This window comes from Paenibacillus shirakamiensis (assembly GCF_017874255.1).
GTDB lineage: Bacteria > Bacillota > Bacilli > Paenibacillales > Paenibacillaceae > Fontibacillus > Fontibacillus shirakamiensis.
Genome location: NZ_JAGGLD010000007.1, coordinates 115,343 through 168,271, shown reverse-complemented (window position 1 = coordinate 168,271; position 52,929 = coordinate 115,343). Strand labels below are relative to the sequence as shown.

Sequence of the window (52,929 nt, the reverse complement as noted above, 5' to 3'; positions counted from 1 at the left end):
TTCTCCAAAGGAGAAGGCGTTTTAATCAGGTGTTTGAGTTGCTCATTTTGAAACTGACGAGAATTGCTTCTCTTAAAATGAATGTCGATCCGACCGAAGTCGTCTCTCGTTCATGTGTTTTACTCGCTCGTTGTTCAGTTTTCAAAGATCAATTTCTCTTATACAGCGCCGCTTTGCGTCTCTTTCGATGTCTCAGCAGCAACTCTTATAATATACCATAGCTACCAAGCAAAGGCAAGCTTTTTTTAAAAGTTATTTATTTAGCAATTCTTTTAAAATGCTTTTCCTTTAAAAGGGGCGAGAATTAATATAACCCATAAGCCCCTATTAAGTCAATACTTTTCATAATATTTCTTTAATATATATAGAACGCTCTAGAATTAGATTGATAATCTGTCCTTGAACAGAAATTAATGGCCTTGTTGGATGATCCCGCTCGGAAAATATAATTTCTCCTATGCGTTCATCATTTAATCTTACTCTAGCTCCATTATGGAACTGTGTAACCTTTTGAATGAATGTATCTACTATACCTGGATCTAATTTGCCGAAGGACTCAGCTTTGAGTTGCTCTAGGACAATGTAAGGTGATTGCGCTTTGCGATATCGCTTAGTTAAGGTCATCGCATGAAAAATGTCGGCTACTGCAACAATTCGGGAATAGCTGTGCATTTTATCACCCGTCAGCCTTAATGGATAACCTGTACCATCTACTTTCTCATGATGCTGCAAAGCCGATAATCTAACCCCTTCGTTAATGGCAGCTGAATTTCTTAGCATCTGATAACCATAAGTGGTATGCATGCGTATTTCTTCTATTTCTTTAGCATTTAGAGGGAGTGGACTATGCAGGACTTTAGGATCTACACGAGCATTTCCGATGTCATGAAGTAAACCCGCAAAAGCAACTTGCATCCAATCCTTTTGAGCCATGCCAGTCCATTGGGCAATTAAGTAAGAAGTTAAAGAGGATAAAATTGCATTATGATATATGTAGTCGTATTCATTAAGGTTGCGTGGTGAAAATGTAAGAATATTATAGTGCTTCAATTGACTAATTAAAGCTTCTAGTTGAACTCTTAAATCTAATACGGGAAGTTCTGAAGCTAAAATTGATTGAAAGGAGCCCTTAATTAAAGTAAGCATTCGCTCATATTCAGTATAAAAGGGTTCCATCACTTGTTGTTTTTCTAATTCATGTGTGCCTGCTTGAGGTTGATTAGTATTCTTAGAAGCTTCTTTTAAACCTGAAGAGTTTTTTGTATCAACAGCCTCAACTTCTATGGATTGAATCAGAAAAGCTCTAAGAATGTCGAGATCTCTTGGAAGAACTACTTTACCTTTATGAAAGAGGGTGCTGCCTAACGGTGTATGTACGGGTGCTGCTATCTTCACCCCAGGTTTTAAATCCGTAACTTGGATACTTGGCATGTGATTTTTACCTCGCCTATTGGACTTATTATTAAAATTTGTCGTTCTATCCATTATATTACGTGATCCATACCTTTCCTACAATGAAAAAGAAGACTTCCCCCTAGGAGAAAGTCCTCTTTTCGCTAAACTATTGTTCTATTCCTCGGTAGTATCCGATTCAGCATCTAACGTATGTTCATCATCTGTTAAGTCTAAGAGATCCTCAGGACCTGGAAGGGATACATTTTCTTCATCCAAGTAGTCTTCGGTCTCTTCACTCTTATCCGTCCGGCAAACTGTACCTACAGAGTCCTCATCACGGGTATTGATGAGTTTGACACCTTGTGTATTCCGTCCCATGGTCGAAATTCCAGCCATACTTGTCCGAATTAGTGTACCACTGCTCGTAATAATCATAAGGTCCTCTTCATCCTTAACGACCTTAAGACTAACCACCTGACCATTTTTGTCCGTCACATTAATGGTCTTAATCCCTTTACCACCACGATTTTGAGTTCGGTACTCACCTATTGGAGTACGCTTACCATAGCCCTTTGTAGTGACAATTAGAACATCCTGATCAGGGTCTACGATATCCATGCCTATTAGCGTATCTCCTGAATCTAACGAGATCCCCTTAACACCCGTAGCACTTCTACCCATGGAGCGAACATCACTCTCTGGGAATCGAATAGACATCCCCTGCGCTGTACCCATAATCAATTCTTGATTACCGTGGGTAAGTTTTACTTCGATTAGATCATCATCTTCACGAAGATTAATGGCAATTAGTCCACCTTTACGAATGTTAATATAATCATCTAAAGGTGTCTTTTTCACAATACCTTGACGCGTTGCAAAGAATAAATATTTATCTTCTTCAAATTTTTCAACTGGAATTACCGCATTTACGGTCTCCCCTTGCTCAATTTGAATTAAGTTAATAATTGGTGTACCTCTAGCTGTACGTCCTAATTCAGGAATTTCATACGCTTTAATTCGGTATGCCTTCCCTTTATCCGTAAAGAACATCAGATAGTGGTGTGAGTTGGTTACAAATAGATGCTCCACAAAATCGCTGTCCTTTGTATCCATACCGATGACGCCACGACCACCGCGTTTTTGGCTACGGTAAGTGGTAACTGGAAGGCGCTTAATATATCCTGTATGGGTAATCGTGATAATGACCTCTTCGCGTGGAATTAGATCTTCATCAAGAATACTTTCTTCGCCAACCGTAATTACTGTACGTCGCTCATCTGCAAATTTATCTCTGACTTCTTGAAGTTCTGTACTAATAATCTCAAGTACCAGCGATTCATTAGCTAAAATCTCTTGGAATTCAGCGATGCGCTTAAGAAGCTCATTGTACTCGGCTTCTATCTTCTCTCTTTCAAGTCCTGTAAGACGCTGTAGACGCATCTCCAGAATAGCTTGAGCTTGCTCAAAACTTAATCCGAATCTTTCTATTAGCCCCTCACGAGCAATTTCAGCTGTCTGGGAACCTCTAATTAACTTGATGACCTCATCCAAATGATCTAAAGCAATTCTCAAGCCTTCTAAGATATGAGCTCGAGCTTGTGCCTTTTTCAAATCGAATTCAGTACGTCGTCTAATGACTTCAATCTGGTGATCCAGATAGTGATGTAGTACTTCTCTAAGCGTAAGGACCTTAGGCTCTTTATTCACAATCGCAAGCATATTAATCCCAAAAGTAGACTGCATGGCTGTATGCTTATACAGGTTGTTCAGAACAACGTTAGGATTTACATCCCGGCGTAACTCAATTACAATCCGCATACCATTACGGTCTGATTCATCACGAAGATCTGTAATTCCTTCGATTCTTTTCTCACGAACCAATTCCGCAATTTTCTCAACCAACCGCGCCTTATTCACTTGATAAGGAATTTCATGCACAATGATTCGAGCCTTGTTATTATTCTCTTCAATTACTGCATTAGCACGCATTGTGACAGAGCCACGCCCTGTTGTATATGCTTGACGTATACCGGAGCGACCTAGAATAAAACCAGCTGTTGGGAAATCTGGACCGCTTATATAATCCATCAGTTCAAGTGAAGTTATCTCAGGATTCTTAATAAGGGCCTGAACCCCGTCAATTACTTCTCCCAGGTTATGCGGTGGAATATTAGTCGCCATACCCACAGCAATACCGGTAACTCCGTTAACAAGCAAGTTAGGGTAACGTGCTGGAAGCACGACAGGTTCATGTTCCTCACCGTCATAGTTAGGAATGAAGTCTATCGTCTCTTTGTTGATATCTCGAAGCATTTCCATAGCAAGCTTGGATAGACGAGCTTCTGTGTACCGCATAGCTGCAGCCATATCCCCATCAATGGATCCAAAGTTACCATGACCATCTACAAGCATATTACGCATAGCAAAATCCTGAGCCATACGCACCATAGATTCGTATACAGCACTATCCCCGTGAGGGTGATATTTACCGATGACCTCGCCAACAATTCTGGCTGATTTTTTATAAGGCTTGTCCGGTGACATTCCAAGCTCTGACATCGCGAAAAGAATACGACGGTGTACAGGCTTCAGTCCATCCCGCACATCCGGGAGAGCCCGGCTGACAATGATGCTCATTGCATAATCCATAAAGGACTCACGCATTTCCACACCAATATCACGATCTACGATTTGCGAGTGTTTCTCTTCCGCCATGTTGTACCTCCTTAAGTGTCTTCCCTACGTCAATATATATAGGAAAAAGCTATAAATAGCTTAAAAATACTCATAAACCGATAACATTAATTATATTACTTTCACAAACCAAGTACAATTAAACGTTCTCTATTCAGCTCGCTAATACGTATGCAAATACCTAAAAAATAGGGAAGTGTCCACTCCCATTCTTCCCCTATAACATACACTGTATATACAGATAACTCTTGAATTCCCCAAAAAACTTAGAAAATCCCCATATCTTATAATTATATCATTGTTTTTCTCTTCTGTCCTATGTTTTTCATGCTTTTATGATTTGCATTATTGCCCATAGAAAGGGATGAATTCGTCGTGATTATCCAGCGAATTGCAAGCAAATGGCAAAAGACTTTAGTTCTTCAGCAAAGGTCAAGTCTACTCCCTTATATTCCGGAAACCCGCAAATATTCGGCAGAGGAATTGAATCAATTATTGCTGGAGTATTCAATGATCTACATCAAACCAGATCGTGGGACTTACGGAAATGGAGTGATGTGCATTGAAAAATTGTCGAAGCAAACAGATCAAGAAGAAGAATTCTTCTATAAATTAAAATCTGGTATTCAAACCGAGGAATTCAACTCTGTTGAGGGGCTCCATCAAACAATTATGGATAAAATCAAAGGCCAAGAATACTTAATTCAACAAGGCATTTATCTTTTAAAACACCAAAGACGGAAGTTTGATATTCGTGTGCTTGCCCAAAAAAATTTGCAACGCAAATGGGAGACCACGGGATACATTGGCCGCGTCGCTGCTTTACAAAAAATTATTACCAATCATCACAGTGGGGGGACAACATATCCTGTTGAATTTCTTTTAGGGAAGCATATGAATTCTAGTCAACTCCAATTAGCGATGTCAGAATTACGCCAATTAGGAACTCAGGTGGGCTATCAATTAGAGAAGGTCTATCCAAATATTAAAGAAATTGGTCTGGATATCGCTATAGATCACGATTTTAAAGCCTGGATTCTAGAGGTGAATACCCTCCCGGCACTCTTTCCCTTTAAATTTCTAAAGGATAAACATATCTACAGTAAAATTAGACGTTACGCGATAGCCTATGGCCGTTACTCTGGAAGTAAAAAATAAAAAGGCCACAATAGATGTGGCCTTCGTATAAAAGAATTTAGAAATCTAAATTTGTTACGTATTTGGCATGTTCTTGAATAAAATCACGGCGTGGTTCTACATTGTCCCCCATTAAGGTGTCGAAGATAGAGTCAGCTTGAATGGCATCTGCAATGGATACTTGTTGCATAGTTCTACTCTCTGGATCCATAGTTGTCTCCCATAGCTGTGTAGCATTCATTTCGCCTAATCCTTTATACCGCTGTACGTTATATTTAGCATTCTCACCGAATTCAGCGATAATCTCATCGCGTTCCTTCTCTGATCCAGCGTAACGCACTACCTTGTTGCGCTCCACTTTAAAAAGAGGAGGCTGGGCAATATACACATAACCTGCTTCAATAATTTTGCGCATATAGCGATAGAAGAAGGTTAGCATCAACGTACGAATGTGAGCTCCGTCAACATCCGCATCCGTCATAATAATTACTTTATGATATCTTGCTTTGTTAATGTCGAAATCTTCACTGATCCCTGTACCCAAAGCTGTAATAATTGCACGAATCTCGACATTGCCCAAAATACGATCAAGACGAGCCTTTTCTACGTTCAGAATTTTACCTCTAAGAGGCAGAATGGCTTGGAAATGACGATCACGCCCTTGCTTAGCAGATCCACCAGCAGAGTCGCCTTCGACGATATAAAGTTCACTAATGGCAGCATCTTTAGAAGAGCAATCGGCCAGTTTGCCGGGTAGTGAGCTAACTTCCAAAGCACTCTTACGACGAGTTAGTTCGCGAGCTTTACGGGCAGCTTCACGAGCACGGGAAGCCTGAAGTCCTTTTTCCAGAATTCGACGGGAAGTTGCAGGATTCTCTTCCATGAATTCTTGCAGCTTCTCTGCAAACAAAGATTCAACAATGCCGCGTACTTCACTATTGCCAAGCTTTGTTTTGGTCTGTCCTTCGAATTGCGGTTCAGGAATCTTGACGGAGATGATTGCAGTTAGACCTTCACGTACATCATCCCCTGTTAAATTGGAATCATTGTCACGAATTAAGTTGTTTTTACGAGCGTAATCATTAATAATCCGCGTCAAAGCACTTTTAAATCCAGATTCATGCGTTCCGCCTTCATGCGTATTAATGTTATTTGCGAAAGAATAGATGCTCTCGGTATAGCTATCATTGTACTGAAGAGCGACTTCAACTTGAATCATATCGCGAGCCCCTTCAACGTAGATAGGCTTCTCGTGTAGGGCAACTTTGTTTTGATTCAAAAATTGAACGTATTCTCCAATACCTCCATCATATTTGAATGCGTTGGATTGACCTGTACGCTCATCATGTAGAGATAGAGAAATACCCTTATTCAGAAAAGCAAGTTCGCGAATACGCGTCAACAGGGTCTCGTAATCAAACGTAGTTGTTTCGGTAAAGATTTCTTTATCTGGTGTAAAAGTAACTGTCGTCCCAGTCTCCTCGGTATCCCCAATAATACGCAGGTCATATTGTGGAGCTCCGCGTCGATATTCTTGTTGGTGAATATGTCCCTCACGCTTAACTTCTACAACTACTTTTTCGGAAAGCGCATTGACTACAGATACACCTACACCGTGTAGTCCACCGGATACTTTGTAGCCGCCACCGCCAAATTTACCCCCCGCATGAAGTACAGTCATTACGACTTCTAAAGCCGGACGTTTCATTTTAGAGTGTTCACCAACAGGGATGCCACGTCCATTATCAATGACCGTTACGCTATTATCCTGATGAATAATAACATCAATACGATCGGCAAAACCGCCGAGTGCTTCATCGATACTATTATCTACTACTTCCCATACCAAATGATGCAGGCCTCTTGCGCTGGTTGAACCGATATACATACCCGGACGTTTCCGGACAGCCTCTAATCCTTCCAACACCTGTATCTGACTCTCATCATAGGATTCATTCATAGACATATCTTCACCTGTTTCTATTTTAGATTCAGCTTAGTTATCAAGCATTTGCCACAAAATGATTCGCCCGCTTCTTCAATGTCGCCGAAGATATAGGCGAATAATAGACGACTTTTTTTGTAACAACGATTGATTTGGATTCTTCTTCACTAATATAAATAACTTGTTTTTCTTTAATCGCGTGTGTAACAAATTGCTTAGAAATTTTTGAGGACTTCTCAATGGAGATATCAAATATAGCCACAAGCTCCGTGGAAGAAATAATTTTTTCTCCACCCAAATGAATGTACATGGCTATCCTCCGTTCTTGAAAACTCTATTGTATCTGTCCTTCTTGGACATGAAAAATACTGGCATCCTTCAGCTTATTGGTCTGGAGGGTCTCCACGCCGGTAGCCGTGATGAACGTCTGCACTTTACTTTGAAAGGTCTCAATCAACTGCGTCTGCCGATAAGGGTCTAGTTCAGACAACACATCATCTAGCAGAAGAACAGGATATTCTCCAATCTCCTCGTGTATAAGCTCAATCTCAGCTAATTTGAGGGATAAAGCGGTCGTTCGTTGTTGACCTTGTGAACCATAAGTCTGAGCTTCTTTTCCGTTGATATAAAAGGTTATATCATCTCGGTGAGGCCCTGAAAGGGTCATCCCACGGCGGATTTCCTGATCCTTCATTTGTGATAACTTTATCATAAACTGCTGCAATAAGACAGCTTCATCTTCTTCTTCAGCATCGCCAAAGGAAGGCAGATAGGATAGTTCAAGCCTTTCGAGGCCATTCGTAATCCCATGATGAATATCCGAAGCCCACTTTTGCAGCTTACGTATAAATTGTTTCCGTTTTTTAATAATTTTAACACCATGTTCAGCGAGTTGCTCATTCCATATATCCAGCATCAAACCCAGTTCGCTAACTTTGCCATACGATTGTTTGAGCATATTATTTCTCTGAATTAATACTTTTTGATACTGCTGTAAATGGTAAAGGTAACTAGGCGTAACTTGCCCAATCTCCATATCTAGAAATCGGCGGCGTATTCCAGGGGTGCCTTTTACGATCTCTAGATCCTCGGGTGCAAACATCACTACATTAAGCGCTCCAATAAAATCACTTAACTTGCGCTGTTCAAGCCCATTAATCTTCGCTTTTTTCCCTTGCGAAGATAACCTTAGCTCAAGCTGAATAGTTCCATACTTCTTATCTACCTCTGCACCAAGATAGGCAGTTTGTTCTTGAAAAGATATTAATTCTTTGTCTTTTGAGGTTCGATGGGATTTGGTCAGAGCAAGCACAAACATAGCCTCTAGCAAGTTCGTCTTGCCCTGGGCATTGCGTCCAATCATCAAATTCACATGTCCAAAAGACTCTAATCGCAATTCCTTGTAGTTACGATAATGTTGCAGCTGCAAATTCTTAACAAACATGACGAGGTAACCCCCTTATGTGCACGGCCATTAGGGCGCGTTACTCCGCTTTCACTTGAAACACTCCATGACCTTCTACTTCCACCGTATCTCCAGCATATAATTTACGTCCTCTACGTTGTTCAATTTCCTGATTTACTTTCACAGCTTCTTCTTCCAGTAATGCTTTGGCCATTCCACCTGTGGATACACAATCCGCAAGTTTCAAAAATTGATCTAACTTAATATATTCACTGTGGATAAGTACAAATTTCATAATTGGGCTCCTTCAGTTGCAGTTATCAACATGTTGATATTAGTTGGTTGTTCGGTAAGGAAGTATTAAATACAGACTGCGACTTTCATCCACAGGCTTAACGATGATAGGACTCATCGGTCCGTTAAAGCTGATGTGTAATTGTTCACTTTCGACAACTTTTAAAACGTCCAGCATATATTTGGAGTTAAATGAGATGCGTAATGGATCACCTTTAAAATCAACAACATCAATTTGTTCGGTCACTTTACCAAGCTCAGATGAACTAGATGAGATTTCAATGGTTCCATCTTCAAGCGTCTGCAATCGTACAATGTTTGTTTTCTCTTCTCTAGAGAGCAAATAAGCACGATCGATAGATTCGCTTAATTTTTTAGTATCCAATACGAGCTCTGTCTTATATGTGGTTGGGATGATCTTCGAGGTATCTGGGTACGTTCCGTCCAAAATACGTGAATAGAATAACACACGATCAATTTTGAATAGTACTTGGTTGTCTGCTACTACAATATCCACGCGAGTGTTCTGATCAGGAATAATTTTGCTCAGTTCATTTAGCGTTTTGCCAGAAATAACAATATTGCTAAAACGTATATTATCCGCATCTTCCAAAGGAGCTATCCGACTAGCAAGGCGATGACGATCTGTGGCTACAAATTTAAAAAGATTGTCATTCAGATTCCAAAGAACCCCGGTTAGTATAGGTGTCGTCTCATGTGTAGAGATGGAGAATACGGTCTGTTTGATCATGTTTCGTAATAAATCACCAGGAATCGATACAACTTGATCTTCTTCTACACTTGGGAGTACAGGGAATTCTTCAGGATCTAAGCCGACCATTTGGATATCTGTTGCACCAGAGCGAATAAAGGTTTGGAATCCTTCTTTCACTTCCATTTCAATTTCTTGAGAAGGAAGTTTCTTTATGATTTCGACGAAAAATTTAGCGGGTAAGACTACACTTCCGGGTCTTTCGACGGTAACTATCGTTTTTTTGTCATCTTCTGTAGGAATAAAAGCTTGGATAGAAATATCCGTATCACTAGCTGTAAGAATCATTCCCTGAAAATTTACTTCGAGTTTGATTCCCGTAAGAATAGGAATCGTTGTGCGGCTCGAGATAGCTTTTGCTACATGCTGAATGGATTCATTCAGTTCATTTTTTAATATACGGATTTTCATGAAAATTCAACTCCTAGACGTTTTATAAACTAGAGTACCTGAGGACATAAATTATAAGTTCAACATGATGTACATTTAATCTCTTTTTTGCGAAGAAACATAATTTAAAGATGTAGGACATATTCTAAAATGTAGAGCTCATTTTTTAGAGGGTTGGATAGGTTGTTGAGAGGGGGAAATGTACCCCTTTTTATGATGATATATTTATTAATTATTAATAGAAGTAGTAGTAGGGGCACTGAATATGTGGATAACCCTCTAAACAACATAAAACTAAGCCTATTCACATGTGTATAGATTGTGCATAGGCTTCGGTACAATTGTGGCTAAAATTTTATAGATTTAGGAGGAGGCTTTAATCTTCTCCGTAAGATTATTTACAATTTTGAAGAGCTCTGGATCTGCCTTCAAATTTTGAGTGATTTTCTCGTGAGCATGAATGACAGTGGTATGATCTCTTCCTCCAAAAGCTTCACCGATCTTAGGTAAGGAATAGTCGGTTAGCTCTCTAGAAAGGTACATAGCAATTTGACGCGGAAAAGCAATCGCTTTTGTCCTTTTGCGAGCCTTAAAATCCTCCATACGAAGATTATAGTAGTCGCCAACCTTCGCCTGAATGTCTTGAATGGTAATCATTTTGGGACGGCTGGACGGAATAATATCTTTTAAGGCTTCCGCTGCCAAATGGGTTGTGACATCTTGATTAATGAGGGAAGAATAGGCCACTACACGAATTAAAGCACCTTCCAGCTCACGAATATTGGTATCAATTTGATTGGCAATATACATCATGGCTTCATTTGGTATATCTAAGTTCTCCGCTTTAGCCTTCTTGCGTAAAATAGCTATTCTTGTCTCCAGATCTGGAGGCTGAATATCCGTAATTAATCCCCATTCAAAGCGTGAGCGGAGTCGTTCTTCCAACGTAGGAATTTCTTTTGGCGGTCGGTCGCTAGAAATAATAATTTGCTTCCGTTCCTCATGAAGTGCATTAAACGTATGGAAAAACTCTTCTTGTGTTGATTCTTTCCCTGCTAAAAATTGAATATCATCAATGAGCAAGATATCAATGTTGCGATATTTGTTGCGGAAACTTTCAGCCCGATTATCTCTAATGGAATTAATAAATTCATTCGTAAATTTCTCGGAAGAAATATAAACTACTTTGCTGCTGGGGCTATGCTCAAGAATATAATGCCCGATTGCGTGCATTAAATGCGTCTTGCCAAGTCCCACTCCTCCATATAAAAATAGCGGATTATACGCTCTAGCAGGCGCTTCAGCTACGGCTAGAGAAGCAGCATGAGCAAATCGATTACCAGATCCAATGACAAAGGTATCAAATGTGTATTTTGGATTTAGCATGTGAGAGATGGTCTCTTCGATTTGAACAGGAGGAGGCGATTGCGTCTGAGGGAACGAAAAATCATTCGGTCGGGCTTCTTCGATCACAAAGGATACATCTACGTGCTTGTCTAACACTTCCAAAACGGTAGTAGCCACTAATTTGGTATAACGGCTTTCAAGCCATTCTACGGCAAAAGTGGTGGGTGCAGAGATTACAATAGTCTGTTCCGTAATGGATACAGCTTTCGTGGCCTTGAACCAGGTATCATAACTCGGTTTACTCAGTTTGGTTTGGATAATGGATAATATTTGTTGCCATATTTCAGAGGTATGGCTGTCCACAGACTGTCACTCCTTTTACATCTTCCATATGTGGTCGTAGCCATGCGCGGATTGTCGAAATTAGCTGAAAGCTAGGAGCAATTATCCCCAATGAGCAGGAAACGAGAAATTTATACTAAGGTATAAGTTTAAATTGTTCACAATTTTATCCACAGCCTGTTGATAAGAGAAGATAAGTTAGTTAGATATACACACAGAAAACAATATAATCATAGCAAAAGAAGCTTTATATTTCAACGTAAGTGCGCTTTTTATCCACAAATTCAATAACTTGTGTATAAATTTAATTCACACCACTACATATTGTTTATAAATTGTTTAAAATTCGACAGTACCCTTTTTTAAGTTCTGAATTTTATACACAGCTTATTAAAAATATGCACAAGAAATTCGCAATTAAAACGTGAGAGGATAAACGGAGTTCTAGGTAGCAGGCTGTTGATAACTTTTTTTTGAAATGAGGAAGGGAATAATTCAGTACATGATAAGAAAGGTCAAAGATCGGCAATAGGGGAATTTGTAAAAATAAAAGTATGCATCGGCTGAAGGCAGGATAAATGATAAGTTCTTCGAAGATAATCTTTAAAGTTACATTTCTTTATCACAGACTTAAAGAGCATCAAGAGCTATAGTAAAAAAATGTGTTTTATAACATTAGGATGAAAAGAGGGAGAGAGCGGTATAATTAATCTACCCTGACTAAAAAGAAGTCCATTGATAAATGTAAAGATTTCGTCTAGCTGAAGAAACTATGAGTGGCATAAATGGAAGTATTAAAAACGGAATATGTCATAAGAAAATGTGCGCTTAATGGACGATGGCTGAAAATATCGAAAATTTCCACAAAATTTTTCCCGGCTTCGTTGAAAAATAATACACACCCATTTAGATGTGTATAAAATAAAAGATTAGATAAAAAAAGATTCAGTTTATGTGGATAATCATGTCTTTAATTTCTATAGAAGGATTGACTCGTTTGGTTGACTTTCTACTCATTTCATGATTAAATGTAAAAAGGCTTTTTCTGCGGAGAAATACGATGTAAGAAGAAGACAGTAATTCCTGTTAGGGGGTGCACTATATGAAACCGACTTTCAAACCGAACGTGAGCAAACGTAGCAAGGTTCATGGTTTTCGTAAGAGAATGAGCACGAAAAATGGACGTAAAGTTCTTGCTGCTCGTCGTCTTAAAGGAAGAAAAGTATTGAGTGCGTAAAAAATGCGCGTGAAGGCCACTGCGGTGGTCTTTTTTTCGTAATATAGATCAAATGGGTAAGGCAAGGAGAACGTCGTGCACAAAAAGCTGCGCTTAAGAAATAGAGCGGACTTCGGCCGAGTCTATCGGTATGGAAAATCGTTCGCAAATCGCCAGTTAGTCGTCTATTGGTCTGTGAAGCATGATATTGAACATTTCAGATTGGGCATTTCTGTGAGCAAAAAGATAGGTAATGCCGTGGTACGAAATCGGATGCGCCGATTAATCAAAGAAATTGTTCGACTACATAAAGCGGAAATCCGTGAACATGTAGATATTATCTTCATTGTAAGAAAAGGTGCCATTACTATGGAATATAAAGAACTCGAAAAAAGCGTGCTTCATGCCCTTCGCAAAGCAGGTCTTGTAAGGGCTTTACGCCCTTGATAGGCTTGTTTCTTTGTGCATATAATTATGGTATGATTTAGGCTGACGGAAAGTGTAAAGAGAGGGGTTTTGAAGTGTCGCGAATTAAATTTAATAAACGCAAGTTGCTTCTTATCGCACTTGCGGTGGGCATGCTTGTTATACTTGCGGGATGTGGATCCAATGTTAGCCATACAACCTCAACCGCGGATCTGAAAAATGGATCGTTCTGGCAAGCAAATGTAGTGTACTACTTCTCACTTGCCTTGGATACCTTTGCTGAATGGTTCGGTGGAGAATACGGTTTTGCGATTCTCGTGATGGTGCTTATTGTACGTACAATAATTTTACCGCTTACCTTGAAGCAAGTGAAGAGTTCCAGAGCTATGCAAGCTATTCAGCCTGAAATTGCTAAAATTAAAGAAAAGCATAAGGATAATCCTCAACTTCAACAGCAGGAGACCATGAAGCTTTTCCAAGAAAATAAAGTAAATCCTATGGCTGGTTGTTTCCCATTGATCATTCAGATGCCAATCTTCATCGCTCTATATAACTCAATTGTGTACAATCCGCTAATTCGTGAACACTCTTTCTTATGGTTAGAACTTGGCAAACCGGACCATTTGTTCATCCTTCCGGCACTTGCGGCTTTGAGTACTTTTGTTCAGACGAAGATGATGTCGAATATGAATCCAGCAGGAATGCAAGGACCTATGCAGTTCATGATGTTCATCTATCCTGTATTAATCTTTATTATGGCTTACAATTTCCCGGCAGCCCTTCCGCTGTACTGGTTCTATAGTAATATTTATACCATCGTGCAAAATTACTTCCTTTATAAGAAGCCTGCGGGAACAGCAGCAGCTAGTGTAGTTGCCGTAGCCGACGGAGGTAAGTCAAAGCGTGGAGGTTCAAACTTGAAAGCCGGCACACCGGCTAGAGGCACCAACAAGGAGGCCAACAAGAAAAAATGAGCAAAGTTGTGACGTCAGGAAAAACCATTGAAGATGCTGTAAGACAAGGATTGGCCAAGCTCGGGACTACCGAGAACAAAGTCGCCGTGAAAGTATTAGAGCAGCCGTCAAAAGGATTCCTGGGTCTGTTTGGAGGCAAAGCGGCGAAGGTAGAAATTATGTTGCTGGTAGATTCCATGACAGAGACGCCTAAGGTTCATAGCTCTAGCGAAGTTGTGCAGGTGCCCACGCTTACCCAGCAGGATGCACCCGTTGCTTCAGAACAAGAGATAGATCCTTATCAAGAGGCGGCGTCATTTATTAAGGAAGTAGGCTTAAGTATGGGACTACAGGTGACAGTTGAGATAGCACGCCGCAAGGACAGTGCAGTTCTTAACATCTCTGGCTCTGATCTTGGGCTGCTCATTGGCAGAAGAGGACAAACCCTCGATGCGCTTCAATATTTAGCTAACATTGTAGCTAATCGTTACTCGGATAGTTTTATCCGTTTAGTACTAGATGCTGAGAATTTTCGGGAGCGCCGAAAGAAGACATTAGAAGAATTAGCCGTACGCCTTGCGGGACGAGTAATTCGAACACGTAAGGAAGTCGTGCTTGAACCTATGTCTTCCCATGAGCGTAAAGTGATACACTCTATTCTTCAAGATCATCCTGATGTAAAGACGTTCAGCAAAGGCGAAGAGCCTAACCGAAGAGTGGTCATAGGTGTACGACCCAATAAATGAATGATTGGAGAGTGACGTTTGCCTAGGGCAATCGTCATTTCTTTTTATTAAGGAAGAAGAGGTGGGACATGGTAACAGATACGATTGCTGCCATATCGACGGCAGTAGGCGAAGGTGGTATTGCTGTAATACGTGTTAGTGGTCCCGAAGCTATAGAGGAAGTAGGGCGTCTTTTACAATCCAAAACGCCACTTGCTGAAGCCACTACACATACCGTTCATTATGGTTTTATTGTTCAGCCCAAGACGGGCGAGAAATTAGAAGAAGTTTTAGTTACGGTGATGCGAGCACCACGTTCTTTTACTACCGAGGATATTGTTGAGATTAGTACGCATGGAGGAATTATTTCGGTAAAAAGAGTAATGGATCTATTACTACAACAGCGTACGATTCGATTGGCGGAACCCGGAGAGTTCACCAAACGAGCATTTTTAAATGGCCGAATTGATCTATCGCAGGCAGAAGCAGTTATTGACCTCATTCGTTCAAAGTCGGACCGTGCATTCACCGTTGCTTTCAAACAGGTAGAGGGTCAATTATCTCGTCGGATTACAGAGCTTCGTTACTTCTTACTTGAGACCCTCGCACATATTGAAGTTAATATTGATTACCCTGAACATGATGTGGAGTCGCTTACGACAGCCTTTATCAAAGAGAAGTGCTCCAAGGTGATGGAGGGCATAGACGAACTACTTCGGACAGCTAATCAAGGCAAGATTCTGAGAGAGGGTATTACGACAGCTATTGTGGGTAGACCCAATGTAGGTAAGTCATCGCTGCTTAATGCACTGGCTAGGCAAAATAAAGCCATTGTTACGGATATCCCGGGAACGACAAGAGATGTTATTGAGGAGTTTGTTACGATAAATAATATCCCCTTAAAACTGTTAGATACGGCAGGTATCCGCGAAACGATGGATATTGTTGAACAGATGGGGGTGGAGCGCTCCAAAGCGGCTGTGCTTGAGGCAGACTTGATTTTGCTGGTAATTAACGGGGCAGAACCGCTACATGAGGATGAGATTAGTCTGATGGAGCAAATCAAAGGCCGTCAAGTTATCGTACTCATTAATAAAAGTGATCTTCCTCAGCATGTCGATCGGAACATGATTGAAAGCTATTTTGCGGAAGGTAATCAAGTTGAACTTTCGGTCAAGACAGAGGATGGACTAGAAAGACTTGAAGAGACCATTACAGAACTATTTCTGGGAGGTCAGTTAGAATCCGGAGACTTAACTTATGTCAGTAATGTGAGGCATATCGCCTTGTTAAATAAAGCGGTCCTATCGCTCCAAGATGCTTTTGAAGCTGCGGATGCGGGAGTACCTATCGATATTTTCCAAATTGATGTAAGACTTGCATGGGAACAACTCGGTGAAGTCATTGGAGATTCAGCTCCAGATTCTTTACTTGATCAGATCTTCTCACAATTCTGTCTGGGAAAATAATTCAACCCTATATTACTTCAAGTATGAAGTCATTGCAGACATGGTATGATGGGTATTGAAATGCTGTAACACATTAGTTATCCAATTAAGATTCCGATGATACGGATGATCGATATAAGGAGGTAGGACCGAATGGGATATCCCGCGGGAGAGTACGACGTAATCGTAGTGGGAGCCGGCCACGCAGGTGTAGAATCTGCCCTGGCTGCTGCTCGTATGGGCTGCCGAACATTGATGGTGACAATTAATCTAGATATGGTAGCTTTTATGCCATGTAATCCATCGATTGGCGGTCCAGCAAAAGGACATGTAGTGCGGGAAATTGATGCACTTGGCGGTGAAATGGGACGTAACATTGATAAAACCTTTATTCAAATGCGTATGCTTAATACAGGTAAAGGACCAGCTGTGCATGCCCTGCGTGCTCAAGCTGACAAATTTTTATATCAACATGCTATGAAAGAGACAATGGAGAAGGAAGATAACCTTACACTCAGTCAAGGTATGGTAGAAGAATTGCTTGTTGAGGATGGACAGTGTGTAGGTGTGGTTACCAAGACTGGTGCCGAGTACCGCGGGAAAGCGGTGGTGTTAACAACGGGAACCTACTTACGTGGCAAAATAATTATGGGCGAGCTCATGTATGAGAGTGGGCCTAACAATCAACAACCTTCTGTTCGCTTAGCAGGACATCTGAAGGAACTAGGATTTGATCTAGTACGCTTTAAGACAGGAACACCTCCACGTGTCCATAAAGACACCATTGATTTCTCTCAAACCGAGATTCAACCTGGAGATGACAAGCCTAAATTTTTTAGCTATGAAACCAAAAGTTCCACAAATGAGCAACTACCTTGTTGGTTAACCTATACGTCGATTGAGACACATGAAATAATAAATGATAATCTTCATCGTGCACCTATGTTTTCTGGCGTAATTGAAGGAACAGGGCCAAGATATTGTCCTTCTATTGAGGATAAGATTGTCCGGTTCAGTGATAAGCCCAAACATCAGATTTTCTTAGAACCCGAAGGAAAAAATACGTCTGAATATTATGTTCAAGGTCTTTCCACAAGTATGCCAGAAGATGTTCAGCTCAAAATTTTACGATCCATTCCTGGTTTGCAAAATGTTGAGATGATGCGTACAGGATATGCCATTGAATACGACGCAGTTGTGCCAACACAGCTCTGGCCGTCCCTTGAGACAAAACGTCTTCCCGGACTATTTACAGCCGGCCAGATCAACGGAACGTCTGGTTATGAAGAAGCAGCAGGACAAGGTGTTATGGCTGGAATTAATGCTGCTCGTAAAGTTCAAGGCAAAGAGCCAGTTGTACTGGATCGCTCTCAAGGATACATTGGTGTGCTTATTGACGATCTCGTTACAAAAGGAACAAATGAGCCTTATCGTCTCCTAACCTCACGCGCTGAATATCGATTGCTTTTGCGCCATGACAATGCTGATTTGCGTCTAACCCCGATTGGTTATGATATTGGATTAATTCGACCAGAGCGGTACGAAAAATTTCTGCAGAAGAAAGATTTCGTAGAGCAGGAGATTGAACGTCTGAAGTCGGTAAAAGTAAAACCAATTGAAGTGAATCCTACTCTTGAGTCCATAGGATCCGCACCGATTCAAGATGGTTCTAATCTTCTTACCATTCTTCGCAGGCCTGAAGTAAGTTATGAACATTTGGAACCTTTATCACCTTCTCCATTAGATCTCGATGAAGAGATGAAAGAGCAAGTAGAGATTCAAATTAAATATGCTGGCTATATAGAGAAGCAACTTCTTCATGTGGAACGACTGCAAAAAATGGAGAAAAAGAAAATTCCAGATAATATTAAGTATGAAGATATACATGGGGTCGCAATGGAAGCGCGTCAAAAGTTAGCTAAAATTCGTCCGATTTCCATAGGTCAAGCTTCACGTATCGCAGGGGTCACTCCTGCAGATATCTCCATTCTTCTTGTTTATTTAGAGCATTATAACCGAGTTACTGCAGCAGGGGGATAAGACATTGGATGCGACGCAACAGCAATTTGTAGATTTATTAGTTAAGCAGGATGTACAGGTAGATGAGCGGCAACTTGAACAATTTGAGCTTTATTTTCAAGAACTAATTTCTTGGAATGAGCGTATGAATCTTACGGGCATTACAGAGAGAGATCAAGTGTACATCAAACATTTTTACGATTCTTTAACTCTTGCGTTCCATGTGGATATGACTGAGGTTGGACGTATGATTGATGTAGGCTCAGGTGCAGGTTTCCCCGGCATACCTTTGAAAATTCTCTTTCCACATTTAAAACTGACCATTGTAGATTCTTTAAACAAAAGAATATCTTTTCTACAGAATCTGGTGAATACATTGGATCTAAAGGGAGTTACACTAGTTCATAGCAGGGCAGAAGACTTAGCTAGGAAAGTAGATCATAGAGATCAATATGATCTTGCTACAGCTCGGGCGGTAGCACGTCTATCTGTACTAAATGAGTTTTGTCTTCCCTTTGTTAAAACAGGAGGTCACTTTGTAGCTATGAAGGGAAATGATCCGACTGAAGAACTCAAAGAAGCTAGTTATAGCTTAAAAGAGTTAAGAGGAAAGGTTACAAATAATTACAGATTAGAACTTCCTAATGATCAATCGGAAAGACATCTAATTATAATTCGAAAACGATCATTTACACCTAATAAGTATCCACGAAAAGCGGGTACCCCCCTAAAAACACCTCTTATTTAGAGGTGTTTTTTTTGTTCCACGTGAAACAAAGCTCGTCAAAGATGTTAATAGGATTATAGAGGAAAAAGTGGTAGAATAGACTTGTCATTGTTGTTAAGTTTCTATTGAATTAGAAACTCTATTCATAAATTAATATAATTATAGTGGATTAAATTAAACAACTATATATCTAGTATATTTAGATTGTTTAACGACACGTGGAATGTGCACATGCCAGTTGAAGAACATAGGGTCTCTGCTCTATGCGACTATGAAATTAGGTGGTAATCTGCAGAATGAAAGAACAATTCTCTAAATTGTTCGGTATATCCGAACGAAGCAGCGGTGAAGAAATTAAACAATTGCCGGTGGACAATATCATTAGTGGCCCTTATCAACCTAGAACCGTTTTTGATGACGAAAAAATTGATGAGTTATGCCAAACGATTAAGACACATGGGGTTATTCAACCGATTGTGGTTCGTTTTCGGAATGATAAATATGAGATTATTGCAGGGGAGCGCCGCTGGCGTGCTGTATGCAAATTAGGTTATAGCACAATTCCTGCTATTGTAAGGGATTTCAATGACTCTCAGGCAGCCTCGATTGCCTTAATTGAAAATCTTCAACGTGAGAATCTTACCTCGATTGAAGAGGCTATTGCATATCAAAACCTCATTGACCTTCATCAGTTAACTCAAGAGAGCCTAGCCCAACGTCTAGGAAAGAGTCAATCTACGATTGCCAATAAGATTCGTCTTATTCAGCTTCCAGATGGGGTTAAAAATGCTCTAATGGAACGGAAAATAACGGAGCGTCATGCTAGAGCACTGCTTTCCTTAGATACAGAAGAACTACAGCTTAAAGTTTTAGAAGAAATTATTACAAAAGAATTAAATGTAAAGCAGACGGAAGCACGTATTGCTTTTTATAAAGAAGTAGCCAAAATTAAAAAAACTAAGCGAATCTCTTTCACTAAGGATGTTCGACTAGCATTAAATACAATTCGTCAATCTATTGATATGGTATCGGGATCTGGACTACAGATCAAAACGGCTGAAACAGATCATGAAGATCATTATGAAATCGTAATTAAAATTCCTAAACGCTAAAAAGACGCAATGAATGAATAAAGCGGCGAGATAGCCGCTTTTTATATCTTTTTGTAGTAACTTCTTAGTGTGAATACCCTCGACTATACAACTTAATCGATGTTTAAGATTTAGTCTGTATATGAATCTACAAAAAGATTTTACTAATATTGAGGTGAATTGGGTTGTCTAAAATCATTGCCGTTGCCAATCAGAAGGGTGGAGTAGGTAAAACCACAACTTCCGTCAATCTAGGTGCTGGGCTGGCTACAATAGGGAAAAAAGTGTTGTTGGTGGATATCGATCCACAGGGAAATACAACGAGTGGAATAGGGATAAATAAAGCGGATGTAGCAAACTGTATTTATGATGTTTTAATAAATGATGTTCATCCGGGCGAAGCGATTGTATCGACTCGTATTGAAGGCTTAGACATGATTCCTGCCACAATTCAATTAGCGGGAGCAGAGATTGAATTAGTCCCGACCATTTCAAGAGAGTTGCGATTAAAAAAATCTTTGCAACAAGTGAAAGCAAAATATGACTATATTATTATTGATTGCCCTCCATCTTTAGGCATCTTGACGATTAACTCCTTGACTGCTGCGGACTCTGTCATCATTCCTATTCAATGTGAGTACTATGCTCTAGAAGGCCTAAGTCAGTTATTGAATACCGTAAGATTGGTACAAAAACATCTTAATACTTCTCTTCAAATTGAAGGTGTATTACTTACAATGTTTGATGCTCGGACGAATCTAGGTATTCAGGTTATAGAAGAAGTGAAGAAGTATTTCCAGCAAAAAGTATATAAAACCGTTATTCCTCGTAACGTCAGATTAAGTGAAGCGCCTTCCCATGGACAGTCCATTATAACCTATGATCCACGTTCAAAAGGAGCCGAGGTATACTTAGAATTGGCAAAGGAAGTGGTTTCCTATGAGTAAGCGTCTAGGTAAGGGTCTCGATGCTTTAATCCCATCGCTATCCGTAAATGATGATGATAAGGTGATGGAACTCCCTATAGCCCAATTGCGAGCGAATCCCTATCAACCTCGTAAAACATTTGATGAAGATGCTATACGTGAACTTGCAGAATCGATACGTCAACATGGGGTTATTCAGCCGATTATCGTTCGAAGTGTGCTCAAAGGTTATGAGATTATTGCAGGGGAACGTCGATACAGAGCTTCTCAGTACTGCGGAAATTCTACGGTGCCAGCCGTAGTTAGAAATTTTACAGATCAACAAGTGATGGAGATTGCTCTAATTGAAAACCTACAACGTGAAGATTTAAATGCGATGGAGGTAGCGGTTGCGTATCAAGGACTTATTGATCAGTTTGATCTGACCCAAGAAGAATTATCTTTAAAAGTGGGGAAATCACGTTCTCACATTGCCAATTTCTTACGTTTGCTAGCTCTACCAAAAGAAGTGAAGGACTATGTTTCACGTGGAACATTATCTATGGGCCATGCACGTGGTCTCGTGGGTATTAAGGATCCATTGTTAATCAAACAGCTGGCTAAGCAGTGTATAGATCATGAGTGGAGTGTACGCGAGTTAGAAGATGCGGTGCAACAGTTAGATCGTAAAAATGAAAAAACAAAGGTCAAAGTTGCCAGTAAGAAAAAAGATCCGTACATTGAAGAAGTCGAAGAAAATCTCCGCGAACGTTTTCAAACTACTGTGAAAATAAAGGCGATCAAGGAAAAAGGTAAGATTGAAATTAATTATTTTAGTCAACAAGATCTTCAAAGATTACTAGATTTGTTACAGTAAAAAAATGACATGTTTCCTCTCGTTCATGAGGGAGGAAGTATGTCTTTCTTGCTCTATAATCATGTGGAAATGATAACTATAGCTAGATACAATAAGATGTAAATGTCATCCGAATTAAATTACCTAAGGAGGAGAGCGCTTTTGATTTATCTTGATCATGCAGCAACTTCATGGCCTAAGCCTCCCGAGGTGATTGAAGCTGTCCAGCAAGCGCTACAAGGACAAATGGCCAGTCCAGGGAGAGGAAACCATGGTATGGCTCTGCAGGCAGGAAGAACTATCATGAAAGCTCGAATCCAACTTGCTAAGCTTTTGGATGTAAAGAACACATCAGATATAATGTTTAGCTCCAATACTACAAGTGCACTTAATCTAGCTATTAAAGGGATACTTAAACCCGGAGATCATGTCATTGCAACTATGGTCGAGCATAATTCTGTTCGGCGTCCTCTCGAATTTCTAAAGCGCACGATTGGGATTGAGGTGTCGTATATGGAATTGTCTACAGAGGGAGAGCTATCTTTGGAAAATTTCCAAAAGACATTTCAGTCTAATACTCGGCTAGTAGTATGTAGTCATAGCTCTAATCTATTAGGTAGTATCCTTCCTATTAGTGAACTGGCAAGAATCGCTCATCTTAATGGTGCTCTGATTCTTATAGATGCAGCACAGACCGCAGGTGCTTATCCCATTCGTATTCATGAAGATAAGCTGGATATGGTTGCTTTTCCAGGTCATAAATCATTACTTGGTCCGCAGGGTACGGGAGCGCTTGTTCTTAGTCCTGAGATTGATTTGGTTCCTTTATTACATGGGGGAACGGGAAGTCAATCCGAGGAATTAGAACAACCAAATGTACGGCCCGATCGTTATGAAGCGGGGACACCTAACACGCCGGGAATCGCAGGATTATTGGCAGGAACAAGTTATGTTATGAATATAGGGGTTAACAATATTTACCAACACGAGTGGGCGCTAACTCAACATATTATGCAAGGACTTCTAGATATTCCTAATATTAGTGTGCTAGGACCCGGACTAGGAGCAGAAAGAACCGGTATTGTAGCTTTTAATGTAAAAGGCAGAGACGCGGCGGAAATTGCTTTTCATCTGGATCGGAACTATCAGATTGCAGTAAGAGCAGGCTATCATTGTTCTCCTCTTGCTCATAAGACAGCGAGTACCCTGAGTATAGGCGCTGTTAGGGCAAGTGTGGGCTATTCATCAACCAAAGAAGATGCAGATATTTTAATCCGTGCAATTCAAGAAATGTATAAAGCATAGACAGAGAGGTATACGTGACATGAGGGAATGGAATGACCTAGTAAAAGATCAATTGATATGGATTGTTATCATTGCAGCTATCTTGTTCATCTGGGTAATTGTGTGGAATATAATCCAAGGAAGCAAGCTTAGAAGAACTCGTCGTAAATATGAGACGATGATGAAAGGAACGGGGGTTGAGAACCTCGAGACCTTATTAATTGATCTTAAAGTTCAAATGGATGCCATCGAAGATGAGCATGGAGAGCAGCAGCGGCAACTGCAATCTCTTCAAAAATTATTACCTAAATTAAAAGCAAAAATAGGCATTAAACGATATAATGCCTACGGTGAACATGGAAATGAATTAAGTTTCTCAATGGCCTTTTTAGATGATCTCAAAGATGGCGTAGTGCTGACAGGCATATATAATCGTGAGGGTTGCTTTATGTATGCCAAGCCTTTAACTAAAGGCGAGTCGCTTTACTCACTTTCTCCTGAGGAAAAGGACGCCATTCATCTCGCTGAACAACAGGCTTAAAGCTTCGATTCCATTCTTTTATGGATGTATATAGACTTGTAGCTATAAGGTCAGACAGACGCATAACTAGACTGAGCCTAGTATTTTGAAGTACAAAGTATTCCATAAAGCCGCCGACATTGACGATGCCAGTAAGATGGATATCGCCGACCGGCGGTAATTCTTTATTTACACCTGCACCGGGCCGAAGCGGACCTTGAACGACTTGAATGCAGCCTACACTTGAAGATTGACCAAGACAGGCATCAATTCCAATGACGAACGGATTCACGAATTGTTCTTCAATATGCTCCAGCGTGTCCTGCAAATTCATTGCGTGAACTGGTTCGTCCAGTGTCCCAAAGAGATGAAACAAGGGACTATTCAACTTAGCCAAAGCCGTACCGACCAACGGTCCTAGACAGTCTCCTGTAGAGCGGTCGGTTCCAATACACACAATGACGATCTCTTGAGAGAGATTCATTTTTGCGAAATGGAGGAGAAGCCGGTGGATTAGCGCTGAATGAATACCAGGTTCCGTATGGGGGATTTTTAAATAAGGGATTTCCTGAGCAACTGAAGACGGATCCGTATGAGACATGGAATCTTCCTCTCATTTAGTATAGTAGCTAGTATATGAAGGAAAAAGTTAATTTATACTGTGACTGTTGACCCATGTTTAGTGGAGGAGATGAATACGATTAAGGAATGGTTAGTTATCGCCTTTGATTCTACACACCAGGCTCTGCGGGCGGAGATGTTGCTGGAGTATGCAGAAATAGAGATTGATTTATTTCCTACACCCAAAGGAATTACAGCAGGATGTGCCCTTTCTATTCAGTTTCAGAAGGAAGATTTAGCAAATGTAGTCCGGATTGTGAAGGAAGAAACAGTGGAAATTAGAGGAATATACAGGAATGAAGTGCACGGATATGTTACCATCGAGTAATAGAAAGGGGATATGTATATGTTTTACTTGGAGGCATCAGGTAATCTTACGGACGCAGCCAAGACCTGGAAGGATAAAATCTGGAGTTGGTCAACGGACATGAGTATGTGGGAACACGTATTGATGACGGCCTTAAGAATACTTATTATTGTCGTGCTAACTAGAGTATTTATCAAAGTGATATTCAAAATAATTGATACTTCCTTAAGACGACGTGAGACCAGTCGAATTAACGTAAATGCTCGAAGATTCATTACCGCTGGGGAATTATTGAAAAATGTTGTTTCTGTTGCAGGCAATTTTGTTATGATGATGTTATTGTTAGCGGAAATCGGAATTAATCTAACCCCATTACTCACCGGAGCAGGTGTGCTGGGACTGGCTATTGGTTTTGGAGCTCAAAGTCTAGTGAAAGACGTCATTACAGGTTTTTTCATTATTTTAGAAGATCAGTTTGCTGTTGGAGATGTGATTCAGACGGGCAATCTAAAAGGAACGGTAGAAATTATTGGACTACGCACCACGCGGCTGATTAGTTGGAAGGGTGAAGTTCATATTATACCGAACGGACTCATTACTACTGTAACGAATTTCTCCTTGAATAATGCCTTAGCTGTCGTGGATATCCCCGTAAGTAATCAATATCGTGTAGAGGATATAACGTCTCTATTAAGAACATCCATGAATGACTTAAATGAAGCTACGGATTATGTAACTAAGGCCCCTCATGTATTAGGTCTGCAATCTGTTACAACTAGTGAGTATGTAATTCGCATATCAGGGGAATGCATTCCTGGCAAGCGAGCCGAGCTTGAACGTCTAATTCAGGCCTATGCCAAAGAAGCTATGGAAAAGACGGATTCAGCACTACAAGAACAAGTTCAAGCAAAAGCATAACTCATGAATATGGGCTGCCATAATAAATAATGGGATTAGAAGCAATCACGATAACTAGCGCAAGATGATAAGCATGGATGTAAAAGATTCATGAATTCTGCAAAGGGGGACTTTCCATGGAACGCAAAATATTTCAACTAGGCGATGTAGTACAAATGAAAAAAAACCATCCTTGTGGCAGCAACGAAATGGAGATTATTCGCATGGGAATGGATATTCGAATTAAGTGTGTAGGTTGTAAACATAGTGTATTGGTTCCCCGAGCTAAATTTGAAAAGAATCTTAAAAAAGTGCTACGCTCAGCGGAGGAGCTACCTCAAAATCCATTATAACCATGAGGTTGAAAAAGCATTTCTTGCACAGTAATTATCATTATGGTAAAATAATGATTACTGCGGAAAGGTACCCAAGTGGTCCAAGGGGGCTGACTCGAAATCAGTTAGGCGTCGCAAGGCGTGCGTGGGTTCGACTCCCACTCTTTCCGCCATATTTAATCATGACACTCGCTGCAATAGCGAGTTTTTTTGTATTTACATATAAAGAATTTTATTCAGTAAAATATGAAATGGGAAAACCCATGGTTTAATTCAAGTATTAGGGGTGACAAAAATAATATACCAATAAGGAAGTTCCAATAGGAACTTCCTTAAAGGCAGACGGCTTACGGAAATTGGAATTCTTCTCTCACACAATTGCGCGGAAACATTAGGTCACTGCATTCTCTGAAAAAACACAGGCCGAGAAGAGGGGTCTTCCCGAACACCAAACCTTCCTAAACAGAGAACTAAAGTAAATACATCTGGTGATCACCTGATGCGCTTTAATCGATTCTGTAACACTTTGTTGTGACTAAGACTCCTTGCGGGTATTCGTTAAAATGCCCAACGGAACCACACCTCTCATGTAAGCCGTCTACACATAGAATGCGCACATTTGATATTTTTATGCATTGTTTTTTTATTTTATATAATGGCTCTAATGCACACGTGCCTTTTCGGCTTTTTTCCATTTTCTATTTTTATTTGTGGTCTCGGGGAAGGTGTCCCCTTTCTCCATCGTAATTCGTTTGGGATCTTGAATTTCCGTATGGAAGCTACGTGCTTCACCTACTTCTGTATATACTCCGGGATTGGGAGCTTTATCTCCTGCTTCATACTCCGTACGTTCGCCCATATATGATACCTCCTTTAGATAATCAGACGTCTTTATTGTGTCTAAAAAGAGAATAAACATGCATGTTTAGCGGGTAGAGACTCTGTAGATCCTCGAAGTGGGTTGCAACGGATAACTGAATTTGTTATATTATTATGGTGCGAGTTTACGCTCGCTCCTTGCTCCCAAGCATAGCATTGGGGGCCGTGAGACCAAAAGGAGGTGAAAGATATGCGCAAATACGAAGTGATGTACATTATTCGTCCTGATCTTGAACAAGAAGCAGTTCAAGCTGTCACCGAAAAATTCCAAGGCATCATCCAAAACGGCGGAGAAATTACAAAGCATGATGTTGTAGGCAAACGCCGGCTTGCGTATGAGATTAACAAGATTCGTGATGGAGTTTACGTATTGGTAAACTTTAACGCGACTCCAGAAGTGATTAATGAGTTGGAACGTTTGTTGAAAATTTCCGACGAAGTTATCCGTTATCTCATAACTAAAGACGTTGCTTAAGATTGCTGTGTAACCATATCGCTCAGAGGAGGGGACTAGATTGTTGAACCGTGTCATTCTCATCGGAAGACTAACTCGTGATCCGGAACTTCGTTACACGCCATCAGGTGTTGCGGTAACTCAGTTCACTATTGCAGTGGACAGACCCTTTACATCACAAGGCGGAGAACGTGAAGCGGATTTCATCCCGGTCGTTACGTGGAGACAGTTGGCGGAGACTTGTGCCAATTACTTGCGTAAAGGTCGCTTGACCGCTGTTGAAGGTCGCATTCAGGTACGTAATTATGAGAATAATGAAGGCAAACGTGTATACGTTACTGAAGTTATTGCTGATAATGTACGTTTCTTGGAGTCAAGCCGTGAAGGTGGCGGAGGCGGTCAACGTGAAGAGGGTGCTTATACAGCTCCTAGTAGTAGCGGCGGAGCAAATCGCAGCAACAATAATTCACGTTCGAACAACAATCAGGATCCATTTTCCGATGACGGTAAACCGATCGATATATCGGATGACGATTTGCCATTTTAATTTGGAAAGGACTGATCAGCATGGCTTTTAAACCAAGAGAAGGCGGAGATAACGACAAAAGACCGGCTCGCCGTGGCGGCCGTAACAAACGTCGTAAAGTATGCTTCTTCACTGTGAACAAAATTACTCACATTGACTATAAAGACACTGAACTGTTGAAGAAATTCATCAGTGAGCGTGGTAAAATTTTGCCGCGTCGTGTTACAGGTACTAGTGCTAAATATCAACGTGTATTGACTGTAGCTATCAAACGCTCCCGTCAAGTTGCATTGTTGCCATATACTACAGAGTAGTATTGAAGAAAAGAGCGGCCGAATTCGGTTGCTCTTTTTTTGTTATGTTCTAATACATAAATTAATGTATAATTCCAACAAAAATAAATTATAGGCAATATTAAAAATAAATTAAATCCTTTGAATAAAATCTGTTGGAATTTTGGTAGATATAAGGTATATTATTTACTAAAATCAAATATTTTTAGTTAAGCTAGTTTTAACAGAGGTGAATAATATAACAGTAATGGAATATGCTGTTGCAAATTGACCTTTGGTTTATTCTTTTAAATTTATAAATATGCATTTTAGCTTTATGACAACAGAGACTGCAAAGACCTAGAGTCATATTTTTGAACTATATTAATCTCCAAGTAACGTTATAGGTTTTGGTGTATTAATAGTTGCGTAAAGTTTCCTGACATTAGATATTGCAAAACCCTATTATGTTGGATATATTATCTTCACAATATATTTAAAAAAAGCATTTATATTTAAGAGGAGGATTCGCATGACAAAGAAATGGAATGTGCTTGTAATGATGGTCTTGGCTTCAAGCCTAGTGCTATCTGCATGCTCTAGCAAAGAAGATGCTGCACCAACTACACCTACAAAGACAGAAGATCCAGCAACACCAGCACCGGGGGATACTACAGAGACTGGGGACCAAACAGATGGCCTAATTAAAGCCGCAGATATGTCCAAAAACCCAGCTACGGCAACGAATCGTAAAGATACACTTGTAATTGGGACAGTAGCTCCAAAAGGGGTATTTAACCCACTTTTTGCAGAAACATCTTATGATGTTTATGTGAATAGAGCGATCTTTGATACATTCCTTCAAGTACAAACAGATGGTACTTATAAAGAAAGTCTAGCAGAAAAAATAGATGTATCTACAGATGGTAAAGTATATACATTCCATCTTAAAAAAGGTTTGAAATATAGCGACGGTTCACCTGTCACAGTAAAAGATTATCTTTTCACTTTAAAAATGTATTTGGACAAGAGCTATGACGGTCAATCTGACGTAGTAAGCTTTAATATTAAAGGCGGTAAAGAATATCATGATGGAACATCAAAAGACATTTCAGGTGTGAAAATCATTGATGATAACACAGTAGAAGTAACGGTTACTGAAGCAGATGCACTTACCAAAGCAAACTTGGGTGGTATTGAATTCATGCCTGAGTCTTATTATGGAAAAGCCTACAAACAAGGCGATCTGAATGGCGTAAAAGCGCTTAATGAAAAACCTGTAGGTAGTGGTCAATATAAACTTTCAGGCTACAAAGCAGGTCAAGAAGTAGATTTAGTTGCCAACGAGAACTTCTTCAATGGAGCTCCAAAAATTAAAAATGTAATTTTCAAAACAACAACAGATCAAACGAATGTATCGCTGCTTCAATCTGGCGAGACAGACATGGATAACATTACAGTTACTGAAGATAACGTAGAAGAATTAAAAAATATCGGATTCTTGGATATGAATGTTCTTCCTACGAATGGATATGGCTATATCGCAATTAACCACAAAGAAAAGAAATTCCAAGATCAAAGAGTCCGTCAAGCTTTAGCTTATGGTCTGAATCGTAAAGATATTGTGTCTGGTGTGTATGGTAAATATGCTGATGTTATCAACATCCCACAATCCAAAGTGTCTTGGTCTTACACAGATGAAGGTATTACACATTATGACTTCGATACAGCTAAAGCGAAATCTTTGCTAGACGAGGCAGGTTGGAAAGTTGGAGCAGACGGTATTCGTGAAAAAGATGGAGAGAAATTTAAAATTAACTTCTCAGCATCCGCAGATAATCCAGTGGTTGAATCTTTGCTTCCTATCATGACTAAGAACTATAAAGAACTTGGCATTGATGTAGTTGCTGAAACTTTGGATTTCAACGCTATTATGGACAAGAAGACTAAAGGCGATTACGACATGTTCTTCGCAGCTTGGGGCTTGACGCCAGACCCAGATAACACGGTCTATATCACAAAAGGTGCACAGAATGATTACAACTACTCTAATCCTAAAGTAGATGAGCTTATGCTTAAAGGTAAAAAAGAGCTTGATATCGAGAAACGTAAAGTAATTTACAAAGAATTGTACCAAGAATTGAACAAAGATCTTCCGATCATCTACATGTATCAAAGAAGAGATATGTGGACTGTGAATGGTCGCGCACAAGGCTTTGACATTTCACCTTACAAAGATTTCTCATACAGCTTGTATAATGTAGCACTGCAACAATAATAAAAGAACAACGGATATGCTCAGCTCACTCGAGCTGAGCATATCGATTTATTAAGCCAGGAGGAGTTTGAATGAAGCAGTATATCATCCGGCGTTTGTTGCAGATGATTCCGACACTAATTGGCGTCTCCATTATTATCTTTGCCATCTCTGCTATGGTTCCCGGAGATTACATTACAGCGAAACAGAGTCCCAATATGACTATTGAAAAACAAGCAGAACTCCGTAAAATCTATGGTCTGGATAAACCACAATATCAACGGTATTTTATCTGGGTAAGCAACATGGCTAAAGGGAATTTAGGAGATTCACTACAACATAAGAAACCGGTTACAAAAGTAATTAATACGTATGTCTGGAACTCCTTCATTATCGCAATTGTAAGTTTGATCTTAAGCTGGTTCATAGCCGTTCTTACGGGTGTATTTTCGGCCAAATTTCAGTACTCCTTATTCGATAAGTTAGTTACCTTATTTGTCTTTCTATGTATGTCGTTGCCGTCCTTCTTTATTGGATTATTATTAATTAAGTTTTTTGCATTAGAATGGGGTCTATTCCCAGTCGGGGAATGACATCTACTGGAATTACCACAGAAGGTTGGGATTACATTAAGGATGTAGCTAAGCATATGTTCTTACCGACACTAGTCCTTGTTATGTTAAGTACAGGTAGTTTGACCCGTTATTTCCGTACGGGGATGCTTGAAGTAATCCGTCAAGATTATATACGTACAGCTAGAGCAAAGGGTCTCAAGGAACGGACGGTTATTTTCAAACATGCACTGCGTAATGCATTACTACCTGCCATTACACTGCTCGGGTTTGAACTCCCAGGACTGTTCGGTGGCGCTATGATTCTAGAAAAAGTATTTGTGTGGCCCGGCGTAGGTCAGGTCTATCTTGAATCGATTAATATGCGTGATTACCCGTTCATGCTTGGCTTTACGATATTTCTAGCGGTTCTTACCCTATTGGGTAATCTGATCTCCGATGTGTTGTACGGAGTTGCAGATCCAAGAATTCGTCTAAAGTAGGAGGAGATTACCCTTGTCTATAGAGCAGACTGCACCCATTACTAAGACTCCCAAAGCACAGAAGGTAGCCTCTCCTTGGAGAAGCGCAATACGAAAGTTTGCTAAGAACAAACTTGCCTTGCTGGGGCTTATTATAATGATAATCATGATTCTAATTTGTTCTTTTGGTCCTTTGTTTTCACCTTATAATATCTATGATTATGATTATACTGTGAAAAATAAAGCCCCTAATGCATCCCATTGGCTGGGCACGGATAAATTTGGTCGAGATATTTTGCTTCGTACCATGTTAGCAGGACGAATCTCGCTAATGGTTGGACTAGTGTCTACAGCCATTGCTGTAGTTATTGGAGCTACACTTGGAGCTGTCTCCGGTTTCTACCGGGGCTGGACAGACACTATTACGATGCGTATGGCTGATATCTTCTTAGCTTTGCCAACCCTACCTATTTTAATTACGATGGGTGCAATTCTTTCAGACTTAAAAGTAGACCCTTCCAAACGTATCTATTTCCTTATGCTGATGATAGGTGTTCTGAGTTGGGTGAGTCTGGCACGGCTCGTACGTGGTCAAATTCTTACGCTTCGTGAACAAGAATTCATGCAAGCTACGGAGGCGCTGGGTCTTCGGGATCGTCGCAAGATCTTCCGGCATCTTATGCCGAATACTATCCCTATCATCATTGTATCTGCAACATTATTAGTAGCTGGCGCGATTCTATTTGAATCAGCACTTAGCTTCCTTGGTATTGGGGTCGTACCTCCCACACCGTCTTGGGGGAACATGATCACTGCGGCGAACAGCCTGATTGATTTCCGCAAGAGACCATGGATATGGATCCCGCCGGGTATGTGCATTCTGATTACGGTAACGGCGATTAACTTAATCGGTGATGGGCTTCGTGATGCGCTCGATCCTAAAATGAAGAAGTAGGAGATACATTATGGCAAAAGATTTGGTAGAATTCAAAAATCTAGAGACGCATTTCCATACCTCGGCTGGCATCGTAAAAGCAGTAGATGATGTTAGTTTTACTATACGTGAAGGTGAAACGCTCTGTGTTGTCGGAGAATCTGGTTGTGGTAAGAGTGTAACTGCCATGTCCTTGATGCGATTGGTAGAGATGCCTCCGGGTCGTCACGCTGGTGGGGAAATTCTTTTTGAAGGTAAAGACCTCTTGAAACTCAGCAAAAGAGAAATGAGCCGCATCCGCGGAAATGAAATCGCAATGATTTTCCAAGAACCTATGTCCTCATTGAATCCGGTCTTGACCATTGGCGAACAGATTACAGAGCCACTGGCTTTGCATTTACTATTAGATCGTAAAGCAGCAAAGAAGCGAGCTATTGAACTAATTACACTCGTAGGAATCCCAAGGGCAGAAGAAATATTCCACTCCTATCCCCATGAATTAAGTGGAGGAATGCGTCAGCGGATTATGATTGCGATTGCACTTAGTTGTGATCCGAAGCTTCTAATTGCGGATGAGCCGACCACGGCTTTGGATGTAACGATTCAGGCTCAAATTCTCGATCTGATGCGTGACATTAAAAGAAAGCTGAATACATCCATTATGCTAATCACTCATGACTTGGGTGTTGTCGCTGAAATGGCTGATTTCGTAGTCGTGATGTATGCGGGTAAAGTCATTGAAGAGGCCCCAGTTCTTGAGATCTTTAAAGACCCTCAGCATCCCTATACGAAGGGGCTTCTCAAAGCAAAACCAATCATTAATGAGAAAAAAGAGCGGCTTTACTCCATCCCAGGTCAAGTGCCCAATCCGGTCGACCTCGGAGATAACTGTCACTTCCATGACCGTTGTGAATTCTGCATGGATATATGTAGAACCAAGTTACCTCCGCTTCGCGTACATGGAGATCATAATCACAAAACAGCCTGCTGGTTGTATGAGGAAGAAGGTAAGGCACAGTGACGGAAACTCTGATCCAGGTAGACAACCTGAAAAAATATTTTCCGATTACCGGTGGGATTCTGCAGCGTGTAGTAGGAAATGTTAAAGCAGTGGACGGTGTGTCTTTCCATATTAACAAAGGCGAATCTTTTGGCCTTGTAGGAGAGTCTGGTTGTGGAAAAAGTACCATCGGAAGAACCCTTCTACGTCTTAATGATAAGACAGAGGGAAAGGTACTTTTCAAAGGCGAAGATATTCATAGTTATTCTAAGGAAAAATTGCGCAGTATGCGTCCTAAAATGCAGATTGTATTTCAGGATCCCTATAGTTCGCTGAATCCTCGGATTAAAGTCGGAGAGGCGATCGGGGAGGCTCTTCTAGATCATGGTCTGGTTAGCCCCAGGGATGTAAAACAGCGTGTGCTCGAAACGATGCGCATCTGCGGTCTTGCCGACTATCAGTACGATCGTTACCCGCATGAATTCTCCGGTGGGCAACGTCAACGGATTGGGATTGCACGCGCACTTATTATGAATCCTGAATTTATCGTAGCGGATGAGCCCGTCTCTGCTCTAGATGTATCTATTCAAGCTCAGATCATTAATTTGCTTAGTGATTTGCAGCGGGAAAAGAATCTGACCTATCTGTTCATCTCTCATGATCTCAGTGTGGTAGAACATCTATGCAACCGAGTAGGCGTGATGTATCTAGGCTCCATGGTGGAACTTGCTGATACGGAGGAATTGTTCAGCCATCCACTTCATCCTTATACAAAAGCGCTAATGTCCGCTATTCCCATTCCAGATCCTACGCTAAAGCGTGAGCGAATTATTCTTAAGGGAGATATTCCAAGCCCGGCTAATCCGCCTTCAGGATGCAAATTCCATACCCGCTGTCCAATTGCAGCTGATATTTGTAAGCAAGCCAATCCGGAATACCGTGAAGTGCGAAAAGGACATTTTGTAGCCTGCCATTTTGCGTAGTAGAATAGGATGAAAAAGAATACGTAAGACATAGATATGGCCTATCTTGCTGGAGATAAGCTATTCTATGTCTTTTTTCATGGGAAAAATGCCAAGCATTTATCATTGATTCCAGAGAGAGTCCTAGAGTATATTGTTCGATGGGAGTATCTATTCCTTACGTTTTTGTAGTGTTTTCAGAGAAAAATACGATTACAATGATAGAGTTGTTATTTCATGCGAAATGGAATCATTTAGCCTTGCTTCAATGGACATTCAGCGCGTTTAATGAAGGGAGGGGCATACATTTTAAGCTCGCTCTGAAAGCTCCGACAAATAAGAAATAAAAACGGATAGAATCCGAACAAATAATGCATCGAAGAAGAGTATTCATGATTGTAGGAAATCTTATCTTATGCTGAATACTGAAATGGAGGAAGTCACGTTCATGGAAGAAAGAAATGCTAAACCTATAAAACTGCATAAACGCAATAAATGGAAAACGTTTGGAATTATTATGCTCGTCCTCATTATAGTAGGTGGGGGTGTATTCGTATATCGTAAACCTCTAGCTGTAATGGCTTTTGATATGTTCCTTTCCGGACATGTGGAAAAGAAGCTGGAGAAGTCTTACGCCCCGCTTAAAGGGGAAGCGCCTAAACCAGTAGTCTATCAGACCAAGCCATTCTCTACCTTATTGCTAGGGGTGGATCAAAGAGAGAATGAACCCGCACGCTCAGATACGATGATCTATGCTGTAGTACGTCCTAAAGATTCTAAAATTTTGCTTATCTCTATTCCAAGAGATACGTATACCGAGATTGTTGGTAAAGGTAAAAAGGATAAAATTAACCATGCCTACGCTTTTGGTGGAGAGAAGATGGCTAAAGATACGGTTGATGCTTTCTTAGGCAGCAAAGCAGAATACTATACGGCTATTAACTTTAAAGGGTTGAGAGATGTCGTAGATGCTCTAGGCGGTATTGAATTACCCATCACAAAGGATATCGTGAATAAAGAAAAAGATCATGAGAAATTTACAATTCTAGCGAACAAACCCATCTATGATGGTAAGGATGCACTGAACTACGTTCGCTATCGAGAGGATAGTGATTTTAATCGTACGAAACGTCATCAAATTTTCCTGAATGCTATGGTTACACGTATATTGCAATTGAATCAAGTATCTAAGATTCCAGAACTCATGGATATTGCAGGAGCAAATTTTAAGACAGATATGTTGCCTTCTTCTATTATTGATCTTGCCAAACAGATGCTAACGGGAGAAAAGTCTCCTCAGATATATAGCTTTACCATTATGGGTGAAGGTAAACGGATGAACAATGTATATTATGACATCGCTGATGAGAAGGATGTTAAATACGCTGAGCAGTTGATCGAAAGTTGGTCCAATCCAAATACCACGGATAGCAATCTACTATTGCCTCAAAAGCAAGAAATTGAATGAGTGTCTGTTTGATGCCATAATATAAAAAGAAGCAACGAATTGGTTTCGGCAGTCCGGTTTTCGGCTGCCGATTTTTCACCTTGCCCAGAAGTTAGCGGGTGAATTAGGGTTGCCTCTGTGGACGTAGACTTTCCTCACACATGGAGGAGAGAATGAGGAGGATTATCGTTACATGAATATCGCGTTTTTCTTGCTACCCAAAAGTCAGGTTGCCTGTGTGACTCTAGATTCAACTTTGCGTCAGACCTTAGAGCGCATGGAATATCATCGGTATACAGCAGTCCCTATTCTTAACAAAGAAGGCATGTATGTTGGGACCATTACCGAAGGAGATTTACTATGGTTCATGAAAAATTCACACGGTAAAATTACATTTGAGAACGCTTCGAAATTTTTATTAAAGGATGTACCTCTAAAGCTTGATATTAAGCCTGTATCTATAGATGAGGATATGGAGGACTTGATTAATTTGGCAAAGGTACAAAATTTTGTGCCTGTCGTAGATGATATGAATCGGTTCATTGGAATCGTACGTCGGAGTCAAATCATAGAATATTGTGAGCGTTTTGTTGCGAGACATGAGACTTCTTCAAATGGATAAAGGCGAACATATGTGCCTGTAAGGACTTGGATAGGTGGCCATAATGTATTATGCTATAATGAAGAATAATGCTTTTTCGAGGAGAGAGAGTGAGTGTTCTATGATGCAGAAGGAGATGGATGTAGCCAAACGAGCCAAGGTCATTGAATGGCTGAAGACCGAAGTGGTGGATCAGGTATCCCGTCTATTTAAAGCTTTGTGGGAAGGTAGCACGACTCGAGTAACCGATAGCCTCTCCAGTCTAATTGTGAGTGGTTATATCTTAGGGCGCCGCCTAGGAATTTCCTACTCAGATTTGGATGAGAACATTATGGAGAAGCTGAAGAAGCACAAACAAGAAGGTCACCAGCTAGAAGACTGGTATCATGATATTTCTGCACTCGAAGATCATATTCGTAAGAGGTGAAATGATTTGAAATCACGCTTGGCATCCATAGCTTGGAGTATAACGTATTTACTACTCTTGCTGTCCTTAGTTACCCCCTTCACATTTATAACGGTTCTGCTCATTATGTTGCCTACGACCATTCTGTATGCGACACTGACCACGAAATCATTTGTCTATCACATTGTCCCTGTGTTTCTCATTGTTATGATTGTCATGGGCTCTTGGTCTATCTTCTTACCGCTTTATTTTTTAATACCATCCATTGTGATGGGTCACTTCTATAAGAAAAGAGCATCTGTACTCCGTACGGTTATGTTCGGGGCGGGAACGATACTTGCTGAATTCTTATTATTGTTGCTGATTAGTACGTTGTTCTTTGACTTTAATCTCGCACATACGATTGAGAATATTGTGAATACAGCTGCAACGCCTTTCCGAAGTGCTACAGGAGGATCTTTGGCTACAGAGTTAAAGTTGTCGGACCAGGATACGCAGCAGATCAGTACGCTTACTGTACAGACGATTCCTTTTACTTTAATCATAACTTCCTTAGCTATGGCTACCATTACTCATGCTATTGCTCGTCCTACACTTGCAAGTCTAGGCCAAATTACGCCTAAAATGATGCCTCTTCGTGAATGGCGGCTACCCCGTGCGCTAATCTGGTATTACTGCATTGTGTTATTAATCGAACTATTCGGTGGATCTTCTGCGAAAGAGGGATTTTTGGGTACCGTTGTACTTAATCTACTGCCTATGCTTCAGTTCGCTTTTATTATTCAATCTGCGGGGTTCTTTTTCTATATCGCACATACCAAGAAGTGGAACAAGGGCATCCCTATTCTGCTTACCGTACTTATGCTCTTTATCCGTCCGCTGTGGCTGATCGGTCTATTCGATATTGCTTTTCCACTGCGTGACATGATTACAAGATCAAGACGATAGGATGGGAACGTATGCCAAATTTATTGCAAAAGCGGTGGTACGGGTATCAGACCGCGTGGGCATTTATGCTCCAGCTCCTGCTGGTCATCTTCATATCCTATTCTAACTGGATTCTAGGACTTGTGAGTCTATGCTTGGTCTGCGCACTCGCGTACGCGATGCTTCGCACAGAACGCAAATTTCGGAAGGAACTTGAACAGTATATTTCTGAATTAACGTTTCGTGTCAAACGGGTGGAAGGAGAAGCGATTAGTCGCTTGCCTTTTGGTGTTCTTTTGTATGCGGACAATCGCACCGTAGAATGGCACAATCGCTTCGTAACGGGAATGTTCGGTCGTGGAAGCACCGTGATTGGGCAACCGTTATCAGAACTTCTACCTATGGTTCCTCAATTCTCTCGAGATAAGAAGGAAAATGAAGGACGAACTACCTTAGAAGTAGTAGTAAATGACAGAAATTATGAACTTACAATTCAGAATGATGAGCGTATGATCTATGTACAGGATATGACGGAACTTGCCTCGCTTCGGGATCGATATGAAGATGAGCGAATGTCCTTTGGTATCATTATGCTCGATAATCTAGATGAAGCATCGCAAGGGATGGACGATCAGCAGAGGGCTGCTTTAATTGCAAGGGTTGCTTCCGTCTTGACTGCTTGGGCGAAACAATACCGTGTCTATCTTAGAAGGTTATCTTCTGAACGTTACTTAATGATGTTGAATCAAAAGTCGTTGAAAGACCTTGAGCTCAGTCGGTTCGTGGTTTTGGATGAAGTAAGGGAACTTACAGCCGACTTGAAAGTGCCGATGACACTCAGCATTGGACTTGCCTTTGGCCCGAGCAGTGTTAGTGAGCTAGGAGAACTTGCCCAGTCAAGTCTAGACATGGCACTAGGCCGGGGTGGGGACCAAGCTGCTGTGAAATCAGGGCAGAGACTTTCCTTCTATGGAGGAAAGACTACGGCAGTAGAGAAACGTACCCGTGTTCGTGCTAGAGTTATTGCGCATGCCCTGCGGGATCTGATGCAGGAGAGTGATCGTGTAATTATTATGGGGCATCGCGTACCCGATCTGGACGTACTCGGTGCTTCGATCGGGGTACTCAAAGCTGCAGATATGTATAAAGTTGAAGCCTACATCGTACTGGATGGGAGTAATCCAGCGATTGAACGAATGATGGAGCGAATAGATAAGGATGAACCGCTTAGACGTCGGTTTATAAGCCCGGATCAAGCTATGAGTCTTATGACGGAGAACACCTTGCTTATTGTTGTGGATACCCATAAGAAGTCCATGACCATGGAGCCTGCGCTCGTTGATCAGGCCCGGAGAGTGGTAATTGTGGATCATCATCGGCGCGGTGAAGAATTTATCAACGATGCTGTGCTTGTCTATTTGGAACCCTATGCTTCTTCTGCTTGTGAGTTAGTTACGGAGTTACTGCAATACATTCACGAGAAAGTCCAGCTCAGTCCACTGGAAGCTACAGCGTTATTATCGGGAATTACGGTAGACACGAAGCATTTCGCTCTTCATACCGGTTCTAGAACGTTTGAGGCCGCAGGTTTCTTGCGCAGAAATGGTGCAGACACCGTAGTAGTGCAGCGAATTCTCAAAGAAGATTTGCAAGAATATATTGAAAAAGCTGAAATTATCAAGCATGCACGTATGATCCATGGTCATATTGCACTAGCCGTAACGGAATCGAATCGAAAGATTCCACAGTTGTTAATTGCTCAAGTGGCAGACACCTTGTTGAATATGACGAATGTTCTGGCTTCCTTTGTGATTAGTGCACGGCCCGATGGCATGATTGGAATCAGTGCACGTTCACTCGGAACAATGAATGTTCAGGTTGTGATGGAAAAGCTCGGCGGCGGCGGACATTTGACGAATGCGGCGGCCCAATTAGAAGGTACACAGGCTGACGCGGAACGAAAACTTCTGGAAGTACTGGATGAAATCGAAAGAGAAGAGGGGTTATTTGAATGAAAGTTATATTCTTGCAAGATGTAAAAGGTCAAGGTAAAAAAGGACAAGTTAAAGAAGTATCTGAGGGTTATGCACAGAATTTCCTATTTCCTAAGGGTCTAGTGAAACATGCAACCGATGGCAATGTAAAAACACTTGAAAATCAATCTGCTGCTGAATTGAAACGCAAAGAGCAAGAGAAGGAAGAAGCCGTACAACTTGGTAAAAAGCTTGAAGAAATGACGGTAGAACTTAAGGCTAAATCTGGTGAGGGTGGACGCCTATTTGGGGCTATTACGAGCAAGCAAATTGCGGAAGGTCTCCAAAAACAACTGGGTATTAAAATTGACAAACGTAAGATGGAACTAAGTGAACCTATTCGTACGCTTGGGTTAACTCAAGTTGTAGTTAAACTTCACCCTGAAGTGAAGGGGACACTTAAGGTCCAAGTTACGGAGGAATAAGATGGGCGGAGAGTTATTTATCGATCGGATACCTCCTCAAAATCTGGAAGCGGAACAGGCGGTACTCGGAGCCATTTTGCTTCAATCCGAAGCCTTGATTACGTCGATGGAACGGGTAAGAACCGAGGATTTCTACGATAAGGCTCACCAGATGATATATGAGGCTATGTTAGAGCTGGGGGAAGATAACAAACCTATCGACCTGGTGACCCTTACCTCAAGGTTGCAAGACAAGGGCGAGCTGGAGCAGATTGGTGGCGTGAGCCACCTAGCTAGACTTGCACATGCTGTTCCAACGGCGGCTAATGTAGATTATTATGCACGAATTATTGAAGAGAAGTCGATGCTTCGCCGCCTTATACGTACCGCTACTCAAATCGTGAGTGATGGTTATACTAATGGCGAGGATATCGGCGGGATGTTGAGTGACGCAGAGCGCCGTATCCTGGAAATATCGAATGGACGTTCAGGTAGCGGCTTTATTGCGATCCGGGATGTGTTGATGGAAGTGTTCGAACGTGTGGAATTACTTCATCAGAATAAGGGGAATACTTCAGGAATCTCCTCGGGATTCTCTGATCTAGATAAAATGACGAATGGATTTCAGCGCAACGATCTGATTATTGTAGCAGCTCGTCCATCGGTAGGTAAGACGGCGTTTGCTCTAAATATTGCGCAAAATGCAGCGGTTAGAAGCCGTGAAACTGTGGCCATATTTAGTCTCGAGATGTCAGCAGCTCAGCTGGTTCAGCGGATGATCTGTGCAGAAGCGAATCTTGATGCGGGTGTTATGCGAACGGGCGAAATCAAGAGTGATGATGACTGGTCTAAGCTAACTATGGGGATCGCAGCACTATCAGAAGCCGATATTTATATCGACGATACACCGGGTGTGACTGTAGCTGATATTCGTGCGAAATGTAGACGCTTGAAGAAGGAGAAGGGCCTCGGAATGATCGTCATCGACTACCTTCAACTTATTCATGGGCGGGGCAAAGCCGGAGAGAACAGGCAGCAGGAAGTGTCTGAGATTTCGCGTACACTGAAGCAAATTGCCAGAGAATTAGAAGTGCCTGTTATTGCCCTCTCCCAATTAAGTCGGGGAGTTGAGCAGCGTCAAGACAAACGTCCGATGATGTCTGACCTTCGGGAATCCGGTTCCATTGAGCAAGATGCAGATATTGTAGCTTTCTTATACCGGGATGATTACTACAATCAAGAGACGGAGAAAAAGAATATTATCGAGATCATTATAGCCAAGCAGCGTAATGGTCCGGTGGGTACGGTAGAACTCGTCTTTCTCAAAAATTATAATAAATTCGCAAACTATGAACGAGCCCATTCCGATCCTTTTGCGGGTTGAGTTAAATTCCGAACAATTCCACATTCTAGTGTGGGATTGTTCGCTTTTTGATTTGACTTTGAAAAATCGGGCTGGTACACTGGTATTGCTGCTTTAGAGCAGTACATTACACAGTCACTTACAGTTAATGAAATATAAAATAAACAAACAGGTGCAGTACGCACCGGGCGGAGGAATGTTCATGTCAACAGTAGTCGTTGTGGGAACACAATGGGGAGACGAAGGTAAAGGAAAAATCACGGATTATTTGGCGGAGAGCGCTGATGTGGTGGCTCGTTATCAAGGTGGGAACAATGCTGGTCACACCATACTCATTGATGACAAGAAATATAAGCTTAGCTTAATTCCGTCCGGTGTCTTTTATGAAGATAAGAAATGTGTCATTGGGAACGGAATGGTCATTAATCCAGCGGCTTTAATTGAAGAAGTGAATTATATTCATGCTAATGGATTTAGCACGAAGAACCTGCTTATTAGTGATCGTGCGCATGTCATCATGCCCTATCATATGGTTCTGGATATTTTAGAAGAAGACCGCAAAGGTCCTAACAAAATTGGTACCACTCGTAAAGGGATTGGTCCTGCATATATGGATAAGGCTGCGCGGAACGGCATTCGGATCTCTGATCTATTGGATGCTGAGGAATTTGAGCTGAAAGCTCGTCATATGGTCCAAGAGAAAAATCACATGATTCAACAAGTATATGGTGCAGATCCACTAGATATCGAGGAGATTTTGAAGCAGTATCTAGAATATGCTGAATTCATTCGCCCTTATGTAACCGATACGTCTGTTGTGCTTAACGATGCGATTGATGCAGATCAAAAAGTGTTATTTGAAGGTGCTCAAGGCGTGATGCTGGATATCGACCAAGGTACGTACCCTTTCGTAACCTCATCTAACCCTTCGGCTGGCGGAGTGTGTATCGGTTCAGGCGTTGGACCTTCGAAGATTCAACAGGTCATCGGTGTTGCGAAATCCTATACTACGCGTGTAGGAGATGGACCTTTCCCTACGGAGCTACATGATGAAGTAGGCGATATGATTCGTGAGACTGGACATGAATATGGAACGGTAACGGGACGTGCTCGCCGCGTAGGTTGGTTTGATAGTGTAGTAGTTCGTCATGCTCGCCGTGTGAGCGGAATTACCGGTCTATCGCTGAATTCCCTAGATGTTCTTACAGGACTTGAGACCGTGAAGATTTGTACAGGATACAAATACAAGGGAGAAGTCATCACACACTATCCAGCGAGTCTTAAAATGCTTGCAGAATGTGAAGCGGTCTATGAAGAGCTTCCAGGCTGGTCTGAAGACATCACGGGCGTGAAGACGCTGGAAGAACTACCAGAAACCACGCGCAATTATGTGAAGCGTGTATCTGAACTTACTGGTATTCCAATTGCGATCTTCTCCGTTGGACGGAATCGGGAGCAGACGAATCAAGTAATGCCGATTTACGAATAACCAATATAGGGATTAGAGCAAGGCCTCCTAGTTATAGGGGGCCTTTTTTATTGTAATTACACATTGGTATTGGAATGTTTTTTGATAGAGGAGGTAGAAAAAGCTCTTTATTCGGGAATACTAGAGACTGCGTGGATGACATCATTCATAGATTAAGAGGAGGGAGCAAGGAAACAATGAAGTGGTTATCAAGATTGCTTACCTTAATGCTGACTATGATTCTAGTATGTGCCTTAACGGTGCTGACAACAGGGTATGTCGTAAATACCTACATCCAGTCCCTAATGAAGAGCTTTAATATCTCTTGGAAAGGGCAACCGTCTGGATTAGGCGATGTATTGCAGGGAGTTACAGGTAAGGGCGGAACTAAAGCGGATTCTAAGACTGCAGATCAGATAACAAAATCTAAGACTGATCCTGTAGCAGGGTCACAGTCCAATAAGATCGAGGCAGATCCCACAACACCTTCTGCATCTATGATTAAGCCATCAGGTAGCTCAGGAATAGATGGAAAATCGAATGAACCTCATTCTCCCACGTCAGACGAGCAATCAGGACAGACCCCTCCGAAAGATGCGTTGCCGGTTATGGGGAGTACCGATGAGGAATCGAAGGCTGCAGAGGATAAAATCGTAATTAGTCCAGAAGATTTAGCAACAATGAAAAAAGAATTACCGGATCAGGATAAAGAGGAAGTCTTCAATATGCTCATGTCGAAATTACCTCAGAAAGAAATGCAGTCTATCACGGCCATGCTTGAGGGTGGAATTACAGAGAGTGAATTCATTCAGATTCAGCAGATGATGTCTACTGCTCTGAATAAAGAGGAATACGCAAAAGTCATGAAAATTTTAAAAAAATAGTCTAAATCTTAATAGAACGAACAAGTTTACTAGAAAAATGTATATATAATGAGAACAATAAACTAACTCAGGTAAATTAGACCATGCCCAAAAAACTCGCATTCTATGCGGGTTTTTTCTGTTTTTCACCAAGTTGATCTGCCTACTTCAGTTGTGATAAAGTTAGTAACGTGTCAAAAAGGTTAAAATTTTGATACTTTTTGGCATGATATGCCATGACGCACTGAAGTAACAATTCTCTGTTCATGAAAAGGAGAGCATAATGAAGGGCAGCAATGGAAAAGGGTTTCAATCGATATGGAGCCAAGCTAAAGTAAAACGAAGTGTAGCCGTCTTAGCAGGGGCAATTTTGACTGCAGGAGGCGTATTTTTTGCAGGACATCAATATGTGGGAGCAAATAAAGTCCCCTTTTATAGAGTGTATATGGAAGGTCAAGAGATTGGAACGGTCAGAAAGCAAGAAGATCTAACTGCATTCTATAAGCAAAAGCAGCAATCGCTTGAACAGCAGTACCCTGAGGCCAACATTGAGATCGACACAGATGGTATAACTGCTGTACTGGATCAAGCTTATAAGGCTGATGAACAGATGGAACTTGGTGATGCAATTGCGGTTCTAGACAAAAGATTAGTTCCCACTTCGGCTGGAATTGAAATTAAAGTCAATGGACATGTAGTCGGACTGGTCAAAGATCAAGCTACTGCCAATCAGGTTCTACAGCAAGTGAAATCTAAATATCTCCCTCAAACCGCTGTTCCTGCTATGAAGTTACAGCGTACCGCATATATACCCAATACAAAATCCGATGATAGTGCACCTGAGGGTATAGTAGAATCCTCGGCCATTATGGAAAAGGTGGTACGTAATTCTGTAGAGACTACACCATCTAAGATTATGACTGCGGAAGCGGTCGTTCAGCGGCTTACAGAAAAGAAGCAAATTTCTACTACGTACGAAGTACAGGATGGGGATACAGTGGGTTCTATAGCCAAGCGTACTGGCACTTCGGAGCATGTCCTTTTTACAATGAATCCGGGTATTCAGGAAACGCGTTTGAAGATTGGATCAGAACTCAAGCTTTCGGTACCCGATTCGTTAGTGACAGTGAAGACAGTAGAGAGAATATCAACAGAAGCTGCCAGTGAGCCGTTCGTCGAAGTGAGAAAGACGAATGAGCTTAACCAAGGGACAAGCAAGGTAGTCGCCGCTGGGGTAAATGGTCGTAAACTTATGACCTTCCGCGTGGTTAAGGAAAATGGACAGGTCGTAGGACGTCAATTCATAAGTCAGCAGGTCACTCAGGCTGCACAGCCTAAGGTAGTCCTGCAAGGAACCAAAGTGATTGCCAAGGTAAAAGCAGCATCCATTTCTTCTGGGTTGTTCGCTTGGCCGGTATCAGGGCACTCCATCACCAGCAAATTTGGGGTGCGCTGGAACAAACTACACAAAGGTCTAGACATCATTTCCTCGAATCGAAGCATTCTAGCGGCGGATAGTGGAAGAGTGACCTTTGCAGGTACGAGAAATGGGTATGGGAATTGCATTGTAATTAGCCATGGTAATGGATATGAGACCTTATATGGACATCTAAGTAAAATTAGTGTGAGACAAGGCGAACGTGTAGATCAAGGCGATCGCATCGGTACAATGGGTGATACAGGTCATTCCTTTGGCATACATCTGCACTTTGAGATTCATAAAAACGGTACACTGCAAAATCCAGTAAAATACTTGAATTGATGCGGCTGTCCTTTATGGAATATTTCCATAGGGGGCAGTCTTTTGTATGTAATTGCACAGAACGGACGAATAACTGGATGGTTTTGGATATTTTTATGGACAACTCGTGATGCAGACGTCTAGGTATGGTAAAATGATAACAGCTTGGGCGAAGGTCTGAATTAGATGGGGTGAATTAGAAAGAATGCATGGAAAAATTCTAGTAGTGGATGATGAACAACCGATTGCGGATATTCTGAAATTCAATTTAGAAAAAGAGGGGTACGAAGTCCTTCTCGCCTTTGATGGAATTCATGCGGTGGAACTGGCGTTCTCCGAGCGACCAGATCTTATTCTACTCGATCTGATGCTTCCTGGAAAAGATGGAATGGATGTATGCCGCGAAGTGCGTGCCAAGCTGGAGACACCCATTATTATGCTCACCGCCAAAGATGGCGAAATCGATAAAGTACTGGGTCTAGAACTCGGTGCAGATGATTATGTTACTAAGCCTTTTAGTACAAGAGAACTGCTTGCGCGGGTAAAAGCTCAAATGCGCCGGCGTCAAAGTAAACCGGAGGATACGGAATCATCCAATGAATCGGCAAGACAAGGACTTCACTTGTTTGATCTATTTATTGATACAGATATGTATACGGTATACAAGGACGGGCAACCGCTGGATCTTACGCATCGTGAATATGAGTTAGTCTATTACATGGCCCGGAATGCTGGCAAAGTCATGACAAGAGAACATTTGCTGCAAGCCGTATGGGGGTTCGAATATTTCGGAGATGTCAGGACGGTCGATGTCACCATTCGGCGCCTACGTGAAAAGTTAGAGAATGATCCGAGCAAACCGGAATATATTCTGACACGCCGAGGGCTAGGCTATTTGGTTCGAACGACTAAGGCGGGTGGGTTGTAGCATGATGTTCAAGCTACGCTCCTTTTTTAGCACTATTCAAGCCAAACTTATTATTATATACGTACTTTTAATCCTGATCGCCATGCAGTTGATCGGGGTTTATTTCGTCAGTGCTATGAAGAATTCCTTGACGAGCAATTTTACGAAGGAATTAAAGGATCGAGCAGTCCTGCTCTCTGTATTAGCGGCTCAGAACCTGGGAAGTACAGGCGGGGATGAGGCCTCACGTGATAATCTTGGAGTCTTGGTGAAGAATTTATTCAATCAGCCAAGTACAGAGATTCAAGTGTTAGATGCTACGGGAAAGGTGCTTACCACCTCCTCCTCAGGCGCAGATTATGTGAACCGAAAAAATACACAGACTGTGGTCAGTATGGCTTTGCAAGGGATATCAGACAATGAAGAGAACATTATTGATGATGATCATGTTCGTAAGAAGGTTGTAGCTAGGCCCGTCATTATTGATGGGAAAGTAGTGGGAGCGATCTATATCGCTGCGTCAATGACAGAGCTGTATAACACAATGGATCGGATTAATGGCATCTTCATCTCAGGTATTCTGATTGCGCTGGGTCTAACGGCTGTGCTGGGCGTTATACTGGCTCATACGATTACCTCTCCGATTAAGGAACTTACAAGGCGGGCTACAGCCGTAGCAGAAGGTCAATTGTATCAACAGATGCCTGTTCAGGGTAGCGATGAGATTGGGCAGCTCAGTACAGCTTTTAACTATATGACGAGTCGATTAAGGGATGCATTAGCTCAGAATGAAGAGGAAAAAGAGAAGTTGGCCTCTATTCTTACCAATATGAGTGACGGAGTTATTGCTACGGATGAAGTAGGGACGATTATTCTAATGAATCGGCGGGCCTCGGCGATGCTATATACGGAAGAAGATAAGCTGGGAACGGGAATGCTACATTTACTTGGCATGTCCGAGGAGGGTCATCTTGCGTTTGCTCGTGGAAGCTTACCAGCTTCTATATTAGAAATTGCAACCCCTGAGGGAAGCAAGTCGCTGATTCGGGTTACCTTCACTCCGATTCATCGGCGAGAGATCGGCATCATTGGGACCATTGCTGTGCTACAAGACGTAACGGAACAAGAGAAGCTGGAAGCATCACGGCGAGAATTTGTAGCGAATGTCTCCCATGAACTTCGTACACCGTTAACGACGATTAAGAGTTATACCGAGGCGCTAGAGGACGGTGCACTACAAGATCCCGAACTTGGGCCGCGTTTTGTGGGTGTTATTCAAAATGAGACCGAGCGCATGATTCGTCTCGTTACAGATTTGCTGCATCTCTCGCGGCTTGATTCCAAAGAATCTCCTCTTCGTATCCAGCGGGTCGATCTGATTGAGATGCTGGAGGAAGTGGCGGATCGGTTCTCATTCCAAATGCAGGAGAAAGAAATTCAAATTGCCATTCGTATTGAAAATGGCCTGCGCCACGTATGGTTCGACCGGGATCAAATTGACCAAGTGTTGGACAATCTGATCTCGAATGCGATGAAATATACGACGGAAGGGACTATCCGTATTCAGGCAGCAACTATCGCAGAAGGGTATCTTTCCATATCGGTAGAGGATACGGGCGTAGGGATCCCCAAAATGGATTTAGAGCGAATATTCGAGCGCTTTTATCGTGTAGACAAGGCACGTTCACGTAATATGGGAGGCACAGGGCTTGGTCTCTCCATTGCCCGGGAAATTGTAAAGGCACATGGAGGAACAATCTCATTAGAATCCGAACTGGGCAAAGGTACTAAGGTTACTTTTACGCTGCCTGCGGGTCCTGAAAGGGGTGCAGGACAATGAAGGAGCGGGTTAAATCCCTGATGCTTGTCGCATTGGTCGTGTGCAGTCTGATTCAGAGTTATTTTTTAATCTACCGCTTGCCAGGCAATGAAAGAGTGGTTCGTACTGAAAGCGATTATGTACAGACCGAAATCATGGGTGCTCAGGCGAAGGTAGAGGAGGTCATTTTTCCTCAAGATATCATTGTTCATCTGGGAGATAGCAAGCATACGCTCTTTTATCCGAATACGAATTTCTATAAGCTTATTCTGTCTAGGCTGCAAGGTCGTCAGTTCGATGGATTTCAGCGCTATACGGCTACTAATCTGAACTGGAATACCATTCGGGAGCAAAATGAAGGCATTGAACTTCGTTTTGGCCGTGGAGTGCCCGTAGGCGTCTTACAAAAAGTCATGCAGATCAGCAATGATTCTATATTTGAAGATGAGAGTATCAATCGAATCTTAATATATAACGTGAAAAATGAGGATAAAGTCCGCGTCTTTTTCTTTAGTAGCCAAGCAGGAGTAATTTATGAGGCAACCAATGCTGATCTTACGGTTCAAGATGTTCATCAGCAGATTAACTTCGGCAAGGCTTGGACGCCTTATAGATTAGTAAATGGTATGTATTATATACCTGAAAAAAATATAGATGCTCTGGATCTCGTTGTACAGACAGGGACCTATACCAGTGATCAAATGCAGCGAAGCTTGTCTTTTGATCCTAGCATTACACGTTATATACAGGAGCGTAATGGTTCGGAGATCTATACTGATATCAAACGCAGTCTGCAGTTCAGACAGCATCAGAACTGGATTAGCTATACCGATCCGTCCCGAAGGGCGGGCAGTATCAGCCTCAATAAGGATGCATTATCTGCGGTGGACTTTGTGAATCAGTACGGGGGATGGAATGGAACGTATCGTATGGAGGTCACTGAGGAGTCAGATCAGCAGAGCCGAGTACTATTTCAGCAGTATTATGACTGGTTACCTATATTGGACCTTCCCGGCTTCCGTTATGGAACGATGCGGCTGGATATGCGACAAGGCGCACCGACTAGTTATGAACGGTCACTGATCTACACCAAGGATGAGAAATCAGAGAAACGAATTCGCGTTCTACCCGGAGGCGAAGTACTAAATAGACAGATTGCGGACAAAGCGAAAGGGCAGGAAGTGAGCGCCCTCTATCCAGCTTATCAGCCTATCTATTCAGAGAAGGGCTTAAGGCTGAAGCCTGTATGGGTTATTTTGCTGGGAAGTGGAGAACGTATTGTACTTTAATTACTGAGGAAGCGTTATATCTCATAAAAGCAATAAAGGAAGAGTAAAGGAAATATTACATGGGGGAAGGGGCTGGAGGAATGCATTGGGGAAGGGCTAAGAACGTATTAATCTATGCATTTCTACTGCTCAACTTAGTGCTTGGTTATCAGCTGTGGAATGATCTGGATGATCAGAATGATTCCAGCCTGGATCTTACGTCTCTAGCGAATAGCATCCAGAAGCAGATGGATGAGAAGAGCATCGAGCTTCGCACCTCCATACCCAAAGACACTCCGGCACTTCCGAAAATTAATTACCGATTATTGCAGCAAAATAATAGACGACTGCCAATTCAGCTAAGTCAACCTGTAGATAGTAAGCTGATTTTTAATCCAACTGAACTTATAGCAGCACTCAAGCCGTCGATTCCTACGATTCAGAACTATCGTTATGATGCCCATGGCAGCCGAGATGGGGTCTTCGTTCTCCATCCACTCATTGATGAGAAGTGGCCGCTTTTTAATATGAATTTGGAGCTGAATTATAGCAATCAGAAGGTAGCCTCCTATCAAATGAGCAAAATTGAGGTCAGTGAGATGGATGAAGAGGATGTGCAAAAAGTATTATCTGCTTCCAAAGCATTGGGCTTGTTAATAGAGAAATTTCTACCCAACAATACAAGTGTGGTAGATGTAGAGCTTGGCTATTACGGAGAAGTATTCAACTCTGATGCCCAAGTGGCAGCACCAGCATGGCGGTTTACAGTAGAGAGCGGTCAGTATTACTATGTGCTGGGCGGCGGAGAAGTGATCAGCCCGGGAACGGGAAAATGAAGGAGTTTTTTAGATGGGTATACAATTCAGTGTGTTGTCTAGTGGTTCTACGGGCAATGCAACCGTTGTAACGGATGGACAAGTGACGCTTCTGATTGATGCGGGATTTAGTGCGCGGCGGATTGTGGAACTGCTAGCTTCTCGCGAAGTTACGGGGGATCAGCTGAACGGAATTCTTGTGACCCATGAACATTCCGATCATATTAAGGGTATTGGTGCAGTGGCACGCAAGTTTAAGCTTCCGGTGTATGCGAATGAGAAGACATGGGCGGCAATGTACAAAAATGTAGGGCCTCTTCCCGATGAGCAGCGTATCGTATTTGGCACTGGGGAAGCTCGGGATTTTGGATCTTTACACGTAGAGTCCTTTGCTATTTCCCATGATGCTGCGGAACCGGTAGGGTATTGTTTTCAAGATGGCAAAGAAAAACTTAGCGTAGTCACAGATCTAGGGTATGCGAGCGATAAAGTGAAAATGATGATCTCTGATTCGGATGTGATGGTCCTTGAAGCGAATCATGATATAGAAATGTTACGTATGGGAAGATACCCATGGAATATCAAACGCCGCATTCTAGGTGATATGGGCCATTTATCTAATGAAGCGGCTGGAGAAGTTCTAAGCGAACTACTTACTGGACGCGTAAAGCGGACCTATCTTGCACACTTAAGCCGGGAACACAATATGCTGGAGCTGGCTAAAATGTCGGTCCGAGGTGCGATGGAAGATCGAGGATGCTTCTATAAGGATAGTGAATTCCGTCTATGTGAGACGTATTATGATCGTGCTACACCTTGGGATAAGGTGGGGGAGCCATAAAAGGGTCCAGTTCCCCGGCCTTCTTCTGGATATCTTCACGTGTAATGATTTGTTTTTCAATTAAAAGCTCGATCAGTACGCTGAGGGTTAATACATTGTGGTAGTGCTCATCCTTCAAATCAGCTAATTTTGCTATAAAGTTCACATCGTTCATGGCAGATGAGTAGCGGTCCATCATTTCATCTCCTTGGCGGTTTTTTTTACTATAATGTGCATCTTGGACGGGTAAGTGAAGGGATTTTGGGGTAATGGTTCATAAGCGTTAAAATCATCAAATATTGGAATTCAATTAGCGTTATTTTCCATGAATACCCTTTCGTTAATTCTCCTTTTACGTTTGGTAAGTATGATAGAATGGATATAGTTAACATGGCTTGTACTAGTGTAGTCTTAGTAGAGGCAAAACATTCCTAAAGCATCCTTTTCATTTGAAAATAAATGGTTTATTCAGGAACTATTCTCCTTTTAGATACGTCAGAAGTATGCAAGTGTAATCGGAATTCAGGGTAATGAAAAAAAAGATCGCGAAGAGCCCTTCATCTATGTCTAGTGAGATGTATGGACTGCATAACATGAAGAGGAACTCTTTACATACCAATAAGGCCTCAATATATAGATCGCACCGCATATTCATGTGTACCACTTCGTCGCCCCTCCAAAGTTCATCGGCTGAGCGCGGCCAAAGAGCATTCAGGCAAGTGACATTCAGCAAGAGTAGATCCTTACAACAAGAAAGATTGAACCGGGAGCGCATTAGCGGAGGGAGAGAAACACGGATGGGATTATTTGACGACGACTTTTATTCTACGAAAGTATCCAAGAGATTAAGCCGCAGACCAAGTTCTGAAGAGGGTTGGTCTGCGGCTAAGCAACGTAAAGGACTTACCACCCTACAAGTTTCTTTAATTTGTTCTGTATTGAGCGCTGTTGTCGCTGTGACCTTATATAGTGTTGTCTTGGATTCCCCTTCAAAAAGTGCAAGTACAGCCCTAAGTAGTGGGCTTATTCATAAGACGGACCGTGACCCCTATGAACGGATTGTGCAAGCGGCAGCGAAAGTTCGTCCATCCGTCGTAAGTATCGTGAACCACCGGGATGCGAAACCTTCAGCGAATCCAGAAGATGCAGCGCTTGGATCAGGTGTGATTTTCAAGAAAGAAGGGGCAAAAGCCTACATCATTACCAACGCTCATGTTATCGCCGAATCAGAGAATCTAGAGGTCGTGACTGTAGATGGAGATTCCAAAACTGCAAAAGTGCTAGGGAAAGATACAGTGAGCGATCTCGCAGTGCTTGAAGTAGATGCAGATGGCATCAATACTGTCGCAGACATGGGAGATTCTAAGAAACTGCGTCTTGGAGAGACGGTGATTGCGATTGGCAATCCGTTAGGACTCGGCGATTCACTGACTTCGGGGATTGTTAGCTATCCGAACCGTGTAATTCCTGTATCCTTGAATCAAGATGGGGTATACGACTGGGAGCAAGAAGTTATTCAGACGGATGCGGCTATCAACGAAGGGAACAGCGGCGGAGCACTTGTGAACCTTGATGGTGAAGTTATTGGTATTAATACGATGAAAATCTCAGACACGGGTGTAGAGGGAATTGGATTTGCTATCCCTGCGGACGATGTGATGGATACCGTGCAGAATCTA

General features: G+C 41.7%; 51 protein-coding genes, 1 tRNA gene and 1 pseudogene (1 of these 53 running past the window's edge). 42 read left to right on the top strand and 11 right to left on the bottom strand.

Going from position 1 to position 52,929, the window contains the following annotated elements:
- A partial coding sequence (locus J2Z69_RS16745; RefSeq protein WP_209865261.1) for a hypothetical protein occupies positions 1 to 221 on the top strand: 221 nt, incomplete at its 5' end.
- Between the two features lie 121 nt (positions 222 to 342).
- Here J2Z69_RS16745 and J2Z69_RS16740 read toward each other — a convergent pair.
- Both J2Z69_RS16740 and gyrA read right to left on the bottom strand, forming a co-directional pair.
- The gene (locus J2Z69_RS16740; RefSeq protein WP_209865258.1) at positions 343 to 1,431 is read right to left on the bottom strand and encodes an HD-GYP domain-containing protein; all 1,089 of its coding nucleotides are present in this window, start codon (positions 1,429 to 1,431) and stop codon (positions 343 to 345) included.
- A 138-nt stretch (positions 1,432 to 1,569) separates the two neighbouring features.
- Positions 1,570 to 4,110, bottom strand: coding sequence for a DNA gyrase subunit A (gene gyrA / locus J2Z69_RS16735; protein ID WP_209865255.1), 2,541 nt, complete (start codon positions 4,108 to 4,110; stop codon positions 1,570 to 1,572).
- A gap of 354 nt (positions 4,111 to 4,464) precedes the next feature.
- Between gyrA and J2Z69_RS16730 the strand changes: the two genes are divergently transcribed.
- The gene (locus tag J2Z69_RS16730; protein WP_209865252.1) at positions 4,465 to 5,247 is read left to right on the top strand and encodes a YheC/YheD family protein; all 783 of its coding nucleotides are present in this window, start codon (positions 4,465 to 4,467) and stop codon (positions 5,245 to 5,247) included.
- A gap of 37 nt (positions 5,248 to 5,284) precedes the next feature.
- On the opposite strand, the gene gyrB is transcribed toward J2Z69_RS16730, so the two are convergent.
- The 6 genes from gyrB to dnaA form a co-directional block, all read right to left on the bottom strand.
- Positions 5,285 to 7,192, bottom strand: coding sequence for a DNA topoisomerase (ATP-hydrolyzing) subunit B (gene gyrB, locus J2Z69_RS16725; RefSeq protein ID WP_209865249.1), 1,908 nt, complete (start codon positions 7,190 to 7,192; stop codon positions 5,285 to 5,287).
- Positions 7,193 to 7,229: 37 nt separating this feature from the next.
- The gene (gene remB / locus J2Z69_RS16720; RefSeq protein WP_209865246.1) at positions 7,230 to 7,481 is read right to left on the bottom strand and encodes an extracellular matrix regulator RemB; all 252 of its coding nucleotides are present in this window, start codon (positions 7,479 to 7,481) and stop codon (positions 7,230 to 7,232) included.
- Between the two features lie 24 nt (positions 7,482 to 7,505).
- Entirely contained in the window at positions 7,506 to 8,615 is a 1,110-nt protein-coding gene (gene recF / locus J2Z69_RS16715; RefSeq protein ID WP_209865243.1) for a DNA replication/repair protein RecF, read from the bottom strand.
- Between the two features lie 40 nt (positions 8,616 to 8,655).
- Positions 8,656 to 8,871: a S4 domain-containing protein YaaA gene (gene yaaA, locus J2Z69_RS16710; protein ID WP_245339416.1), complete on the bottom strand. Its 216-nt coding sequence runs from the start codon at positions 8,869 to 8,871 to the stop codon at positions 8,656 to 8,658.
- 39 nt (positions 8,872 to 8,910) lie between these two features.
- Complete coding sequence (gene dnaN, locus J2Z69_RS16705) at positions 8,911 to 10,053, bottom strand: DNA polymerase III subunit beta (protein ID WP_209865240.1); 1,143 nt, start codon at positions 10,051 to 10,053, stop codon at positions 8,911 to 8,913.
- Positions 10,054 to 10,395: 342 nt separating this feature from the next.
- Entirely contained in the window at positions 10,396 to 11,742 is a 1,347-nt protein-coding gene (gene dnaA / locus J2Z69_RS16700) for a chromosomal replication initiator protein DnaA (RefSeq protein WP_209865238.1), read from the bottom strand.
- Between the two features lie 1,081 nt (positions 11,743 to 12,823).
- Here dnaA and rpmH point away from each other — a divergent pair.
- From rpmH to J2Z69_RS16640, 12 genes are all read left to right on the top strand, one after another.
- Positions 12,824 to 12,958 (top strand): 50S ribosomal protein L34, encoded by a 135-nt coding sequence (gene rpmH / locus J2Z69_RS16695; RefSeq protein ID WP_068621644.1) that lies wholly within the window; start codon positions 12,824 to 12,826, stop codon positions 12,956 to 12,958.
- A gap of 75 nt (positions 12,959 to 13,033) precedes the next feature.
- Positions 13,034 to 13,384, top strand: a complete 351-nt coding sequence (rnpA, locus tag J2Z69_RS16690; protein ID WP_209865235.1) for a ribonuclease P protein component — start codon at positions 13,034 to 13,036, stop codon at positions 13,382 to 13,384.
- Positions 13,385 to 13,458: 74 nt separating this feature from the next.
- Positions 13,459 to 14,337, top strand: coding sequence for a YidC/Oxa1 family membrane protein insertase (locus J2Z69_RS16685; protein ID WP_209865232.1), 879 nt, complete (start codon positions 13,459 to 13,461; stop codon positions 14,335 to 14,337).
- Complete coding sequence (jag, locus tag J2Z69_RS16680) at positions 14,334 to 15,062, top strand: RNA-binding cell elongation regulator Jag/EloR (protein WP_209865231.1); 729 nt, start codon at positions 14,334 to 14,336, stop codon at positions 15,060 to 15,062. The genes J2Z69_RS16685 and jag overlap by 4 nt, the downstream gene beginning before the upstream one ends.
- A gap of 68 nt (positions 15,063 to 15,130) precedes the next feature.
- Positions 15,131 to 16,510: a tRNA uridine-5-carboxymethylaminomethyl(34) synthesis GTPase MnmE gene (gene mnmE / locus J2Z69_RS16675; protein WP_209865228.1), complete on the top strand. Its 1,380-nt coding sequence runs from the start codon at positions 15,131 to 15,133 to the stop codon at positions 16,508 to 16,510.
- 132 nt (positions 16,511 to 16,642) lie between these two features.
- Complete coding sequence (gene mnmG / locus J2Z69_RS16670) at positions 16,643 to 18,529, top strand: tRNA uridine-5-carboxymethylaminomethyl(34) synthesis enzyme MnmG (RefSeq protein WP_209865225.1); 1,887 nt, start codon at positions 16,643 to 16,645, stop codon at positions 18,527 to 18,529.
- Between the two features lie 4 nt (positions 18,530 to 18,533).
- Entirely contained in the window at positions 18,534 to 19,256 is a 723-nt protein-coding gene (rsmG, locus tag J2Z69_RS16665) for a 16S rRNA (guanine(527)-N(7))-methyltransferase RsmG (protein ID WP_209865222.1), read from the top strand.
- A gap of 275 nt (positions 19,257 to 19,531) precedes the next feature.
- Entirely contained in the window at positions 19,532 to 20,347 is an 816-nt protein-coding gene (gene noc / locus J2Z69_RS16660; protein ID WP_209865221.1) for a nucleoid occlusion protein, read from the top strand.
- Between the two features lie 164 nt (positions 20,348 to 20,511).
- Positions 20,512 to 21,273 (top strand): ParA family protein, encoded by a 762-nt coding sequence (locus tag J2Z69_RS16655; RefSeq protein WP_209865219.1) that lies wholly within the window; start codon positions 20,512 to 20,514, stop codon positions 21,271 to 21,273.
- Positions 21,266 to 22,108 (top strand): ParB/RepB/Spo0J family partition protein, encoded by an 843-nt coding sequence (locus J2Z69_RS16650; protein ID WP_209865217.1) that lies wholly within the window; start codon positions 21,266 to 21,268, stop codon positions 22,106 to 22,108. Before J2Z69_RS16655 ends, J2Z69_RS16650 begins: the two co-directional genes overlap by 8 nt.
- 102 nt (positions 22,109 to 22,210) lie before the next feature.
- Positions 22,211 to 23,392: an aminotransferase class V-fold PLP-dependent enzyme gene (locus tag J2Z69_RS16645; RefSeq protein ID WP_209865216.1), complete on the top strand. Its 1,182-nt coding sequence runs from the start codon at positions 22,211 to 22,213 to the stop codon at positions 23,390 to 23,392.
- Between the two features lie 19 nt (positions 23,393 to 23,411).
- A complete protein-coding gene (locus tag J2Z69_RS16640) occupies positions 23,412 to 23,912 on the top strand; it encodes a DUF4446 family protein (RefSeq protein WP_209865214.1) in 501 nt (166 codons plus the stop codon).
- On the opposite strand, the gene yyaC is transcribed toward J2Z69_RS16640, so the two are convergent.
- Positions 23,839 to 24,492 (bottom strand): spore protease YyaC, encoded by a 654-nt coding sequence (gene yyaC / locus J2Z69_RS16635; RefSeq protein ID WP_209865212.1) that lies wholly within the window; start codon positions 24,490 to 24,492, stop codon positions 23,839 to 23,841. The genes J2Z69_RS16640 and yyaC overlap by 74 nt on opposite strands.
- A 99-nt stretch (positions 24,493 to 24,591) precedes the next feature.
- Between yyaC and J2Z69_RS16630 the strand changes: the two genes are divergently transcribed.
- From J2Z69_RS16630 to J2Z69_RS16615, 4 genes are all read left to right on the top strand, one after another.
- Complete coding sequence (locus J2Z69_RS16630) at positions 24,592 to 24,840, top strand: putative Se/S carrier protein (protein ID WP_209865282.1); 249 nt, start codon at positions 24,592 to 24,594, stop codon at positions 24,838 to 24,840.
- An 18-nt stretch (positions 24,841 to 24,858) separates the two neighbouring features.
- The gene (locus tag J2Z69_RS16625) at positions 24,859 to 25,737 is read left to right on the top strand and encodes a mechanosensitive ion channel family protein (RefSeq protein WP_209865209.1); all 879 of its coding nucleotides are present in this window, start codon (positions 24,859 to 24,861) and stop codon (positions 25,735 to 25,737) included.
- Between the two features lie 116 nt (positions 25,738 to 25,853).
- Positions 25,854 to 26,069 carry a DUF951 domain-containing protein gene (locus tag J2Z69_RS16620; RefSeq protein WP_209865207.1) on the top strand — a complete coding sequence of 72 codons (216 nt, stop codon included), beginning with the start codon at positions 25,854 to 25,856 and terminating at the stop codon, positions 26,067 to 26,069.
- Between the two features lie 64 nt (positions 26,070 to 26,133).
- Positions 26,134 to 26,224, top strand: a tRNA-Ser gene (locus J2Z69_RS16615).
- 488 nt (positions 26,225 to 26,712) lie between these two features.
- Here J2Z69_RS16615 and J2Z69_RS16610 read toward each other — a convergent pair.
- A complete protein-coding gene (locus tag J2Z69_RS16610) occupies positions 26,713 to 26,910 on the bottom strand; it encodes a YjzC family protein (RefSeq protein ID WP_209865204.1) in 198 nt (65 codons plus the stop codon).
- Between the two features lie 210 nt (positions 26,911 to 27,120).
- Here J2Z69_RS16610 and rpsF point away from each other — a divergent pair, with 210 nt between their 5' ends.
- The 23 genes and pseudogenes from rpsF to J2Z69_RS16495 all read left to right on the top strand — a co-directional run bounded on the left by rpsF (position 27,121) and on the right by J2Z69_RS16495 (position 51,271).
- Positions 27,121 to 27,405 carry a 30S ribosomal protein S6 gene (gene rpsF / locus J2Z69_RS16605; RefSeq protein ID WP_209865201.1) on the top strand — a complete coding sequence of 95 codons (285 nt, stop codon included), beginning with the start codon at positions 27,121 to 27,123 and terminating at the stop codon, positions 27,403 to 27,405.
- Between the two features lie 40 nt (positions 27,406 to 27,445).
- Entirely contained in the window at positions 27,446 to 27,931 is a 486-nt protein-coding gene (ssb, locus tag J2Z69_RS16600) for a single-stranded DNA-binding protein (protein ID WP_209865199.1), read from the top strand.
- A gap of 20 nt (positions 27,932 to 27,951) precedes the next feature.
- Positions 27,952 to 28,224 (top strand): 30S ribosomal protein S18, encoded by a 273-nt coding sequence (gene rpsR / locus J2Z69_RS16595; protein ID WP_209865196.1) that lies wholly within the window; start codon positions 27,952 to 27,954, stop codon positions 28,222 to 28,224.
- A 490-nt stretch (positions 28,225 to 28,714) separates the two neighbouring features.
- Positions 28,715 to 30,460, top strand: coding sequence for an ABC transporter substrate-binding protein (locus J2Z69_RS16590; RefSeq protein ID WP_209865193.1), 1,746 nt, complete (start codon positions 28,715 to 28,717; stop codon positions 30,458 to 30,460).
- A gap of 71 nt (positions 30,461 to 30,531) precedes the next feature.
- A pseudogene (locus tag J2Z69_RS16585) lies at positions 30,532 to 31,493 on the top strand (ABC transporter permease).
- Between the two features lie 19 nt (positions 31,494 to 31,512).
- On the top strand, positions 31,513 to 32,427 hold the full coding sequence (gene opp4C / locus J2Z69_RS16580; RefSeq protein ID WP_425355022.1) for an oligopeptide ABC transporter permease: 915 nt from the start codon (positions 31,513 to 31,515) through the stop codon (positions 32,425 to 32,427).
- A 10-nt stretch (positions 32,428 to 32,437) separates the two neighbouring features.
- Positions 32,438 to 33,427 carry an ABC transporter ATP-binding protein gene (locus tag J2Z69_RS16575; RefSeq protein WP_209865187.1) on the top strand — a complete coding sequence of 330 codons (990 nt, stop codon included), beginning with the start codon at positions 32,438 to 32,440 and terminating at the stop codon, positions 33,425 to 33,427.
- Complete coding sequence (locus J2Z69_RS16570) at positions 33,424 to 34,389, top strand: ABC transporter ATP-binding protein (RefSeq protein WP_209865184.1); 966 nt, start codon at positions 33,424 to 33,426, stop codon at positions 34,387 to 34,389. Before J2Z69_RS16575 ends, J2Z69_RS16570 begins: the two co-directional genes overlap by 4 nt.
- A gap of 427 nt (positions 34,390 to 34,816) precedes the next feature.
- Entirely contained in the window at positions 34,817 to 35,836 is a 1,020-nt protein-coding gene (locus tag J2Z69_RS16565; RefSeq protein ID WP_209865181.1) for an LCP family protein, read from the top strand.
- A 172-nt stretch (positions 35,837 to 36,008) separates the two neighbouring features.
- On the top strand, positions 36,009 to 36,437 hold the full coding sequence (locus J2Z69_RS16560; RefSeq protein ID WP_209865178.1) for a CBS domain-containing protein: 429 nt from the start codon (positions 36,009 to 36,011) through the stop codon (positions 36,435 to 36,437).
- A gap of 103 nt (positions 36,438 to 36,540) precedes the next feature.
- The gene (locus J2Z69_RS16555) at positions 36,541 to 36,843 is read left to right on the top strand and encodes a MazG-like family protein (RefSeq protein ID WP_209865279.1); all 303 of its coding nucleotides are present in this window, start codon (positions 36,541 to 36,543) and stop codon (positions 36,841 to 36,843) included.
- 6 nt (positions 36,844 to 36,849) lie between these two features.
- On the top strand, positions 36,850 to 37,770 hold the full coding sequence (locus J2Z69_RS16550) for a DUF2232 domain-containing protein (RefSeq protein ID WP_209865175.1): 921 nt from the start codon (positions 36,850 to 36,852) through the stop codon (positions 37,768 to 37,770).
- An 11-nt stretch (positions 37,771 to 37,781) separates the two neighbouring features.
- On the top strand, positions 37,782 to 39,764 hold the full coding sequence (locus tag J2Z69_RS16545; protein ID WP_209865172.1) for a DHH family phosphoesterase: 1,983 nt from the start codon (positions 37,782 to 37,784) through the stop codon (positions 39,762 to 39,764).
- Complete coding sequence (gene rplI / locus J2Z69_RS16540) at positions 39,761 to 40,207, top strand: 50S ribosomal protein L9 (RefSeq protein WP_209865169.1); 447 nt, start codon at positions 39,761 to 39,763, stop codon at positions 40,205 to 40,207. Before J2Z69_RS16545 ends, rplI begins: the two co-directional genes overlap by 4 nt.
- A 1-nt stretch (position 40,208) precedes the next feature.
- Entirely contained in the window at positions 40,209 to 41,570 is a 1,362-nt protein-coding gene (dnaB, locus tag J2Z69_RS16535) for a replicative DNA helicase (protein ID WP_209865166.1), read from the top strand.
- A 181-nt stretch (positions 41,571 to 41,751) separates the two neighbouring features.
- Positions 41,752 to 43,038 (top strand): adenylosuccinate synthase, encoded by a 1,287-nt coding sequence (locus J2Z69_RS16530; RefSeq protein ID WP_209865164.1) that lies wholly within the window; start codon positions 41,752 to 41,754, stop codon positions 43,036 to 43,038.
- 176 nt (positions 43,039 to 43,214) lie between these two features.
- Entirely contained in the window at positions 43,215 to 43,901 is a 687-nt protein-coding gene (locus tag J2Z69_RS16525) for a hypothetical protein (protein WP_209865161.1), read from the top strand.
- A 262-nt stretch (positions 43,902 to 44,163) separates the two neighbouring features.
- Positions 44,164 to 45,642 carry a peptidoglycan DD-metalloendopeptidase family protein gene (locus tag J2Z69_RS16520; RefSeq protein WP_209865158.1) on the top strand — a complete coding sequence of 493 codons (1,479 nt, stop codon included), beginning with the start codon at positions 44,164 to 44,166 and terminating at the stop codon, positions 45,640 to 45,642.
- A gap of 184 nt (positions 45,643 to 45,826) precedes the next feature.
- Positions 45,827 to 46,549 carry a response regulator YycF gene (gene yycF, locus J2Z69_RS16515; RefSeq protein WP_209865155.1) on the top strand — a complete coding sequence of 241 codons (723 nt, stop codon included), beginning with the start codon at positions 45,827 to 45,829 and terminating at the stop codon, positions 46,547 to 46,549.
- A 1-nt stretch (position 46,550) separates the two neighbouring features.
- The gene (gene walK, locus J2Z69_RS16510) at positions 46,551 to 48,368 is read left to right on the top strand and encodes a cell wall metabolism sensor histidine kinase WalK (protein ID WP_245339414.1); all 1,818 of its coding nucleotides are present in this window, start codon (positions 46,551 to 46,553) and stop codon (positions 48,366 to 48,368) included.
- A complete protein-coding gene (locus J2Z69_RS16505; protein ID WP_209865153.1) occupies positions 48,365 to 49,636 on the top strand; it encodes a YycH family regulatory protein in 1,272 nt (423 codons plus the stop codon). The genes walK and J2Z69_RS16505 overlap by 4 nt, the downstream gene beginning before the upstream one ends.
- Before the next feature lie 80 nt (positions 49,637 to 49,716).
- Positions 49,717 to 50,451: a two-component system regulatory protein YycI gene (yycI, locus tag J2Z69_RS16500; RefSeq protein ID WP_209865150.1), complete on the top strand. Its 735-nt coding sequence runs from the start codon at positions 49,717 to 49,719 to the stop codon at positions 50,449 to 50,451.
- Positions 50,452 to 50,464: 13 nt separating this feature from the next.
- Positions 50,465 to 51,271: an MBL fold metallo-hydrolase gene (locus J2Z69_RS16495; RefSeq protein ID WP_209865147.1), complete on the top strand. Its 807-nt coding sequence runs from the start codon at positions 50,465 to 50,467 to the stop codon at positions 51,269 to 51,271.
- On the opposite strand, the gene J2Z69_RS16490 is transcribed toward J2Z69_RS16495, so the two are convergent.
- Positions 51,240 to 51,446: a hypothetical protein gene (locus tag J2Z69_RS16490; RefSeq protein ID WP_209865144.1), complete on the bottom strand. Its 207-nt coding sequence runs from the start codon at positions 51,444 to 51,446 to the stop codon at positions 51,240 to 51,242. The two genes, J2Z69_RS16495 and J2Z69_RS16490, sit on opposite strands and share 32 nt — an antisense overlap.
- A 601-nt stretch (positions 51,447 to 52,047) precedes the next feature.
- Here J2Z69_RS16490 and J2Z69_RS16485 point away from each other — a divergent pair.
- On the top strand, positions 52,048 to 52,929 hold the 5' portion of the coding sequence (locus J2Z69_RS16485) for a S1C family serine protease (RefSeq protein ID WP_209865142.1). It continues 375 nt past the right edge of the window; only the first 882 of its 1,257 coding nucleotides appear in the window; the start codon lies at positions 52,048 to 52,050; its stop codon lies off the right edge, out of view.

Excerpts from the sequence above, each read along its gene's own strand:
- J2Z69_RS16740 (WP_209865258.1), bottom strand. The coding sequence starts at position 1,431 with ATGCCAAGTATCCAAGTTACGGATTTAAAACCTGGGGTGAAGATAGCA.
- gyrA (WP_209865255.1), bottom strand. The coding sequence starts at position 4,110 with ATGGCGGAAGAGAAACACTCGCAAATCGTAGATCGTGATATTGGTGTG.
- gyrB (WP_209865249.1), bottom strand. The coding sequence starts at position 7,192 with ATGTCTATGAATGAATCCTATGATGAGAGTCAGATACAGGTGTTGGAA.
- remB (WP_209865246.1), bottom strand. The coding sequence starts at position 7,481 with ATGTACATTCATTTGGGTGGAGAAAAAATTATTTCTTCCACGGAGCTT.
- recF (WP_209865243.1), bottom strand. The coding sequence starts at position 8,615 with ATGTTTGTTAAGAATTTGCAGCTGCAACATTATCGTAACTACAAGGAA.
- yaaA (WP_245339416.1), bottom strand. The coding sequence starts at position 8,871 with ATGAAATTTGTACTTATCCACAGTGAATATATTAAGTTAGATCAATTT.
- dnaN (WP_209865240.1), bottom strand. The coding sequence starts at position 10,053 with ATGAAAATCCGTATATTAAAAAATGAACTGAATGAATCCATTCAGCAT.
- rpmH (WP_068621644.1), top strand. The coding sequence starts at position 12,824 with ATGAAACCGACTTTCAAACCGAACGTGAGCAAACGTAGCAAGGTTCAT.
- jag (WP_209865231.1), top strand. The coding sequence starts at position 14,334 with ATGAGCAAAGTTGTGACGTCAGGAAAAACCATTGAAGATGCTGTAAGA.
- mnmE (WP_209865228.1), top strand. The coding sequence starts at position 15,131 with ATGGTAACAGATACGATTGCTGCCATATCGACGGCAGTAGGCGAAGGT.
- mnmG (WP_209865225.1), top strand. The coding sequence starts at position 16,643 with ATGGGATATCCCGCGGGAGAGTACGACGTAATCGTAGTGGGAGCCGGC.
- noc (WP_209865221.1), top strand. The coding sequence starts at position 19,532 with ATGAAAGAACAATTCTCTAAATTGTTCGGTATATCCGAACGAAGCAGC.
- J2Z69_RS16650 (WP_209865217.1), top strand. The coding sequence starts at position 21,266 with ATGAGTAAGCGTCTAGGTAAGGGTCTCGATGCTTTAATCCCATCGCTA.
- J2Z69_RS16645 (WP_209865216.1), top strand. The coding sequence starts at position 22,211 with ATGTCATCCGAATTAAATTACCTAAGGAGGAGAGCGCTTTTGATTTAT.
- J2Z69_RS16640 (WP_209865214.1), top strand. The coding sequence starts at position 23,412 with ATGAGGGAATGGAATGACCTAGTAAAAGATCAATTGATATGGATTGTT.
- yyaC (WP_209865212.1), bottom strand. The coding sequence starts at position 24,492 with ATGTCTCATACGGATCCGTCTTCAGTTGCTCAGGAAATCCCTTATTTA.
- J2Z69_RS16625 (WP_209865209.1), top strand. The coding sequence starts at position 24,859 with ATGTTTTACTTGGAGGCATCAGGTAATCTTACGGACGCAGCCAAGACC.
- J2Z69_RS16620 (WP_209865207.1), top strand. The coding sequence starts at position 25,854 with ATGGAACGCAAAATATTTCAACTAGGCGATGTAGTACAAATGAAAAAA.
- J2Z69_RS16610 (WP_209865204.1), bottom strand. The coding sequence starts at position 26,910 with ATGGGCGAACGTACGGAGTATGAAGCAGGAGATAAAGCTCCCAATCCC.
- rpsF (WP_209865201.1), top strand. The coding sequence starts at position 27,121 with ATGCGCAAATACGAAGTGATGTACATTATTCGTCCTGATCTTGAACAA.
- rpsR (WP_209865196.1), top strand. The coding sequence starts at position 27,952 with ATGGCTTTTAAACCAAGAGAAGGCGGAGATAACGACAAAAGACCGGCT.
- J2Z69_RS16590 (WP_209865193.1), top strand. The coding sequence starts at position 28,715 with ATGACAAAGAAATGGAATGTGCTTGTAATGATGGTCTTGGCTTCAAGC.
- J2Z69_RS16575 (WP_209865187.1), top strand. The coding sequence starts at position 32,438 with ATGGCAAAAGATTTGGTAGAATTCAAAAATCTAGAGACGCATTTCCAT.
- J2Z69_RS16565 (WP_209865181.1), top strand. The coding sequence starts at position 34,817 with ATGGAAGAAAGAAATGCTAAACCTATAAAACTGCATAAACGCAATAAA.
- J2Z69_RS16560 (WP_209865178.1), top strand. The coding sequence starts at position 36,009 with ATGAATATCGCGTTTTTCTTGCTACCCAAAAGTCAGGTTGCCTGTGTG.
- J2Z69_RS16555 (WP_209865279.1), top strand. The coding sequence starts at position 36,541 with ATGCAGAAGGAGATGGATGTAGCCAAACGAGCCAAGGTCATTGAATGG.
- J2Z69_RS16545 (WP_209865172.1), top strand. The coding sequence starts at position 37,782 with ATGCCAAATTTATTGCAAAAGCGGTGGTACGGGTATCAGACCGCGTGG.
- rplI (WP_209865169.1), top strand. The coding sequence starts at position 39,761 with ATGAAAGTTATATTCTTGCAAGATGTAAAAGGTCAAGGTAAAAAAGGA.
- dnaB (WP_209865166.1), top strand. The coding sequence starts at position 40,209 with ATGGGCGGAGAGTTATTTATCGATCGGATACCTCCTCAAAATCTGGAA.
- J2Z69_RS16530 (WP_209865164.1), top strand. The coding sequence starts at position 41,752 with ATGTCAACAGTAGTCGTTGTGGGAACACAATGGGGAGACGAAGGTAAA.
- J2Z69_RS16525 (WP_209865161.1), top strand. The coding sequence starts at position 43,215 with ATGAAGTGGTTATCAAGATTGCTTACCTTAATGCTGACTATGATTCTA.
- J2Z69_RS16520 (WP_209865158.1), top strand. The coding sequence starts at position 44,164 with ATGAAGGGCAGCAATGGAAAAGGGTTTCAATCGATATGGAGCCAAGCT.
- yycF (WP_209865155.1), top strand. The coding sequence starts at position 45,827 with ATGCATGGAAAAATTCTAGTAGTGGATGATGAACAACCGATTGCGGAT.
- walK (WP_245339414.1), top strand. The coding sequence starts at position 46,551 with ATGATGTTCAAGCTACGCTCCTTTTTTAGCACTATTCAAGCCAAACTT.
- J2Z69_RS16505 (WP_209865153.1), top strand. The coding sequence starts at position 48,365 with ATGAAGGAGCGGGTTAAATCCCTGATGCTTGTCGCATTGGTCGTGTGC.
- yycI (WP_209865150.1), top strand. The coding sequence starts at position 49,717 with ATGCATTGGGGAAGGGCTAAGAACGTATTAATCTATGCATTTCTACTG.
- J2Z69_RS16495 (WP_209865147.1), top strand. The coding sequence starts at position 50,465 with ATGGGTATACAATTCAGTGTGTTGTCTAGTGGTTCTACGGGCAATGCA.
- J2Z69_RS16490 (WP_209865144.1), bottom strand. The coding sequence starts at position 51,446 with ATGGACCGCTACTCATCTGCCATGAACGATGTGAACTTTATAGCAAAA.